The sequence below is a fragment of the Flavobacterium sp. genome, assembly GCF_024305175.1.
GTDB lineage: Bacteria > Bacteroidota > Bacteroidia > Flavobacteriales > Flavobacteriaceae > Flavobacterium.
In genome coordinates this window covers 1-57671 of record NZ_JAMWYY010000002.1, presented here as the reverse complement: position 1 = coordinate 57671, position 57671 = coordinate 1, and the positions used below count along the sequence as shown (strand labels likewise).

General features: G+C 41.7%; 46 protein-coding genes and 3 tRNA genes (1 of these 49 running past the window's edge). 33 read left to right on the top strand and 16 right to left on the bottom strand.

Features of this window, described 5'->3' with window-relative positions; genetic code table 11:
* The 3 genes in view from infB to rimP are tightly spaced (at most 53 nt apart) and all read right to left on the bottom strand, a layout consistent with a single transcriptional unit that may run on beyond the window.
* Positions 1-1317, bottom strand: the start of a protein-coding gene (gene infB / locus Q0K96_RS00845) for a translation initiation factor IF-2 (protein WP_297332137.1). It extends 1536 nt beyond the left edge of the window; 1317 of the gene's 2853 nt are visible here — the first part of the coding sequence; the start codon lies at positions 1315-1317; its stop codon lies beyond the left edge, outside the window.
* Positions 1318-1370: 53 nt separating this feature from the next.
* On the bottom strand, positions 1371-2612 hold the full coding sequence (gene nusA / locus Q0K96_RS00840; protein WP_297332136.1) for a transcription termination factor NusA: 1242 nt from the start codon (positions 2610-2612) through the stop codon (positions 1371-1373).
* Positions 2613-2630: 18 nt separating this feature from the next.
* The gene (rimP, locus tag Q0K96_RS00835; protein ID WP_297332135.1) at positions 2631-3095 is read right to left on the bottom strand and encodes a ribosome assembly cofactor RimP; all 465 of its coding nucleotides are present in this window, start codon (positions 3093-3095) and stop codon (positions 2631-2633) included.
* A gap of 183 nt (positions 3096-3278) precedes the next feature.
* On the opposite strand from rimP, the gene Q0K96_RS00830 reads away from it, so the two are divergent.
* Positions 3279-4124, top strand: a complete 846-nt coding sequence (locus tag Q0K96_RS00830; protein ID WP_297332134.1) for a universal stress protein — start codon at positions 3279-3281, stop codon at positions 4122-4124.
* Positions 4125-4174: 50 nt separating this feature from the next.
* On the opposite strand, the gene Q0K96_RS00825 is transcribed toward Q0K96_RS00830, so the two are convergent.
* Positions 4175-4245, bottom strand: a tRNA-Gln gene (locus Q0K96_RS00825).
* A gap of 146 nt (positions 4246-4391) precedes the next feature.
* Here Q0K96_RS00825 and Q0K96_RS00820 point away from each other — a divergent pair.
* The 3 genes from Q0K96_RS00820 (at position 4392) to Q0K96_RS00810 (ending at position 11748) form a co-directional block, all read left to right on the top strand.
* The gene (locus Q0K96_RS00820) at positions 4392-7664 is read left to right on the top strand and encodes a DUF2723 domain-containing protein (RefSeq protein WP_297332133.1); all 3273 of its coding nucleotides are present in this window, start codon (positions 4392-4394) and stop codon (positions 7662-7664) included.
* A 91-nt stretch (positions 7665-7755) separates the two neighbouring features.
* On the top strand, positions 7756-11037 hold the full coding sequence (locus tag Q0K96_RS00815; RefSeq protein ID WP_297332132.1) for a DUF2723 domain-containing protein: 3282 nt from the start codon (positions 7756-7758) through the stop codon (positions 11035-11037).
* Between the two features lie 69 nt (positions 11038-11106).
* On the top strand, positions 11107-11748 hold the full coding sequence (locus tag Q0K96_RS00810) for a polysaccharide deacetylase family protein (RefSeq protein ID WP_297332131.1): 642 nt from the start codon (positions 11107-11109) through the stop codon (positions 11746-11748).
* On the opposite strand, the gene Q0K96_RS00805 is transcribed toward Q0K96_RS00810, so the two are convergent.
* The gene (locus tag Q0K96_RS00805) at positions 11745-12041 is read right to left on the bottom strand and encodes a thioredoxin family protein (protein WP_297332130.1); all 297 of its coding nucleotides are present in this window, start codon (positions 12039-12041) and stop codon (positions 11745-11747) included. The two genes, Q0K96_RS00810 and Q0K96_RS00805, sit on opposite strands and share 4 nt — an antisense overlap.
* 74 nt (positions 12042-12115) lie before the next feature.
* The gene (locus Q0K96_RS00800; RefSeq protein ID WP_297332129.1) at positions 12116-13345 is read right to left on the bottom strand and encodes a metallophosphoesterase; all 1230 of its coding nucleotides are present in this window, start codon (positions 13343-13345) and stop codon (positions 12116-12118) included.
* Positions 13346-13534: 189 nt separating this feature from the next.
* On the opposite strand from Q0K96_RS00800, the gene Q0K96_RS00795 reads away from it, so the two are divergent.
* The 3 genes from Q0K96_RS00795 (at position 13535) to Q0K96_RS00785 (ending at position 18376) form a co-directional block, all read left to right on the top strand.
* On the top strand, positions 13535-14113 hold the full coding sequence (locus Q0K96_RS00795) for a flavodoxin family protein (protein WP_297332128.1): 579 nt from the start codon (positions 13535-13537) through the stop codon (positions 14111-14113).
* Between the two features lie 64 nt (positions 14114-14177).
* Positions 14178-17009, top strand: a complete 2832-nt coding sequence (gene polA / locus Q0K96_RS00790; protein ID WP_297332127.1) for a DNA polymerase I — start codon at positions 14178-14180, stop codon at positions 17007-17009.
* Positions 17010-17056: 47 nt separating this feature from the next.
* The gene (locus Q0K96_RS00785; protein WP_297332126.1) at positions 17057-18376 is read left to right on the top strand and encodes a serine hydrolase domain-containing protein; all 1320 of its coding nucleotides are present in this window, start codon (positions 17057-17059) and stop codon (positions 18374-18376) included.
* Positions 18377-18415: 39 nt separating this feature from the next.
* Here the strand turns inward: Q0K96_RS00785 and Q0K96_RS00780 are convergent, their stop codons facing one another.
* Positions 18416-19438 carry a LacI family DNA-binding transcriptional regulator gene (locus Q0K96_RS00780; RefSeq protein WP_297332125.1) on the bottom strand — a complete coding sequence of 341 codons (1023 nt, stop codon included), beginning with the start codon at positions 19436-19438 and terminating at the stop codon, positions 18416-18418.
* A 434-nt stretch (positions 19439-19872) separates the two neighbouring features.
* Between Q0K96_RS00780 and Q0K96_RS00775 the strand changes: the two genes are divergently transcribed.
* Both Q0K96_RS00775 and Q0K96_RS00770 read left to right on the top strand, forming a co-directional pair.
* Positions 19873-20631 (top strand): ferritin-like domain-containing protein, encoded by a 759-nt coding sequence (locus Q0K96_RS00775; protein WP_297332124.1) that lies wholly within the window; start codon positions 19873-19875, stop codon positions 20629-20631.
* Between the two features lie 28 nt (positions 20632-20659).
* Positions 20660-21484: a ferritin-like domain-containing protein gene (locus Q0K96_RS00770; RefSeq protein ID WP_297332123.1), complete on the top strand. Its 825-nt coding sequence runs from the start codon at positions 20660-20662 to the stop codon at positions 21482-21484.
* 182 nt (positions 21485-21666) lie between these two features.
* Here the strand turns inward: Q0K96_RS00770 and Q0K96_RS00765 are convergent, their stop codons facing one another.
* Positions 21667-23052, bottom strand: coding sequence for an RtcB family protein (locus tag Q0K96_RS00765; RefSeq protein WP_297332122.1), 1386 nt, complete (start codon positions 23050-23052; stop codon positions 21667-21669).
* Positions 23053-23231: 179 nt separating this feature from the next.
* On the opposite strand from Q0K96_RS00765, the gene Q0K96_RS00760 reads away from it, so the two are divergent.
* On the top strand, positions 23232-24242 hold the full coding sequence (locus Q0K96_RS00760) for a WYL domain-containing protein (protein ID WP_297332121.1): 1011 nt from the start codon (positions 23232-23234) through the stop codon (positions 24240-24242).
* Positions 24243-24276: 34 nt separating this feature from the next.
* Here Q0K96_RS00760 and Q0K96_RS00755 read toward each other — a convergent pair.
* Positions 24277-24358: transfer RNA gene (locus Q0K96_RS00755), tRNA-Leu, on the bottom strand.
* A gap of 146 nt (positions 24359-24504) precedes the next feature.
* On the opposite strand from Q0K96_RS00755, the gene Q0K96_RS00750 reads away from it, so the two are divergent.
* On the top strand, positions 24505-25893 hold the full coding sequence (locus Q0K96_RS00750) for a dipeptidase (RefSeq protein WP_297332120.1): 1389 nt from the start codon (positions 24505-24507) through the stop codon (positions 25891-25893).
* A gap of 96 nt (positions 25894-25989) precedes the next feature.
* On the opposite strand, the gene Q0K96_RS00745 is transcribed toward Q0K96_RS00750, so the two are convergent.
* Positions 25990-26062 (bottom strand) — tRNA-Gly (locus Q0K96_RS00745).
* A 129-nt stretch (positions 26063-26191) separates the two neighbouring features.
* On the opposite strand from Q0K96_RS00745, the gene Q0K96_RS00740 reads away from it, so the two are divergent.
* On the top strand, positions 26192-26629 hold the full coding sequence (locus Q0K96_RS00740) for a GNAT family N-acetyltransferase (protein WP_297332119.1): 438 nt from the start codon (positions 26192-26194) through the stop codon (positions 26627-26629).
* Between the two features lie 4 nt (positions 26630-26633).
* Here the strand turns inward: Q0K96_RS00740 and Q0K96_RS00735 are convergent, their stop codons facing one another.
* A complete protein-coding gene (locus Q0K96_RS00735) occupies positions 26634-27344 on the bottom strand; it encodes a murein L,D-transpeptidase catalytic domain family protein (protein ID WP_297332118.1) in 711 nt (236 codons plus the stop codon).
* A 238-nt stretch (positions 27345-27582) separates the two neighbouring features.
* Between Q0K96_RS00735 and Q0K96_RS00730 the strand changes: the two genes are divergently transcribed.
* Entirely contained in the window at positions 27583-29973 is a 2391-nt protein-coding gene (locus Q0K96_RS00730) for a DUF5916 domain-containing protein (protein WP_297332117.1), read from the top strand.
* Between the two features lie 5 nt (positions 29974-29978).
* The gene (gpmI, locus tag Q0K96_RS00725) at positions 29979-31496 is read left to right on the top strand and encodes a 2,3-bisphosphoglycerate-independent phosphoglycerate mutase (protein WP_297332116.1); all 1518 of its coding nucleotides are present in this window, start codon (positions 29979-29981) and stop codon (positions 31494-31496) included.
* 166 nt (positions 31497-31662) lie between these two features.
* On the opposite strand, the gene Q0K96_RS00720 is transcribed toward gpmI, so the two are convergent.
* A complete protein-coding gene (locus Q0K96_RS00720) occupies positions 31663-32937 on the bottom strand; it encodes an acetyl-CoA hydrolase/transferase C-terminal domain-containing protein (protein WP_297332115.1) in 1275 nt (424 codons plus the stop codon).
* A 150-nt stretch (positions 32938-33087) separates the two neighbouring features.
* Here Q0K96_RS00720 and Q0K96_RS00715 point away from each other — a divergent pair, with 150 nt between their 5' ends.
* The 7 genes from Q0K96_RS00715 (at position 33088) to Q0K96_RS00685 (ending at position 40307) form a co-directional block, all read left to right on the top strand.
* Positions 33088-33771: a TetR/AcrR family transcriptional regulator gene (locus Q0K96_RS00715; RefSeq protein WP_297332114.1), complete on the top strand. Its 684-nt coding sequence runs from the start codon at positions 33088-33090 to the stop codon at positions 33769-33771.
* Positions 33768-35429 carry an ATP-binding cassette domain-containing protein gene (locus Q0K96_RS00710; RefSeq protein ID WP_297332113.1) on the top strand — a complete coding sequence of 554 codons (1662 nt, stop codon included), beginning with the start codon at positions 33768-33770 and terminating at the stop codon, positions 35427-35429. Before Q0K96_RS00715 ends, Q0K96_RS00710 begins: the two co-directional genes overlap by 4 nt.
* 5 nt (positions 35430-35434) lie before the next feature.
* Positions 35435-36808 (top strand): biotin/lipoyl-binding protein, encoded by a 1374-nt coding sequence (locus Q0K96_RS00705; RefSeq protein WP_297332112.1) that lies wholly within the window; start codon positions 35435-35437, stop codon positions 36806-36808.
* Between the two features lies 1 nt (position 36809).
* Positions 36810-38207: a TolC family protein gene (locus Q0K96_RS00700; protein ID WP_297332111.1), complete on the top strand. Its 1398-nt coding sequence runs from the start codon at positions 36810-36812 to the stop codon at positions 38205-38207.
* Positions 38208-38249: 42 nt separating this feature from the next.
* Entirely contained in the window at positions 38250-39068 is an 819-nt protein-coding gene (gene map / locus Q0K96_RS00695; RefSeq protein ID WP_297332110.1) for a type I methionyl aminopeptidase, read from the top strand.
* Positions 39069-39136: 68 nt separating this feature from the next.
* Positions 39137-39511, top strand: a complete 375-nt coding sequence (locus Q0K96_RS00690) for a GxxExxY protein (protein WP_363317221.1) — start codon at positions 39137-39139, stop codon at positions 39509-39511.
* 28 nt (positions 39512-39539) lie between these two features.
* Positions 39540-40307, top strand: coding sequence for a class I SAM-dependent methyltransferase (locus Q0K96_RS00685; RefSeq protein WP_297332108.1), 768 nt, complete (start codon positions 39540-39542; stop codon positions 40305-40307).
* Between the two features lie 2 nt (positions 40308-40309).
* Here Q0K96_RS00685 and Q0K96_RS00680 read toward each other — a convergent pair whose 3' ends face one another.
* Entirely contained in the window at positions 40310-43114 is a 2805-nt protein-coding gene (locus Q0K96_RS00680; RefSeq protein ID WP_297332107.1) for an insulinase family protein, read from the bottom strand.
* A gap of 162 nt (positions 43115-43276) precedes the next feature.
* Here Q0K96_RS00680 and Q0K96_RS00675 point away from each other — a divergent pair, with 162 nt between their 5' ends.
* The 5 genes from Q0K96_RS00675 to Q0K96_RS00655 all read left to right on the top strand — a co-directional run bounded on the left by Q0K96_RS00675 (position 43277) and on the right by Q0K96_RS00655 (position 47941).
* Complete coding sequence (locus Q0K96_RS00675; RefSeq protein WP_297332106.1) at positions 43277-44548, top strand: DUF5103 domain-containing protein; 1272 nt, start codon at positions 43277-43279, stop codon at positions 44546-44548.
* Positions 44549-44650: 102 nt separating this feature from the next.
* Positions 44651-45037, top strand: a complete 387-nt coding sequence (apaG, locus tag Q0K96_RS00670) for a Co2+/Mg2+ efflux protein ApaG (RefSeq protein ID WP_223052826.1) — start codon at positions 44651-44653, stop codon at positions 45035-45037.
* A 112-nt stretch (positions 45038-45149) separates the two neighbouring features.
* Positions 45150-46775 (top strand): L-glutamate gamma-semialdehyde dehydrogenase, encoded by a 1626-nt coding sequence (pruA, locus tag Q0K96_RS00665; RefSeq protein ID WP_297332105.1) that lies wholly within the window; start codon positions 45150-45152, stop codon positions 46773-46775.
* Between the two features lie 67 nt (positions 46776-46842).
* Positions 46843-47226, top strand: a complete 384-nt coding sequence (locus tag Q0K96_RS00660; protein WP_297332104.1) for a DUF1801 domain-containing protein — start codon at positions 46843-46845, stop codon at positions 47224-47226.
* A 142-nt stretch (positions 47227-47368) separates the two neighbouring features.
* Positions 47369-47941 (top strand): hypothetical protein, encoded by a 573-nt coding sequence (locus Q0K96_RS00655; protein WP_297332103.1) that lies wholly within the window; start codon positions 47369-47371, stop codon positions 47939-47941.
* 519 nt (positions 47942-48460) lie between these two features.
* Here Q0K96_RS00655 and rsmG read toward each other — a convergent pair.
* Positions 48461-49090 (bottom strand): 16S rRNA (guanine(527)-N(7))-methyltransferase RsmG, encoded by a 630-nt coding sequence (gene rsmG / locus Q0K96_RS00650; protein WP_297332102.1) that lies wholly within the window; start codon positions 49088-49090, stop codon positions 48461-48463.
* Positions 49091-49201: 111 nt separating this feature from the next.
* Between rsmG and Q0K96_RS00645 the strand changes: the two genes are divergently transcribed.
* From Q0K96_RS00645 to Q0K96_RS00625, 5 genes are all read left to right on the top strand, one after another.
* A complete protein-coding gene (locus tag Q0K96_RS00645; RefSeq protein WP_297332101.1) occupies positions 49202-50296 on the top strand; it encodes an acyl-CoA desaturase in 1095 nt (364 codons plus the stop codon).
* A gap of 29 nt (positions 50297-50325) precedes the next feature.
* Positions 50326-51513 (top strand): pyridoxal phosphate-dependent aminotransferase, encoded by a 1188-nt coding sequence (locus tag Q0K96_RS00640; protein WP_297332181.1) that lies wholly within the window; start codon positions 50326-50328, stop codon positions 51511-51513.
* A gap of 60 nt (positions 51514-51573) precedes the next feature.
* Positions 51574-52743: a formate-dependent phosphoribosylglycinamide formyltransferase gene (gene purT / locus Q0K96_RS00635; protein ID WP_297332100.1), complete on the top strand. Its 1170-nt coding sequence runs from the start codon at positions 51574-51576 to the stop codon at positions 52741-52743.
* Positions 52744-52820: 77 nt separating this feature from the next.
* Positions 52821-53324 (top strand): DUF4878 domain-containing protein, encoded by a 504-nt coding sequence (locus tag Q0K96_RS00630; protein ID WP_297332099.1) that lies wholly within the window; start codon positions 52821-52823, stop codon positions 53322-53324.
* Positions 53325-53359: 35 nt separating this feature from the next.
* The gene (locus tag Q0K96_RS00625) at positions 53360-54019 is read left to right on the top strand and encodes a YiiX/YebB-like N1pC/P60 family cysteine hydrolase (protein ID WP_297332098.1); all 660 of its coding nucleotides are present in this window, start codon (positions 53360-53362) and stop codon (positions 54017-54019) included.
* Between the two features lie 31 nt (positions 54020-54050).
* Here the strand turns inward: Q0K96_RS00625 and Q0K96_RS00620 are convergent, their stop codons facing one another.
* Positions 54051-55685 (bottom strand): hypothetical protein, encoded by a 1635-nt coding sequence (locus tag Q0K96_RS00620; protein ID WP_297332097.1) that lies wholly within the window; start codon positions 55683-55685, stop codon positions 54051-54053.
* Positions 55686-55800: 115 nt separating this feature from the next.
* Between Q0K96_RS00620 and fabD the strand changes: the two genes are divergently transcribed.
* Positions 55801-56682 carry an ACP S-malonyltransferase gene (gene fabD / locus Q0K96_RS00615; protein ID WP_297332096.1) on the top strand — a complete coding sequence of 294 codons (882 nt, stop codon included), beginning with the start codon at positions 55801-55803 and terminating at the stop codon, positions 56680-56682.
* 42 nt (positions 56683-56724) lie between these two features.
* Complete coding sequence (locus tag Q0K96_RS00610; RefSeq protein ID WP_297332095.1) at positions 56725-57186, top strand: GNAT family N-acetyltransferase; 462 nt, start codon at positions 56725-56727, stop codon at positions 57184-57186.
* 12 nt (positions 57187-57198) lie between these two features.
* Here the strand turns inward: Q0K96_RS00610 and Q0K96_RS00605 are convergent.
* The coding region (locus tag Q0K96_RS00605; RefSeq protein WP_297332094.1) for a hypothetical protein at positions 57199-57671 on the bottom strand (473 nt) is incomplete at its 5' end.

Genomic DNA, 57671 nt, shown 5'->3' with positions numbered 1-57671 from the left:
AACCACTTCTTTAGCCTCTTCAATATCAGTGGTAATAAACTCTACATCAAAGCCAAACTCATCTGCCACAATAGTAAGCGTTTCAGCATCCAGCCTTTGGTTCATGGTAACCATGATACCTAAAGACATACATACCGATATTACTTTGGTAATTGGCACATCCATCATGGTAGCAATTTCTCCAACTGTAACAAATTCTGTTACTTTAAGAGTCTTGCTGCCCTCTGTAAGTATGCGCTGCTCATCGTCAGTACGCTGACGGTGGCTCTCACGCTTGTCACGGCGGTATTTGGCAGCTTTAGATTTTGTTGTTTTACCCTGTAGCTTTTCAAGCGTTTCGCGAATCTGGTTTTTAACCTCTTCTTCAGTAGGCTCTACTTTAGCCACAATAGCTTGGCGCTTTGTAAATTTATTAGCTCCCGGCCTGTTAGCCTGGCCCGGCCTGTTGTTACCCTGCTGGCCACCCTGGCCTTGCTGACCCTGACCTTGAGGTTTAGGGGTAATACGTTTTCTTTTATTCTTATTATTATTGTTGCCCTGCTGGTTACCAGCATTGCCTTTAGCACCATCCCGCTTAGGCTCTTCTTTCTTCTTTTTAGGCCTGTCAAACTGAGAAAGGTCTATTTTTTGTCCTGTAAAAGTTGTACCGGAAAGCTTCTGGTATTGCGTTTCTATCTTATCGTCCTGCGGCTGCTGGCCTTCCTGCTGTGGCTCCTGTTGCTTTTTAGCATCGGGTGACTGTGCTACAATTTTTGGCTGTGGTTTTATAGCAGGCTCTTCTTTTTTAGGCTCCTGCTTAGCAGGTTCTTCCTGTTTCGGATTTATTGCAGGTTTTGGCTCTGCAGCTTTTGGCTGTTCAGGTGCTTTTGGCTGCTGTTCTGCAGGTACAGGTGTTTCGGCTTTTGGCTGTTCTGTTGCTGCAGGTGCGTCTGAAGAAGGTTCCTGAGCTTTTTTAGGATTTAAGTCTATTTTGCCGACTGCCACAGGTCCCGATAGAGAAGCTTTTGCCTTAATAACTTCCTGCCTTTGCTTTTCTTCGTCCTGCTTTCTTTTTTCTTCCAGTTCACGCTCCCTTTCCATGCGAAGCGCCTCTTTCTCCTTCCTCTTTTCTTCACTCACCTCAAGAGAAGCCTCTTTTTTACCCTTATCAGCAGAAAACTGACGGTAAAGGGTATCGCGTTCTTCACCGGAAATCTTGGCATTAGGGCTCGCCTCTATAGAATACCCCTTATCCTTAAGGTATTCCACAGCCCTGTCCAGCGAAATATTTAATTCCCTTAAAACTTTATTAATTCTTATTGCTCTTTCTTCAGACATAAAATCCTTTTAATATTATCTTCTATCGTTGTGTGTGTTGTCTTTTATTAAACCTACTCTTCAAATTCTTCCCTCAAAATCCTGATAACATCCATAATGGTTTCTTCCTCAAGGTCTGTCCTCCTTACAAGGTCCTGAACGTCATGGTTCAGCACGCTGCGGGCAGTATCAAGGCCTATTTTGGCAAACTCATCAATTATCCATGCTTCAATTTCATCAGAGAATTCAGTCAGTTCAACATCTTCCTCCTCTGCAGGCGTACCTTCCCTTATTACATCAAGCTCATAACCTGTAAGCAGGCCTGCCAGCTTAATATTGTGTCCGCCGCGTCCAATAGCTTTAGAAACCTCTTCCAGCTTAAGGAAAACCTCCGCCCTTTTGCTCTCTTCATCAATTTTTATAGATGATATTTTAGCAGGGCTAAGCGCACGCGAAATATACAGCTGCGTGTTAGTAGTATAATTTATAACATCAATATTTTCGTTACCAAGCTCGCGCACTATACCGTGTATGCGCGATCCTTTCATACCCACACAGGCACCTACAGGGTCTATCCTGTCATCATAAGAATCTACGGCTACTTTAGCTTTTTCACCCGGTATCCTTACTACTTTTTTAACGGTTATAAGGCCGTCAAACACTTCCGGTATTTCCTGCTCAAACAATTTTTCAAGGAATTTTTCAGATGTCCTGCTCATTATAATCTGCGGCTTGTTGCCTTTAAGCTCTACATTTTCTATAATGCCGCGCACATTGTCGCCTTTCCTGAAAAAATCAGATGGTATCTGTTTTTCTTTAGGAAGCACTATTTCATTTCCGTCATCATCCACCAAAATTACAGCTTTTGGCCGAACATGGTGCACTTCAGCAGTATAAATATCGCCAATTATGTCTTTAAACTGCTTGTATAAGTTGGTATTATCGTGTTCGTGTATCTTAGAGATAAGATTTTGGCGCAGTGCAAGTATAGCCCTGCGGCCCAGCTGGATAAGCTTAACTTCTTCCGAAACCTCTTCACCCACTTCAAAATCGGGCTCTATCCTCCTGGCTTCAGAAAGCGAAATTTCCTGGTTAGGGTCTTCAACCTCACCATCGGCAACCACTATACGGTTCCTCCATATCTCCATATCACCTTTATCAGGGTTGATAATAATATCAAAATTATCGTCAGAGCCGTATTTCTTCTTTAAGGCGTTCCTGAAAACATCTTCCAGTATCGCCATAAGGGTAACGCGATCTATTAGCTTATCATCCTTAAATTCAGAAAACGATTCAATTAATGCGATATTCTCCATACCAACTATCTTGTTTTTTTAAAATTTTATTACAACTACTGCTTCCTTTATATCTCCGTAAGGCACTTCTGCTCTTTTTTGCACGGTTTCTTTGCCTTTTCCAACCTTTTTAGGTTCGCGGGCTTTCCACTCCAGTATTATATGCTCATCTGTCGCACCGGTAAGCTCGGCCTCAATTTTTTCATTTTGGGTGGTTACCTTAAGCGTGCGCCCCATATTTTTTTTGTACTGCCTTTTGTTTAGCAACGGGCTTGTTGCACCCGCCGATGCCACCTCAAGCGAAAAGTCCTGCTCCTCCCTGTCAAGGTTATGCTCTATGGCACGGCTAACATCTATGCAATCCTGCAGGTTAACACCATTATCACCATCCAGCGTTACCATTATTTTATTGGCTTCGGTTATCTTAAGCTCAATAAGAAAGAGCTCCGGGCGCTCTTTAAGCGCTTCATCCAACAGGCTGCCTACTTTCTCTTTAAATGTCATATTTTTTATGAAAAAGAGGGGACTTCCGCCCCCTCATTATTTACTGTTCTGTGAAATAATGGCGCAAATATAGCAATTTTTTTTATATCTTGAAAATCATTGTATAATGCAAAATTAATTCTTACTTTTATAATGTTAAAAGTACACGCATAATTTGTTAATATTAGACCTATACCAATCATTATGAAAAAAATTTTAGTCCCTACAGACTTCTCTGAACATGCCGAACATGCACTTAAAGTTGCCGCACAAATTGCACGCAAAAACAACAGCGAAATATACCTGTTGCACATGCTGGAACTGCCTTCGCACATTAGCGACGACGGTATTGGCGAGAGCAACGCCGTAGGCAGCAGCGCAGGTGTGCCCGAGGTTATGTTTTTTATGGAAAAAACACGTGAGCGTTTTGAGGAAGTGCTTAACGCACCTTACCTTGAAGGCATACCGGTTGTAGAAGCAATTCAGTTTGACAGGGCTTTTGACGGAATTATAAAGCAAAGCAAAAAGCATAGTATAGACCTGATAGTAATGGGGTCTCATGGCGCAAGCGGTTTCAGGGAAATGTTTATTGGCTCTAACACAGAAAAAGTAGTAAGAACATCTAACATACCTGTGTTGGTAATCAAGAAAGATGAAGGCAATTTTAACCCGCAAAAATTTGTCTTTGCTTCTGATTTTTCTGAAGAAATAAGGAAACCGTTTAGCCAGGTGGTTGATTTCGCCAACACTTTTGATATGGAACTTGACCTTGTTTACATAAACACGCCAAACGATTTTAAATCTACCCACGCCGCTATGAAAACCATGCAGGAATTTGCAGCAGGCTTTAGCATAAACAATGTAGACCTTCACATTTATAATGATGTAAATGTAGAGAAAGGCATACTGCATTTTGCCAACCACATTAATGCCGACATGATAGGTATGTGTACCCACGGAAGGCAGGGCCTTGCCCACTTCTTTAACGGCAGCATAAGCGAAGATTTAGTTAACCACTCTATGAAACCGGTGGTAACTTTCAAGATATAAATTACCTGTTAAAACCAAAAAAACCTCTCAGTTTCCTGAGAGGTTTTTTGTTGGTCCACTAGGACTCGAACCTAGAATGACTGAACCAAAATCAGTAGTGTTACCATTACACCATGGACCAATCTTGCTCATTGCGGGTGCAAATGTAGCACATAAATTTATTAAAGCAAATTTTTGGCAGAAAAAAATATTAAAAAATATTTTTTTGCGTTCTGTAAGAATAACCATGTTTTTTCACGACAAACTTAACCTGTTAATTTACAGCCTATGGAGCATTTCAACTTTAAAAAATGGAATACAATACTGGGATGGACATTATTTTTTACAGCACTTGCCGTTTACACCCTTACAGTAGAACCAACCGTTAGTTTTTGGGACAGCGGCGAGTATATTTCCACTTCTGCAAAGCTGCAGGTGGGGCATCCGCCGGGCGCTCCGTTATACCAGCTTATTGGCGCTTTCTTTGCTATGTTTGCATCAGGCCAGGAAAATATAGCCTTTATGGTAAATATGGTTTCGGTACTCTCATCCGCGTTTACCATATTGTTTATGTTCTGGTCTTCTACGCTCCTGCTCAAAAATATAAATGCATTAAAAAATACACACAAGCAAAACAGTATAGCCATATTGGGCAGTGCGGCAACAGGTTGCCTTACTTTTATCTTTACCGACAGCTTTTGGTTTAATGCCACCGAAGCCGAAGTATATGCTATGGCATCATTATTTATAGCCATGCTCTTTTGGGCAGGGCTGCGCTGGGGCGAAGCCATGCACACGCAAAACGGCAACCGCTGGCTGCTGCTGATAGCAATGCTTACCGGGCTTTCTTTCGGGGTGCACTTTTTGGCATTGCTAACCATACCTGCAATAGGGCTTATTTATTATTTTAAAAACTATGAAAAAATAACTTTTAAAAATTTTGCTGTTGCCAACATAGCCGTTACAGGCATACTGTTGTTTGTTTTTATGATGCTCCTGCCCTACACTATGGCTCTTTTTGCAAAAGCCGAAATATTTATGGTAAACAGCATGGGGCTTCCGTTCAATTCAGGTACGGTATTTATGTCCCTCGCAGTAGGCTTGCTGTTTTGGTACGCATTAAGATATACCCGCAAAAAGCAGCTTCCGTTGTATAACACCCTTGTACTGTGCCTGCTGTTTATGTTCATAGGCTTTTCATCGTGGATGATGCTGCCGGTAAGGGCAAACTCGGGCATTACCATTAACGAAAACCCGCCCACAGATGCAGCCGACCTGCTTGCTTACTATAACCGTGAGCAATACCCGGAGCAAAAAGTATTTTATGGGCCAATGTATACACAAGCCTACGCCGGGCTTGATGCCGATATGCCCTACACAGATGCCAAGCCCAACTATGAAAGGGACTATAAAACAGGAAAGTATGTTATAATAAACAACTATAAAAATGCAAAGCAGCAATTTGACAGAAGCCATGAGGGATTTTTACCGAGGCTCTCTAAAGAAAAGCATGCTGCCAATTATATGGCTTATGCCGGTGCGCCTGATTTCAGGGTTAACCCAAACTATGATTTTGAGAGTGAACTGCCCTATTATGGCATTAATGTAGCCGAACTCAGCCCTGAAGATACTGCTATAGCCGCAGCAGGTTTGAGGAATGAACTTGATAATATTATACAGGAGTTTAAAACCGCATACCGCAAAGGTGATGCAGGTAATGAGGAACTTGACTCGTTCCTTAAAAACTACAGCCGCTACCTGATTATTGACAAGCCTACGCTGATACAGAATATCAGCTATATGTTCAGCTACCAGTTTGGCTATATGTACTGGCGTTACTTTATGTGGAACTTCGCCGGAAGGCAAAACGATATTCAGGGCAAAGCCGATATACTTAACGGAAACTGGATTAGCGGTATAAAAGCCATAGACGGGCTAAGGCTTGGTAACCAGGAAAAGCTTGCCCCCGATATGCTTAATAATGAAGGAAGGAATACGTATTTTTTTATCCCGTTGCTGCTTGGGGCTGTTGGGTTGTTGTATCATGCCCGTAAAGACGCTAAGAGCTTTTACGTGCTCTTAGTGCTGTTCCTGTTTTGCAGCCTTGCTATAAAAGTATTCCTTAACGAAAGCCCTTTTGAGGTGCGCGAAAGGGATTACGTGTTAGTCGGCTCTTTCTACGTTTTCGCCATCTGGATAGGATTCGGTGTATTTGCATTATTACAGTTTGCAGGTAAATTTATAAAGCCTAAAGTTGCCATTCCTGCAGTATTTGCCATTACGCTGCTTAGCTGCCCCGTTTTAATGGCACGTGAAAACTGGGATGACCATGACCGTTCCGAACGTTATACCGCACTGGCAATGGCAAAAGCCTGCCTTGATTCCTGCGCACCAAATGCCATTTTATATACTGTTGGCGATAATGACACATTTCCCCTATGGTATGCTCAGGAAATAGAAAACTACCGTACCGATGTAAGGGTGGTATGCACCACGTACCTGCCTGCCGACTGGTATATAGACCAGATGAAACGCCAGGCTTATGATTCTACCCCTTTGCCCATAACGCTGCTGCACGACCAATACAGGGACGGCACACGCGACTTCATGCTCTACAACAAAAAAACAGATGAAAGGATGAGTATTGCCAGCTTTATGGAGTTTGTATCGCTTGATGATGAACGCGCTACCGTAGAGCTGCAAAACGGGCACAGGGTAAACTACTACCCTTCAAACAAAATACGCATTCCGGTAAACAAGCAAACCATCATAAAAAACAAGGTAGTACTAGAGGCTTATTATGATGATATTGTTCCTTATATAGACATAGACCTCCCGGATGTATTGTACAAGCACAACCTTATCATGCTGGATATTATCAACAACAATAACTGGGAGCGCCCTATCTACTTTACCGGGGGCAGCCCCGAAGACGATTATTTTGCATGGATGGACAACTACCTGCAACTGGAAGGCATGGCCTACAGGCTCGTTCCGGTAAAGACAGAGAATCCGGAAGATAACCCGTTCGAGCTTGGCAGGGTACATTCGGAGAAAATGTATGATACTGTAATGAAATGGGACTGGGGCAACAGCAACAGCCCTGATGTGTACCTCGACCCGCAAACATTGCGCACCGGCGTTAGCTATAAAGCAAATCTTGCACGCCTTTCAGATACGCTTATTGAAGAAGGCAACCCAGAAAAGGCTGAAAAAGTTATTGACCTTGCCCTGGAAAAAATGCCTGTAGCACGCTACCGCAGCTATTTTATGGATAAAGATTTTGCCGATGGCTATTACCGTACCGGTAATGTAACCAAAGCAAGGAACCTGTTGACAACACTCGTACAGAAATACCAAGAGAACCTTACTTACTATAAATCCTTAAAGGCACCTTTACAGGATGAACTGTTTTATACCATAATACGCGATATAGAAAGTTACAGGAGCTTACTCCTTATCATGAAAGAGAATAACGACCTTTCTTTTTATGAGGAACACAAGGAAGAATTTAACCGTTACAACAAAATGTTCGGCCGGTTTGGGCGTAAAAATGAATAGGCAGGCATAAAAAAAAGCGCTGAACCCAAACCTTACGCAAAAAAATAGTTTCTTTGCAGTACTAAAATACACATACTGTAAATCATTTTAAATGGTAACATTCAACTTTAAAAAATGGAATACCGTGCTTGGCTGGACTGTTTTTGCCATAGCACTGATAGTATATTCTGTAACCGTTGAACCTACTCTTAGCTTTTGGGATTGCGGCGAATATATAGCAACCGCCGCCAAACTGGAAGTGGGCCACCCACCGGGAGCGCCGCTTTTCCAGATGATGGGTGCTTTCTTTGCCATGTTTGCCACAGGCCCGGATACGGTTGCACTTATGGTTAATATGGTATCGGTGGTTTCCAGTGCATTTACCATATTGTTCCTGTTCTGGTCGCTAACTATATTGCTTCGCACCATTACAGAGCGTTTTTCAGAATTTAATAATAACAGTGCAGCAGCTATTTTGGGCGCTGCGGCTACAGGTGCGCTTGCCTTTACATTTTCTGACAGCTTCTGGTTTAATGCCACAGAGGCAGAGGTATATGCCATGGCATCATTATTCATCGCGTTGCTTTTCTGGCTTGGCCTGCGCTGGGAGCAGGATATGCACACGCCGCGCGGCAACAGGTGGCTGCTTATCATTTCGCTGGTAACGGGACTTTCGTTCGGTGTGCACTTTATGGCGTTGCTTGCTATACCTGCCATAGGCTTTATCTACTTCTTTAAGAATTACCGCGATGTTACTGTAAAGAATTTCCTTATTGCCAATGTGGTTATTGTAGCTATATTACTTTTTATATTTAAGCTTTTATTGCCTTATACAATGGCACTTTTCGGTAAAACCGAAATATTCATGGTAAACAATATGGGGCTGCCATTCAACTCGGGCACCATATTTATAGCCCTTGTTATCATAGCCTTCTTTTATTTCGGATTACGATATACACAAAAAAAGCAGTTACCTTTTTATAACACCCTATTGCTTTGCATACTGTTCATCCTTATAGGTTTTTCTACCTGGATGATGCTGCCGATAAGGGCTAACGCCAACGTGGTTATTAATGAGAACAAGCCTTCGGATGCTGCCGAGGTACTGGCCTACTACAACAGGGAGCAGTATGGTGAGCAAAAGCTTTTCTATGGCCCAATGTATTCTGATGCTTATGCAGGGTTAGACCCGGTAAATCCGTATGAAGATGAAAAGCCCAACTACCAGAGGGATTATAAAACGGGTAAGTATGTAATTGTAAATAATTACAAGAACGCCAAGCAAAATACGGATGACCGCCACAAAGGCTTTATGCCGCGTATGTGGAGTGCCGACCATGCCGCTAACTACATGCGTTTCTCTAACACGTTAGATTTCAGGATAGACCCGAATATTGATTATGACAGGGAACTGATGCAGTATGGCGTTGACCCGGAAGTATTAAGCCCGGAAGATTATGCACAGGCGGTAAACCAGATAAGGGGCGGACTTGAAGAGGAAGTAAGCAACTTTAAGGCTGCTTTCCGCTCAGGGCAGGCAGATATAGAAGATTATAATAAATTCCTTACTACCTACGGGCAGTACCTGCTTGTAGAGAAGCCATCGTTCATGGATAACATGAAGTATATGTTCGTGTACCAGTTCGATTATATGTACCTGAGATACTTTTTATGGAATTTCGCCGGAAGGCAGAATGACATACAGGGGCGTTATGACAACCTTGACGGTAACTGGATAAGCGGCATTAAAGCTTATGACAGCATAAGGCTGGGCAACCAGGATGAGCTTACAGATGACCAGAAAGAAAACAAAGGCCGTAATGTGTACTACATGCTGCCGCTTATACTGGGGCTTATAGGTTTAGGCTACCATGCATTTAAAGATTTAAAGAGCTTTTATGTATTGCTGGTACTGTTCCTGTTTACCGGGCTTGCGCTTAAAATATACCTTAACGAGCGTCCGTTTGAACCACGCGAAAGGGATTATGCGCTTGTAGGCTCTTTCTTTGTGTTCTGCATCTGGATTGGCTTCGGCGTTTATGCCATATTTGAGGGTATCTCAAAATATATTTCTGCAAAAGTTGCTGCGCCTTTAGTAACAGTAGTATGCCTTTTGGCTGCGCCTGTACTTATGGGTTCTCAAAACTGGGATGACCATGACCGCTCAGGGCGTTACACAGCACTTGCAATGGCAAAAGCCTACCTTTCATCATGCGAACCAAACGCCATACTCTTTACTATTGGCGATAACGACACCTTCCCGTTGTGGTATGCACAGGAGGTAGAGGGCTTCCGTACCGATATCCGCATTGTTAACACCAGCTTGTTCATGACCGATTGGTATATCGACCAGATGAAGCGCAAGGCGTATGAGAGCGAGCCTATGCCGATATCATTCACGCACGACCAATATGTGCAGGGTACACGCGATTACATGCTGTACATACCGGAAACAGACGCAAGGTGGGATATAAAGCAATTTCTTGACTTTATAAAATCGGACGACCCGCGCACCAAAAAAGAACTGAACAACGGCCACAGTGTAAACTACTACAGGACAAACAAAATAAGGCTTAATGTTAACCGTGAAAATGTTATAAAAAGCAAATCGGTTAACCCTGCCATGTATGACTCTATAGTGCCGTATATCGATATAAACATTAAAGGCGATGCACTTTACAAGAACCGCCTTATGATGCTGGATATACTGGCTAATAACGACTGGAAACGCCCTATCTATTTTACAGGAGGCAGCTTTGGTGATGACGATTACCTTTGGATGAAAGATTACCTGCAACTGGATGGCCTTGTGTTTAAGCTGGTACCTTTCCGCTCTCCGATACCGGAAGATGGAAGCCCGCTTGATATGGGTTACATTGACACCGAAAAGATGTATGACATTGTAATGTCATGGGACTGGGGTAACAGTGGCAGCCACGATATTTATCATGACCCTGAAACAAGGAAGAACAGTATAACCTACCGTACCAACCTTGCAAGGCTGATGGAAAAACTTATTGAAGAAGGCAAAGACGACAAGGCAAAAAAGATAATAGACCTTGCCATGGAAAAAATGCCTGTAGAATACTATGGTTATTATACCCTGCTGGAGCCATTTGCATCCGGCTACTACCAAACAGGTAATAAACAAGCCGCAAGAAAACTGCTTGAAACGCTTATTGGTAAATACCAGCAAAGCCTTACCTTCTTTAACAGCTTAAAGATATCAGAGCAAAACGATTACCATATTGATATCATTACCGATATTGAGCGCTACAGGAGCCTGCTGCTTATCATGAAAGAAGAGGGCGATATGGAAATGTATAATAAGGAAAAAGCAGATTTTAATAAGTATAACAAAATGTTTGAACGCTTTAAACGCGAAAGCGAATAACAATCAAACAGGAATTATTAAATTTGGATGCAGTACTTTTTAGTACTGCATTCTTTTTTAGCTTGGCTTATGAAAATGTACTGGGTAAAAACAAACCTGCTGATTAAAAAATGGTTCTCCGGCTTTGTATGGAGCATACCCAACCATGAAAAAAAGATATACCTTACTTTTGATGACGGCCCTACCCCGCAAGTTACAGAATGGGTACTTGAAGTACTTGCAGAGCATAACATAAAGGCTACTTTTTTTTGTATCGGGAATAATATAGAAAAGCATCCTGAACTATTTAAAAAAGTAATTGCAGCAGGCCACACCATAGGTAACCATACTTATAACCACCTTAACGGGTGGAATACCAAAAACGATACATATCTTGACAATACGATAGCTACAGAAAGTATTATAGATAAGCTGTATCCAAATGGCACTGAAAAGCTTTTCAGGCCGCCATACGGCAAAATGAAGGGAGCACAGGCTAAAGCTGTGCGCAGTATGGGCTACAGAATAATAATGTGGGATGTGCTAAGCGCCGACTTTGACAGGAACATAACGCCCGAAAAGTGCCTGCAAAATGTAATAAGGAACACGCGCGAAGGCAGTATCATTATATTTCATGATAGCGAAAAAGCATACCCTAACCTTAGGCATGCCCTGCCGGAAAGTATAAAATACCTGAAAGAAAAAGGATTTGTTTTTGACAGGATAAACTAAAGCTGTTCCTGTACCAGTGCAATAATAGTATTGGCATCAAGCTCGCCCGATTGCCTCCATACCATTTGCCCGTCTTTGTATATCATTAATGTAGGAAGCCCTTTTATCCTTAGGGCATCGGCCAGTTCCTGGTTTTTGTCCACATCAATTTTTATCACTTTCGCCCTGTCGCCAAGCGCTGCGGCAACGTCGCGCATTACAGGATGCATCGAAACCGAAGGCTCGTTCCACTCTGTGTAAAAATCAATAAGGACCGGTACCTTTGAGTTGATTAATTCGCCGAATTTTGACATAAATTTAAATTTAAACCGACCAAAAAGCTTTTGTATTCCGATTAAAACTACACAAATATAACAATTTTATCAACCTACGCTATTTTTTCGCCTTTTTTTAGTTCCAGCACAGTAATCTCGGGCCATATACCCACCCTACCCGGGTAGGCATGAAAGCCAAAACCGCGATTAACATATATATACCGACCCACATGCTCATAAAGCCCTGCCCATTGCTTGTATATATACTGCACAGGGCTCCATTTTATAAGCCCCGGTATCTCTATACCAAACTGTAAGCCGTGTGTGTGCCCGCTCAGGGTAAGGTGATAATTATTATGGCTTTGCTTTACCTCCATTTCCCAATGCGAAGGGTCGTGGCTCATTAATATCTTAAAATCATTTGGCGTTAAGCCTTCAGATGCTTTACCCAGGTCGCCTGCCTTTTTAAAGTTATGCCCCCAGTTCTCTACACCCACAAGGGCTATTTGCTGGCCGTCCCTTTCAAGCTTAACATGCTCATTAAGAAGAAGCTTAAAGTCTATCTGGCGGTGCAGGTCTTTAATAGCGTTAAAGTTATCTTCTTTATCTTTATTGGTAGGCCAGGTTACATACTCGCCATAATCATGGTTGCCCAGTACAGAGTATTTCCCAAGCGGCGGATTCTCAATACGCTTAAAAGTTTCTATCCAGGGGTGCATTTCTTCGGCGTGGGTATTTACTATATCGCCTGTAAAAAGAATGATGTCCGATTTTTGCTGATTGATAAGGTCTATGGCATGGCTTATTTCATCGGGGTTATCAAAGCTGCCGCTGTGGACATCCGATATCTGCGTGATGGTCATACCGTCAAAACTCTCGGGCAGGTCGGCAAAATAAAGTGTCTTTTTTCTTACTTGGAAGTTATACTTACCTTTTGTCATTCCGTACAGCAATGATACAAACGGAATTGCTGCCAGGCCAAGCGCCGCCTGGCTCACAAACTTACGCCTCTCGATAAGGAACGACTCATTGCTGTTACCCAGAAATTCGCGCATAAGTCCGAAGAAAAAGCGCACTATATCTTCACCAAACATTACAACGGCAATAACCATTTTGGGCACATAGGTAAGCAGCAACAACCCGAATGTAAAGAGTGTCTGCTTGTTTTGCCCCACACTCCTGTCAAACTGCGTAAAGGAGTAGGCAATATACATAATGATGATAAAAGAAATGATCTGGTAGGCATAAAGCACCCATCTCAGCCTTGTTACGGTGCGTATAGCCTGAAATGCATATACCTCAACCAAGACAACGAAAACAAAAAATAATATCCAGCGAAACATATGTTCTTTCCTAAAAGTGATACTGATATTTAGCACAAAACGTGCCGTTAATTGCTGTCAGCAAAGATATAAACGAATATGTCCTGATTTTGTTACCGCGAATAATATTAGGATATAAATACCTTTATATTAAGATTTTCTTTACAAACAGTTGGCTATCTTTGAAAGATAACGAAATAACCATTTGATATGAAAGCAGTTATACTACTGGCAACCCTTAAAAAAGAAGGCAACAGCAATACCGAAACCCTTAGTGAATTTTTTGCGGAGCATCTTAAAAAACAAAATATTGAGAGCGAGATCATCAAGCTTGTCAATCATACTATTCTTCCCGGTACTTATTCTGACATGGGTGATGGGGACGAATGGCCTGCCATACTTGAAAAAGTACTGTCAGCCGATATAATTGTATTTGCAACCCCGGTTTGGTGGGGCAACCATTCTTCTCAGATGCAAATGGTAATTGAAAGGATGGATGAGCTTCATGATGAAATTATGGAAGGCAATACATCTAAACTACAAGGCAAAGCAGGAGGTATTATAGTAACGGGCGACAGCGATGGAGCAGAGCATATTATTGCCAATACTGCCAATTTTTATAATGCTTTGGGTATAGGGCTGCCACCGTTTGCATCATTAACCGTATTATGGGAAGGCCACGCCAAAGGCAAAGACACCCCAAAAGAAGAGCTGCTGGAAAAATACCGCAAGGAGTATGACAAAACAGCAGAGCAAATGGTTAAGCAACTGGCAGGGTATGTAAAGTAATACCTGTTGCAACGCATGGCTATTAAAGCGGGTTTGCTTATTTTTACAGGCAAATAAATTTTTCATGTCACAGCAAAAACGACTTTTCCTGCTCGATGCCTATGCGCTAATATTCCGCGGCTATTATGCATTTATTAAAAACCCGAGGATAAACTCCAAAGGCATGGATACCTCTGCCATTATGGGTTTCATGAACTCTTTGCTGGATGTTATAAAACGGGAGCGGCCCGACCACCTTGCCGTTGCTTTTGATAAAGAAGGCAGCGCAGTGCGTACCGAAATGTTTGCCGACTACAAAGGGCACCGGGACGAAACACCCGAAGCCATAAAAATTGCCATTCCGTATATACAGGACATACTTAAAGCCATGCACATACCCGTTATAGAAATGGCGGGCTGCGAGGCAGACGACCTTATAGGCACTGTTGCAAAACAGGCAGAGAAGCAGGGCTACCAGGTATATATGGTAACACCTGATAAAGATTTTGCACAGCTTGTAAGCGAAAATATATTTATGTACCGCCCCGCACGTATGGGTAACGGTATAGAGATTTGGGGCGTGCCGGAAGTACTTGAGCGTTTTGAAATTGAGCGTCCCGAACAGGTAATCGATTTTCTGGGCATGATGGGCGATGCTGTAGATAATATTCCGGGATTGCCGGGTGTAGGCGAAAAAACCGCCAAAAAACTACTGAAAGAATACGGCTCTATGGAGAACCTGCTGGCCAACACGCATCAGCTTAAAGGTAAAATGAAGGAGAACATAGAGGCAAATGCCGAAAAGGGCATTTTATCTAAAAAGTTAGCCACTATTATTACCGATTGTAATGTAACCTTTGATGAGCATGATTATGAACTGAGCAAGCCTGACACCGAAAAAGTGGAAGCCCTTTTCCAGGAGCTGGAGTTCAGGAGGATGGCAGAGCAGTTCCATAAGCTGTTCTCACATGGCGAGGAGTTCGACGAAATCAACACACAAGGTTATACGCCCACGAAAACAATTACAAAACAGGACCAGCAGTTTTCTCTTTTTAATGAAGGTGCAGCAGATGAGCATGCCCAGTTTGACCCCGGATTTTACAAAAAGATTGATACGTACGACCATAATTACCAGGTAGTGCAGGGCAATATGGGTATAAGCCTTTTAATGCGCGACATGATGCAGCAAAAGAGCGTGAGCTTTGACACCGAAACTACCGGGATATGTGCCCTTACTGCAGAGCTTGTCGGGATGTCATTTTCATGGGAGAAAGGAAAAGGGTTTTATATTCCCGTACCTGCCAACCGCGACGAGGCAAAAGAACTGCTGCAAAAGCTGGTACCGTTTTACGAGAGTGAGGAAATAGAGAAAGTGGGCCAAAACCTTAAATATGATATTGAAGTGCTTTCTAACTACGGTATAACTGTAAAAGGAAAGTTTTTTGACACCATGATTGCGCATTACCTCATCAATCCTGATATGCGCCACGGTATGGATATACTTGCCGAAACCTACCTGAAATATTCGCCTATGCCTATTGAGTCGCTTATCGGTAAAAAAGGCAAGAACCAGAAAAGCATGCGCGATGTTGAGCTGGAACTGATTAAAGAATATGCCGTTGAGGATGCCGACATAACCCTGCAGCTTAAAGAGGTGTTTGAACCCATGCTGGAACAAACCCTTACCCGCAAACTTTTTGATGATATAGAGATACCGCTTATGCCGGTACTTGCAGCCATGGAGCATGAGGGCATAAACCTTGATACGGCTTACCTGAAACAGCTTTCTGAAGTACTGACGAATGACATTAAGGGGCTTGAGCTTAAAATTTATGAAGCCGCCGGAGAATCGTTTAACCTTGCCTCACCTAAACAGCTTGGAGATATATTATTCGATAAGCTGAAAATAGGGGGCACCAAACAAAAGAAAACAAAAACGGGGCAGTATGCCACTGGCGAAGAGGTGCTATCATATCTTGCCAAAGACAACCCCATAGTGCAGGACATACTGGACTGGAGGCAGCTTATAAAACTGCAAAACACCTATGTAGATGCGCTGCCCACACAAGTAGAACCCGCAACAGGCAGGGTGCATACCGATTATATGCAAACGGTAGCCGCTACCGGAAGGCTCAGCAGCAACAACCCCAACCTGCAAAACATACCTATACGCACAGAGCGTGGCAGGCAGATAAGAAAAGCATTTATAGCACGCGACGAGAACTATACATTGCTTTCTGCTGACTACTCGCAGATAGAGCTTCGTATCATAGCCGCATTAAGCGGTGACCCGGAAATGGTAAAATCGTTCCAGAATAATGAAGATATCCATGCCAGTACGGCGGCTAAGGTGTTTAACGTTTCTCTTGAAGAAGTTACAAGAGAGCAGCGAAGCAATGCCAAAACGGTAAACTTTGGTATCGTATATGGTGTTTCGGCATTCGGGTTAAGCAACCAGACATCTTTAAGCCGCTCAGAGTCGAAAGACCTTATAGATGCTTATTATAAGACTTACCCAACACTCCGCAGTTATATAAACAGCCAGGTAGAGTTTGCCCGAGAAAACGGCTATGTGCAAACCATCTCGGGCAGGAGGCGTTACCTTAAAGATATTAACTCGCAAAATGCAGTGGTGCGCGGCGCGGCAGAACGTAATGCCGTTAATGCCCCTATACAGGGCAGCGCCGCCGATATTATTAAGATTGCAATGATTAATATACACAAGCGCCTTATCAATGAAGGCTGGAAGAGCAAAATGCTGCTGCAGGTGCATGACGAACTTGTTTTTGATGTGCACAACAGCGAAACAGAGCGCATAAAGCCGATGATTAAGCATGAAATGGAAAATGCATTTCCGCTTGATGTGCCGTTAGTTGTAGAAATGGGTACCGGGCAAAACTGGCTTGAGGCGCATTAATGTAATGTTACAGTCAGACTGCCGTCTAATTATAAAAACTTAAAACGATGAAAAAGAGCTTACTGCTGATCATAGCTTATATCCTGGCTGCCCCCGCTTTTGCACAGCCTATGGAGCCACGCTTTGTTAAGATAGACAGCCTGTTGTCTTACTTCGCTGCCAATAATAAATTTATGGGTTCTGTCAGCATCCGCGAAAAAGACAAGGTAGTTTTTGAAAGAGCCTACGGATATGCCGATGCAGAAAATAAAATTAAGGCAAATGCCGATACAAAATATAAAATAGGCTCTATAACCAAGATGTTTACATCGGTTATTGTCTTTCAGCTTATAGAAGAAAAGAAGCTTACGGCTGACACAAAGCTATCGCAGTTTTTCCCTAACATAAAAAACGCCGACAGTATAACCATTACCAATTTGCTAAACCACACCAGTGGGCTTTATAACTTTACAAACGACAGTATCTTTGGCAGCTATGTAACCGCATTCCAGCCTCATAAGTCCATGCTTAAAAAAATAGAGGCTTATGAGCCTGTGTTCAGCCCGGGTTCTAAGGCAGAATACAGTAATAGCAACTACCTGCTTTTAGGATATATAATAGAAGATATTCTTAAAAAACCATATAAAGATGTAGTAGAAGAAAGGATAGTAAAAAAGCTTGGACTTAAAAACACCTATTACTATGGCAAGATAAACCCGCGCCGCAACGAAGCCTACTCCTACCATTATAACGGCACCGACTGGGAAAGGCATGAAGAGTGGAATGAATCGGTAGCGGGGGCGGCTGGCGCCATGCAAAGCACACCTACTGACCTTACTACCTTTATAAGGGCGCTGTTTGAAGGCAAGCTGGTAAAAAAGACATCATTAGATGAGATGCTTAAGTTTGACTACGGATATGGCAAAGGCATCTTCAGCTTTCCGTTTGGCGAGCGCCACTTTTACGGGCATAACGGGGGTATAGAGAACTTTACCTCTTCTTTGGGCTATTACCCTAAAGAAGGGCTTGCAGTAGCCCTTACCGTTAACGGAAATAATTATGACGGGAACGAAATAATGATAGGCATACTCAGCATTTACTATAAGCTGCCTTACCGTTTCCCTAATCTTAAAACCGTAAAGGTTGCACCGGAGATTTTAAAAGGATACGAAGGCACTTATGCCTCGCCTGGCGTACCGCTTAAAATAAATATTAAATATTCTAACGGTGTACTTATGGCTCAGGCTACAGGGCAGGGTGCCTTTCCGTTAAACCCGCTAAGCGATAACGAATTTAACTTTGACCCGGCAGGTATAAGCGTAACATTTAAGGATAATAGCTTTACCATCTATCAGGGTGGTACTGCAACAGAATTTAAAAAGGAGTAATCAGATGATTACTCCTTTTGGTTTTTTCTCTGTTTATATTTAAAGCTTTCGCGTAGATTCACGCTGCCTTAATTCGGTTTTTATAACTTTTGTCTGGTATTCCGGCTCCTCCCCTTCTTTCGCCTCAAGGCGGTCTATAAGCATGTTGGCTGCCGCCTCACCAATTTCGGGCCCGTGCTGGCTAACGGTACTAAGGCTTGGGGTTAACCTGCGCGACCACACGCCATCGGCAAAGCCTATTACATTTAGCTCATCCGGTATTTTAATCCCTTTTTTAATGGCTGCCTTCATTGCCATTACAGAGGCATGCTCATCAAGGGCAAAAATACCGTCTATTTTTTTGTCAAACAGCTTTTGCAGCTTCTCATCAAAGTCATCTGTGTTATCGGTAAGTATGGTTATGGTGTCGTTAATGCTAATATTGTTATCGGTAAGTGCTTTGTGGTAGCCTTCGGCCCGCAACTTACCCACGCTCAGGTTATCAATAGTAGAAAGCAACGCTATGTTTTTACAGTTAAGTTTTATCATGTGGTTTACAGCATGTACCGCCGAATCAAAATCATCTACAATAACCTTATCGCAATTTACCTCATCTGATATCCTGTCAAACATTACTATAGGTATATCATCCGATATGGCTTCCTTAAAATGTTTAAAGTCGCCTACGGCCTGGGTTTCTTCCGCAATAGAAAGTATAAAGCCATCAATAGTACCATTGCTGAGCATATCCATAGCATGCACTTCTTTCTCCAGCGACTCATTGCTTATGCAGGTTATTACATTATAGCCGCGGTCGTTTGCCGCTTTTTCTATTCCACTAAAAACTTTAGCAAAAAAAGGGTTAAGTATATTAGGTATTATCACGCCTATGGTACGACTCTTTTTGCTTTTTAAATTAACCGCCACATTATTGGGCTTGTAGTTTTTAAGCTTGGCGAATTCCTGCACGCGCTTTTTGGTGGGTTCGCTTATTTCCGGGCTGTTGCTTAACGCTTTAGATACTGTTGAGACAGATACATTAAGCTCTTTCGCTATCTGCTTTAGTGTGGCCTTTTGTTTCATACTTCCAAAAAATTATTGCATTGTAAAAGTAACGAAAATAATTACGAAATAATATTTATAATTATCCACAAAAAAGGCTAAAGACTGAATAACTGATCATTGTAAAACTATGAGTATTACATCACAATTACCTGAAATAGCTTGTTAATAATGCAGTCTTAAAGTTAATGTTATAATAAAGTCCGCCAATAGTTAATGTTAAATAATTGTTAGCAGTATAAGTTTAGCATCTGGCTTTTGCACCCAGTTCATAAAGAACTATACCGGTAAATAGCTCACTAAGCAATTATTAAATTTTTCTTAAAATAAAATATTTTCTGCGCTTTCTTAAAAACCATTAACAATTTGCCTGCGTAAGTAAAGGTAACTTTGAAAACATTGAAGCCGAACAATACCACACCTGATAATTATTAACCCATTAACGAATTAGTATTATGAAAAAGAAAGTTGAAGTAAAGGAAGTGAGGACAGACCTGCACAACAGGAGAAGCTTCCTTAAACTTAGCGGGCTTGCGGTAGCAGGTACAGGCTTATTATTAGTAGGATGTAATAATGATGACGACGGTGGCGGAGGAAACACTCCAGACGCTAACCAACTACCGGGCATCAGGAATGGTGTGTTTGACCTTGGCGGTGGCGATTTAGGTATTTTAACCTATGCCTATGCCCTTGAACAGCTTGAGGCTGATTTTTACACAAGAGTTGTAAACAGCAACAGCTTCGGCTCTACATTTAACGCTGAAGAGCAGCAAATACTTACCGACCTTTATAACCATGAAGTTATACACAGGGAATTTTTCAGGACTGCTATTTCAGGTGTGCTTCAGGATGAACCGGACCGTGTTCTACCCGACTTACAGTTTAATTACGGAAGTCTGAATTTTAATGACAGGCTTGCAGTACTGAACACTGCAAGAGCGCTTGAAGATACAGGAGTATCGGCTTACAACGGCGCAGGCAGGTATTTAACAACACCTGATTACCTTGTTATTGCGGGTAAAATTGTTTCGGTAGAGGCAAGGCACGCAGCAGCAATACGCGATTTATTAAATCCGGGTTCTGCCTCTTTTGCAGGCGATGATATTGTTGATGCCAACGGACTTGATCCGGCACAAATGCCATCACAAATTATCAGTGCCGTGTCAGATCTTGAGTTTATAACAACTCCTTTCACAGCAATGTACCTGGAATAGTAAGTAACCTTCAAAAAAAGCAAAAATCATGAACATTATAAAATTTATAGAGTCTTTTACCAACGATAGTTTTTTAAACACAAAAGGCTCACGCAGGGAAAGTTTCAGCCAGTTTGGCAAGATAGGTTCTAACGCAGCTAAAGCGGCAGTACCTTTCGGGCTTGCATCTATGCTGTTTACACAAAAAGCCAATGCCGCATCTTCGGCATTTTTATCAGCAACTGCAGATACACCTACATCTGCACTTCAACTGGCGCTTATACTGGAATATCTTGAAGATGAATTCTATGCTACAGCGTTAGACACCAATGGCCTTATACCAAGTGCCGACAGGGCGGTTTTTGAACAGATATCGCAGCATGAGGCTGCACACGTAGAATTTTTAATGGGAGCGCTTGATACTGATGCCCCCGCAAAACCTACATTCGACTTTACTGCTAACGGAACATTTGATCCATTTAATAATTACGACCAGTTCCTTGCCCTGTCTCAGGCTTTTGAAGATACAGGCGTAAGAGCTTATAAAGGCCAGGCAGGCAATCTAATAACCGAACCGGCATTGTTAACTGCCGCTTTACAGATACACTCTGTAGAGGCGCGCCACGCAAGCCAGGTAAGAAGATTAAGAGGCCTTAAAGGCTGGATACCGGGTAATGATGAAGGCGGACACCCTGCAGCGGCAGATGCTGTATATGCAGGAGAGGCCAACACAAACCAGTTAGGCTTTAATACTGCCAACGTGCAGGAAACCAATGGCCCGGCAATACCTGCTATAGCCGGTTCAGAATCTTATGATGAGCCACTTACAGGGCAACAGGCCACCAACATAGCAAACCTTTTTATAGTACAGTAACATTTTATAAGACTATAGTGTTAAGTTAAGTTAGGTTAATCTTACTGCCCGCTGGTATTACCAGCGGGCAGTTTGTTATAGATTAACGGATAAATTCACAGAAGCAGCACATAATACTAAAGTTTTGATTTACAAGCATTCATAAACAATAAAAGCCCCCTGAACAAAGGGGGGGCTTCTTATTATCTTCTTCTCTTTTTTCTCCTCCAGGGCGCATTTCTTTCACAATCACCTGCCATAATGCATCCGTAGGGCAACACCTCATCAATTACCCTTCCTAAACCAAATTCTTCCATTTGGTTTCTCACCGTTTCTGCATTCTTATATGCACTTGGTAATTCTGTAATATCAATCTCATTAGAAAAGAACCGCACATCAAGCCCTTGTGTTTCTGTTTCAAAAACTTCCTGAAATGTTCCTGTTTTACTCTTTCTGTGTTGGGTACGGCTTATGTTCCTGCCTGCACCATGAGGAGCAAAACCAAGATTACCTTCCGTTGTTTCACCCTCTACAATCAAAACGGGTTCAGACATGTTTAAAGGAATCAATCGCGGCCCTGTAATATCCGGCATAAACTTTTTATCAAGCGGTGTTGCACCTTTAGCATGGTAAAACAAGTCGCCATCTTTAAACACAAAATTATGTTCGTTCCAATATCTGTCCTGTTTAGCTATACCTAATCGTTCTAAGGTTGCATCGTGCAGGCACTCGTGGTTTAATTTTGTCCATTTACGAACAATTTGTAAAGCTTCCCAGTATTTTTGTCCCTCTTCGGTGTCATAAGGTATCCAGGCATTCTGTTTTAATGTTTCAGGAGATAATTCCTGCCTGAAACGCTCGGCAACTTTCATACCTTTCTCATATAAGTTTGCACCAAAACCCCTGCTGCCATGGTGGGTAACCATCATGGTATTCCCTGTCTTTTTAGAAATTCCTATAAATAAAAAGTGGTTTCCGTCACCCTGCGTTCCTAAATGCGACCTTGCTGCCGCAATACATTTTTCGTTATTAAGGTAAAAATTGGCTTCAATTTCAGCAAGTAAATCCATCGGAAATCTGAACTGGTTTTCTCTTGAACGCCCTCCCGGCCCGAAATGTGTAATACTATGTGCCGCATCTAAAACCAATTTGGGGTCTGTCTTACCAAAATCCGTAAGCATTACAGAGCAGCAAATATCGGCGCTATGCATACCCGGATGTATGGCATTTTTAGCCACAGCAACCCCACCTACAGGAATTGTACCCACAGGTCCTGTAGGGCAGGCGTCGGGCATTATGGCGCCCTTTACCAAAGTAGGCGTCCTCATCAAGGTGTTCATTGATTCTACAACATTGTTCACGTTTACTTCTTCCAATTCGTCGCCGGCCTTAATATTAACCGAGAACGGTATTGCTTCAGCATGCAAATCTATCGCGGGAGGCAATTTAAACTGCTCTAAATAATCTGCTAATGCACCTCCTTCAAGTTGATTAGTGTTAATATACTCAAGAGCTTCCTTCATCCATCTCCCCGATCTGAAACCCATTTCGATTAATTCGTTTCCTGTAATGTTTACTTTACTTTCCATTCTTTATTTCTTTTCTAAATTTTCCTTTCGTGAAGCTCCGCCGACTCCCTGTCCGGCGGAGCGCTACTCCCATTGTTAATCATTAAGAAACTGTTTGTTTCCGTGAACAAATATTTTAAACGATGTGCGCAGTCTTTTTGCGCAGTAAAAAAATATGCTTATTTTTTCCGAAAAAAATAATGGCTACCAATAAAAATGCACTGATAAGATATAGGACAATAGATAAATGCCTGCAGAATAATAACCGTGAGTGGACGTTAGATGACCTTATTGATGCGTGCTCTGATGCGCTGTATGAGTATGAAGGAAGGGATGTGAATGTTAGCAAACGCACAGTGCAGATGGATATACAAATAATGCGTAGTGATAAGTTGGGCTACAACGCACCCATTGTAGTTCACGATAAAAGATTTTATAAATATGAAGATCCCGAATTTTCTATAACTGATATACCTCTCAATGAAAATGATATGAATGTGCTTACTGAAACGGTAGAAATGCTGAAACAGTTTAAAGATTTTTCACTGTTTTCAGAATTAGGCGGTATAATACAAAGGCTGGAAGACAAGGTATATACCGAAAAAACAAAGCAGTCAGCAATAATACATCTTGATAAAAATGAAAATTTAAAAGGTTTAGAGCATCTCGATATCCTTTACCAGGCCATCCTTAAAAAAATAGTATTGCGCATTACTTACAAATCGTTCAAAGCAAGGAAAGCATCAGAGGTTGTTTTTCATCCTTTTATTTTAAAAGAGTTTAATAACAGATGGTTTTTAGTAGGTAAAACGTCTGCAACAAAGTCGATAGTTACATTTGCGCTTGACAGGATTGAAAAAGTAGATTATGATTTAAACATTCCTTACCTGGATATTAATTTTAACGGAGAGGACTATTATAAAAATACTATCGGCGTTACCGTATTGCCCGAAGAAAGTGTGCAGGAAATTTATTTAAAAGTTGACAGGAGTAATGCACCTTATGTGCTAACCAAGCCCTTGCACCACACACAGGAAACTGTAGAGAAGTTAAATGACGGAAGCATTATTATAAAACTGGATGTGCATATAAATTATGAACTGGAACGTTTAATTTTAGGCTTTGGTGAATGTATAGAAGTTATAAAGCCCCGATTGCTGCGCAAAAGAATTAAAACTAATCTTCAAAATGCTGTTAAGCTATACCAATAAAAAAAAGCCTCTGATTTTCAGAGGCTTTTAGCTGTGCGGGTGATAGGACTCGAACCTACACACCGTGAGGCACCAGATCCTAAGTCTGGCGTGTCTACCAATTTCACCACACCCGCGGGTAATAACGAACTCGATATTGTGCTTCATTATTGTGGGTGCAAATATACGTATAGTTTAATATAATGCAAGCTTTTTGATGAAAAAAAAATTTAAAAACTTTTTATGTATTTTTGACCAACAACCCTATATCACTAATTTTAAAATGGATAACATTAAAAGCTACGTAAAAGAGCATAAAGAAAATTTTTTAAGCGAGCTTATTGAATTGCTGAAAATACCATCTGTAAGCGCTGACAGCGCCTATTCGCAGGATGTTATTAATACTGCGCAGGCAGTAAAAGAAAGCCTTGAAAAAGCAGGCTGCGATAAAGTAGAACTTTGCGAAACCCCCGGCTACCCTATAGTATATGCCGAAAAGATAATAGATGCAAGCCTGCCAACAGTACTTGTTTACGGACATTATGATGTACAGCCACCGGATCCGGTAAACCTTTGGGACTCCCCCCCTTTTGAACCGGTAATCAAAAAAACAGAAATACACCCTGAAGGTGCCATATTTGCCCGTGGTGCGTGTGACGACAAAGGGCAGATGTTTATGCATGTAAAAGCCCTGGAATATATGGTTGCTACCAAAACCCTTCCGTGTAATGTAAAATTCATGATAGAAGGCGAAGAAGAAGTAGGATCTCCAAGCCTTGGGTGGTTTGTAGAGCGCAACCAGGAAAAACTTAAAAATGATGTCATCCTGATTTCTGATACAGGCATGATATCCAACAACCAGCCATCTATAACAACCGGGCTGCGCGGGCTTAGTTATGTAGAGGTAGAAGTTACCGGGCCAAACCGCGATTTACACTCCGGGCTTTATGGCGGTGCGGTAGCCAACCCAATAAACATACTGGCTAAAATGATAGCACAGCTTCATGATGAGAATAACCATATTACCATTCCCGGCTTTTATGACAAAGTAGAAGAGTTAAGTCGCGAAGAGCGCGACGAAATGGCAAAAGCGCCTTTTTCGTTAGATGCCTACAAAAAAGCCTTAAACATTGAAGATGTTTACGGAGAAGCGGGCTATACAACAAACGAGCGCAACTCTATACGCCCTACACTTGATGTTAACGGTATATGGGGTGGTTATACCGGTGAAGGTGCCAAAACGGTTATTGCCAGCAAGGCATACGCAAAAATATCAATGCGCCTGGTTCCTGACCAGGACTGGAAAGAAGTAACAGAACTGTTCACCAAATATTTTGAAAGCCTTGCGCCTAAAGGTGTAAGGGTTAAAGTAACCCCGCATCACGGCGGGCAGGCTTATGTAACGCCAATAGACAGCATAGGCTATCAGGCGGCGGCCGCGGCTTATGAAGAGAGTTTCGGCATAAAGCCGATACCGGTACGTTCAGGCGGTAGTATACCTATTGTTGCTTTATTTGAAAAAGAGCTTAAGAGTAAGACAATAATGATGGGCTTTGGGCTTGACAGCGATGCTATACACTCGCCTAATGAACACTATGGTATCTTTAATTACCTGAAGGGGATTGAGACTATTCCGCTATTCTATAAGCATTTTACAGCGATGAGTAAGTAATTTCAGTATACTAAAAAAATCCGCCCATTGTGGCGGATTTTTCTTTAGTGGCTACAAATAAAAAACCCGGTCTGTAAAGCCCGGGTTTATTTTAAGAGCGGAAGACGAGGCTCGAACTCGCGACAACCAGCTTGGAAGGCTGGAGCTCTACCAACTGAGCTACTTCCGCATTATTGTGGTGCAAATATAAACAATAACTTTTTGTAGTTGCAAGCATTTTTGCAAAAATATTTATGGGCAATTATACTCCTCAACTTAAAATATTCTTTATTAATTTGTTATCAAAAGTAAAACACTGATGCATCAGATAAAAAAGATAACATCGCGCGAAACATTCCCTGTAAGGCATCCTGTTTTAAGGCCGGGCCTGCCTGAAGATTCTTGTATTTTTACAGGAGACGACCTTGAAACTACAGCACATTTCGGTCTGTATGACAATGAGGATATTGCCGGCGTTATATCAGTATTCAGGGCAATAAACCCTGCCTTTACAGATGAGTTTCAGTTTCAGATAAGAGGAATGGCTGTTTTACCAAAGCACCAAAAAAAAGGCTTTGGGGAACAGTTGGTGCAACATGCAGAAGAATACGTAAAACAAGCCGGGGGCAATTTAATATGGTTCAATGCCCGCGAAGCCGCAACAGGATTCTACAAAAAAACGGGCTACCATATTACAGGCAGCCCGTTTAATATTCCCGGTGTTGGTACACATTATGTAATGTACAAACACCTGTAATTATCTATGATAATAATTTGCTTGTTTTAAGGTATGATTTGGTTGGGTGGTAAATAAATAGGCACGATTTACCTGTAATAAGCTTAATAATTTCTTTATTAAGGTTGTTTGGCAACGCAGGGCACCCAAGGCTCCTGCCCAGGCGGGTGTGCTGCTTAATAAAGTTTTCACTCACATAATCGGCCGCATGCATTACTACGGCGCGGGCGCGGGCGTTGCTGTTTATGCCTTTCTCTAAACCGTCAAGGCGCAAAGACTGTCCGTGCTTACCTACATAAAGTTCACCTGTAGCATAAAAACCAAGGCTGCTTTTGTTAGAGCTTTGCTCGTTGCTGAAAGTTGTGGCAAACTCATTACCACTGTTCCTGCCGTGGGCTACCAGTGTATTGTAAAGTACCTTGTTGGCATCCATATCTATAATCCACAGCCTTTTGCTGTTGGATGATTTACTAAAGTCAATAACGGTAAGCAGGTGCTTTTTTATAGCACCCTCCTCGGTTAGCCTGCTATATCCCGCAAATGCTTTAGAAAAACATTCAAACTCAGGCATAGAAAGTCCGTTGGCATCAATACCACTATAAACATCCTCAGCTGTAACAGCAGTTTCGGCGGCAACAGCCATTTTAGCGGCAGCAACCGGAACATCAGTATTAGTACCGGGATTGGTAAGCGAAAACAATAAAAAGAAAATCGACGTAAAAAAATTATTAATCATAGTTGTGCAGTAGGTTTATCCGATTTTACAGGCTGCTAAAATAAGTAAAGGAAACTTAAAGAAAAAATTACAACACTGTTAAAATCAATAGTTTAACATTTTCATTCGTAACGGCGTAATATAACCGTTACTTCCTCTCATTCAGTAACGTGCAAAGCTCAGGCCTATTGTATTCCTAATAATAAAAAGTTAATTTTACACGCTCACCTAATAAGATGCAAACACCATACCATACCCTATGAATAGCTTAAAAATCAGCGTATTATCCATATTTTTAACATCTACAGCCACATTTTACGGCCAAAAACGTTCATTAGAGGCTGTAAGGATTACTAATAATATCGCTATTGATGGTGTTTTAAACGAACCTGCATGGGCAAATGCACAGGAAGCTTCTCACTTTGTAATGTATGAGCCTGATAACGGCAAGCCTGAAGATGCCGACAAGCGCTCAACAGTTAAGGTGCTGTATGATGATGAAGCAGTTTATTTTGGAGCGATACTGCAGGATAATCCTGAAAACATCATGAGGGAAATAGCCCTGAGGGACGACTTTAAAACAGCCGACCATTTCGGGGTTTTTATAAACGGCTATAATGACGGTCAGCAGGATTTCAGGTTTTTTGTCAGTGCCGCAGGAACACAGCTTGACTGCCTTGCCACCCAAAATGGGGAGGATTATTCATGGGACGCCATCTGGTTCAGCAGTGTAAGTTTAACCGATAGCGGTTGGGTAGTGGAAATGAAAATACCCTATGCAGCCATACGCTTTTCTGATGAGCAGGAACAGTTTTGGGGGCTAAACTTTTACAGGGAAGTACGCCAGAACAGGCAAAAGTTTTTCTGGAACCCGATAGACCGCAATATTGGTTCGGCAATAGTGCAGACAGGACTCCTTACAGGCATAAACAATATAGAACCCCCTACCCGCCTGTTCTTTATTCCCTATTCGTCAGTATATGTAAATGATAATGAAGCAGGGACAGAAACCACTTTTAAGGCAGGTATGGACATAAAGTATGGTATTAACGACTCGTTTACGCTTGATGCTATTTTAATACCCGATTTCGGGCAGGCCGCTTTTGACGAGGTGGTGCTTAACCTCGGGCCTTTTGAACAGCAGTTTAACGAAAACCGCCCGTTCTTTACAGAGGGTACAGACATCTTTAATAAAGGCGGGCTTTTATATACGCGCCGCATCGGCGGGCCGCCAACGGGAACAGTTACTCCCGCCGAAGGGGAAGAGGTTACAGAAGTGCCTGCTAAAGTAAATCTTATAAATGCCCTGAAAATATCGGGGCGTACCAACAATGGGCTGGGTATAGGCATAATGAACGCAGTTACCGAAAGGACATATGCCACGCTGCGTAATACCGCAACCAATACCAGCAGGAAACAGCTTGTAGAGCCGGTAGCCAATTATAACATTTTTGTTTTAGACCAGCGCTTCAGGAAAAACTCATCGGTATCTTTTACCAATACTAACGTTATGCGCGAAGGCAGCTTTAGGGATGCCAACGTGAGCGCACTGGTTTATAACCTTAACACCCGCGCAAACACTTACAACCTTTCAGGCAATTTTAAGTACAGTACGGTAAATGACATCGAAAGTAAAAATGGTTACAGCTCTTATATCAGCGCTTCCAAAACCAGTGGCAAATACCGATATGGTTTATCAAGTTTTTATGTATCTGAAGATTATGATAATAACGATTTAGGGATAATATTTACCACTAATTACTATAACATTAATGCTAATGCCAGCTACCGTATATTAAACCCGACAAAACTGTTTAATACTTTTTCGGTAAACACCAATGTATATACAGAGTTTCATAATGATACCAACAGGCTGCAAAACGGTTATGCGGAGGTAAACGTAAACTCTACCACCAAAAAAAATGACTACATCGGGTATGGTGTGCAGGTAGTGCCTTTTGACCTGTATGATTTTTATGAACCTCGAATAACGGGCAGGTTTGTTAAAGTACCCAAGAGCGTGTTTGCTTATATATACTTTTCTTCTAACTACAACCGCAAATTTGCACTTGACATAGAACCGCAAATATGGCTTAGCGATGAAAGAGACCGTAACTATTACGGCCTGACTTTTAGTCCGCGCTACCGCTTTAGCAACCGCATGCAGATGATATACAGCTTTAATTACGGGCTGGATACTAACAACAAAGGCTGGATAGCTTTTGAAGGCGACGATATCGTCTTTACCCGCCGCGACAGGACAACTATTACCAACAGCATCTCAGGTAAATATTCGGTTAACAGTAATATGACAATCAACCTTACCGCCCGCCACTACTGGACGTATGGCGAAAACCTGGAGTATTTAACATTGCAGGACGACGGCATGCTGACGGAAAATACTACCTTTAACGAAAACAGGGATTTTACATATAACAACTGGAATTTCGACCTGTCTTACACCTGGTGGTTTGCACCGGGCAGCCAGCTTTCGTTTCTGTACCGCAATAATGCGGTGGGGCAGTTTGAATATGTAAACCGTAATTACAGCAAAAACCTTGATTATTTATTTAGCAATAACCTCAACAGCATTTTTTCTTTAAGCCTGCGCTATTATATAGATTATAATGCTGCCAAAAACTGGATTTAATTATTATGAACAAGAAAGTTATTTTAATGATACTGGATGGCTGGGGTATGTCGCCCGACCCTAAAGTTTCGGCTATAGACCAGGCCAATACACCTTTTATAGACAGCCTGTACCACAACTACCCCCACGCCACCCTGCGCACTGACGGCCTTAATGTGGGACTTCCCGAAGGGCAGATGGGTAACAGCGAAGTGGGGCATATGAACCTGGGCGCAGGGCGCATTGTGTACCAGGATCTTGTAAAGATTAACCTTGCCGTACAGGAAAACACGCTTGCTAAAGAAAAAGCGCTTGCAGATGCACTTGCCTATGCAAAACAGCATAATAAAAAAGTACACCTGTTGGGGCTGCTTTCGAACGGTGGGGTGCATTCGCATATAGATCATTTAAAAGGGCTTATCAATGCCACGCAGGAGTACGGGCTTGATAAAGTATATGTACACGCTTTTACCGACGGGCGCGATGTTGACCCAAAATCAGGGCTTGGCTTTGTTGCCGACCTTGAAAATTATATAAAAATCATGCCGGTTAAGCTGGCATCTGTTATAGGACGTTACTATGCAATGGACCGTGATAAGCGCTGGGAGCGCGTTAAGCTGGCCTATGACCTGCTGGTTAACGGGCTGGGTATACCAAGTACAAATGCCATAGACAGCATACAGGAAAGCTATAATGAGGGTGTGACGGATGAATTCGTTAAGCCGATTGTAATGACAGAGGATGGTACTAACCCAATTGCAACTATAGCGCCGGATGATGTGGTTATCTTCTTTAACTTCCGTACCGACAGGGGCAGGCAGCTAACAGAGGCATTAACCCAGTTTGACATCCATGAGTTTAACATGCACAAAATGAACCTTTATTTTGTGACCATGACCAACTATGACGATACCTTTAAAAACATCCATGTTATTTATGACAAAGACAACCTTACCGAAACACTGGGCGAGGTAATATCAAAATATGGCAGAAAACAGATACGCATAGCCGAAACAGAGAAATATCCGCACGTAACATTTTTCTTTTCGGGAGGGCGCGAAGCACCTTTTGACGGAGAAAAGCGCCTGCTTTGTGCATCGCCAAAAGTAGCGACTTATGACCTGCAACCGGAGATGAGTGCCTACGATATTAAAGATTCTTTAGTGCCCGAACTACACCAAGGCGAAATAGATTTTGTATGCCTTAACTTTGCCAATGGCGACATGGTAGGCCACACGGGGGTAATGGAAGCCGCCGTTAAAGCCTGCGAAGCCGTTGATGATTGTGCCCGCCAGGTTATAGAAGCAGCGCTTGCCAATGGCTATACCACTATTGTTATTGCCGACCACGGCAACTGCGATACTATGGTAAACCCTGATGGCAGCCCTAACACGGCACACACTACTAACCCTGTGCCTATTATTGTAGTAGATAATGAAATTAAGCACGTTAATGACGGTGTTCTGGGCGACATTGCTCCAACCATATTAAAAATGATGGGCATACCGCAACCCGAAGCCATGACAAGGCATCCGCTTGTGTAGCCTTAAATGTATTTATATTTTCATTTTGGTACAAAGAGCAGCATTGTGAAAATTCAGTTTTAAAATTTCTCTTTCGTCGAAATGGAATCCATAAAAAATAAATCCTGCAGGTTTATGGCATACCTGCAGGATTTTTTACAACTACTATTTTAAAAAATCTACTAAACTAACAACTTTTGGTAACGCCAAAATAAGCACGTTCTATTGCCTCCCTGTGGTCGGGGTGGGCAATATTGACCATTGCCGCTACACGCTGTTTCAGGGTTTTGCCATACAGGTCGGCAATACCATATTCGGTAACAATATACTGCACGTGAGAGCGTGTAGTAACCACACCTGCCCCCTGCTTCAGGAAAGGTACAATGCGGTTCTCCCCTCTTGTGGTTACCGATGGAAGTGCAATTATAGCCTTTCCGCCTTCGCTAAGGGCTGCGCCCCTTATAAAATCCATTTGCCCGCCCACACCACTATACATACGGCAGCCAATAGAGTCGGCGCAAACCTGCCCGGTAAGGTCAACCTCAATGGCAGAATTTATAGCCACCATCTTCTTGTTTTTACGTATTACGGACGAATCATTTACAAAAGATGATTCGCGCATCTCAATAAAAGGGTTATCATTCACAAAATCATACAGCCTTTTAGACCCTATTAAAAAAGTAGCCAGTGCCCTGCCTCTCACAGTGCCTTTATAGTTACAATTGATAACATCACTTTCTATAAGGTCAATAACCCCGTCACTAAACATTTCAGTGTGCAGGCCCAGGTTTTTGTGGTTTTTTAAATTGGCAAGCGCGGCATTGGGTATAGAGCCTATGCCCATTTGCAGTGTACTTTCATCCTCAATTAAAGAGGCAACATACTCGCCTATTTTTGCTTCCTGCGCTGTTATGGCATCAGGCTCATGCCCGTATATCGGCACATTGGCCTCAACAAGAAAATCAATTTCAGACTCATGTATAACTGAGTCACCAAAAGTGCGCGGCATTTGCGGATTAACCTGGGCGACAACAAACTTTGCATTTTCTATAGCAGCAACAGATGCCTCTACCGATACGCCAAGCGAGCAATAGCCGTGGCTGTCGGGTGGCGAAACATGTATAAAAGCCACATCAAGGGGCAGCACGTTTTTACGGAAAAGGCGTGGCAGTTCGCTTAAAAATACCGGTGTATAAGAACCGTTACGGGCGGCAAGCGTGTGCCGCACATTTTTACCGATAAAAAATGAATTTACATGAAAGCTGTCTTTCAGTGCGGGGTCTGCGTAAGGCGCCTCGCCTTCTGTGTGGAGGTGGCACACCTCTACATCCCTAAGTTCTGCCGCACGTTCTGCAAGGGCTTTTGTAAGTACCGTGGGGGTTGCGGCGGCTGCCTGAACATAAACACGGTTGCCCGGATTAACTACTGATACGGCCTCGGCCGCACTAACATATTTACCCATACCTAAAAATATTTATGCAAAGTTACCGTTGCAAAAAGGGGTAAAACATGATTTTTCTCATATTACAATAAGTTTAACAATTTATAAATAAAAGTTAAACTTGTATATTTAATAGCAATACTATTATATTTGCATGGAAATTGATTGAAGATGCAAAGTATTCTACCGAACCTGAAAATACAGGTAAATGAAAAGATTTATGTAAAGGACCCTGAAACGTCGGTACTGGGCAGGAACATTATTAAAGAAAGTATCCTGCTTATTGATGAAATCGGGTTTGACGATTTTACATTTAAAAAGCTGGGTGAGCGCATAGGCAGTAATGAGAGCTCCCTGTACCGCTATTTTGAAAACAAGCACAAGCTGCTGATATACCTTTCGTCATGGTACTGGAGCTGGATGGAGTACAGGCTGATACTTGGCACCGCCAATATGGAAGACCCGTGCCAGAAACTAAAAAGAGCCATTACTATTGTTACAGAGAAAGTAGAGGATGACCAGACGACAGAACACGTAAATGAATCGGTGCTAAACCGCATAATTATTGCTGAATTCAGCAAAACGTTTTTAACCAAAGAGGTGGATGAAGAGAACCGTGAAGGTTTCTTTATTATCTACAAAAGGGTTATAAGGCGTATTGCGGAATATATAAAGGAAGTGAAGCCGCAGTATCCGTTTGCAGAGAGCCTTGCCAGTACGGTAACACAGGGCGCGCTGCACCAGCACTTTCTTAAAGATCATTTTACCACTATAACCAATTGCAATGTAACCACAACGCCGGCAGATTTTTACCTGCACCTGGTTACGGGCATATTAAACGAAGAAAAACAATGACACCCCTGAAAAGATTTTTCAACCTGCTGAAGCTGGACAAAAAAGATGTGTACCAGATACTCTTTTATGCCGCCTTTGCAGGACTAATAAGCCTTTCGCTGCCACTGGGCATACAGGCTATCATCAACTTTATACAAAGCGGGCAGATAAGTGTATCCTGGATAGTGCTTATATTTGTGGTAACGCTGGGTGTGGCTTTTGGCGGCATCCTATCTTTAATGCAGCTGCGAATAACAGAGAACCTGCAGCAAAAAATATTTGTGCGCTCGTCATTTGAATTTGCCTACAGGCTTCCTAAAATCAAATTTAATGAGCTGTACAACCGCTACCCACCGGAGATAGCCAACCGTTTTTTTGACACGCTTTCCATTCAAAAAGGAACATCTAAATTGTTGCTTGATTTCAGCACGGCAATTTTGCAGATAAGCTTTGGTATCATACTACTGTCATTATACCATCCCTTCTTTATCCTGTTTGGAGTGTTATTGGTAATACTGCTTTACCTTATCTTCAAATTTTCGTTTGCGCAGGGGCTTCAAACCAGCCTTAAAGAATCTACCTTTAAATATAAGGTGGCATACTGGCTTCAGGAAATAGCACGTAATAATAACAGCTTTCGCAAGTCGTTAAACTTTGATTATGCCCTTACACGAAATGACGGGCTTGTAAATGATTATATCTGCTACAGGGAAAAGCACTTCGGGGTTATAAAGAGGCAGTTTTTGCAATTAATACTCTTTAAGGTAATTATAACTGCAGGGCTTTTATCTATAGGAGGTTACCTTGTGCTTGGCCAGCAAATGAACATCGGGCAGTTTGTTGCAGCGGAGATTATAATACTTTTAGTGATAAACTCTGTAGAAAAAATAATACTGGGGCTGGAAACATTTTATGATGTGCTTGCATCTGTAGAAAAAATAGGCATAGTAACTGATATGGAACTGGAGCAATCTGCAGGCACTGCTAACGGCATTAATTCAGAATCAGATATTGTACTGGAAACCGATAATCTGTGCTACCGCTACCCGGATTCAGATAAAGATGCGCTGCATGACATTAACCTGCGTATTGAGCAGGGAGAGAAACTGTATGTAAGCGGTGCAAACGGCTCAGGCAAAACAACGCTGGTAAGGGTGCTTTCAGGCTTCCTTCAGCCGGACAATGGTTCCTTTTATATAAATGACGGCAGCTACAACAAAGTAAATAAAGACTACTACAGCTCTATTATTGGTTTTGTAATGCAGGGCGAAAGCCCGTTTGAAGGCACAATACGCGAAAACATAACGTTTAATGACCCATCGGTTTCTGAAGAGAAACTTAAATGGGCGCTTGACAGTGTGAACCTTACCCCTTATATAAAAACACTTCCCGAAGGGCTTGATACAGTATTGTACCCCGACGGCAGGCAGCTATCGGCATCTAATTCTCAAAAAGTACTGCTGGCACGCTGCATAGTAAACGAACCCAAAATACTTTTCCTTGAAGACCCAACCGATAAAATGGATGAGCCTTCGGCAAAAGCTATTATAGATTTTCTTTTCTCTGAAGAGCACAACTGGACGGTAATTGTATCTTCTGTAAATCATTACTGGAAATCGAAATGCAGCCGCCAGGTTATAATGGATAACGGCAAAATAGCTGAAGACCTAAAACTGTAAACGCCATGCTAAATATATCAGATAATAACCAGGTACATATAAGTTCTAACAAGTATAAAACAGTTAACAACCTTGTTAACAGGCCTCATTATAAAATACTCAATAAAATAATTGTGGGTATCTGTATCATATCGCTGATTGGCCTGTTCCTGCCCTGGACACAGAACATTCGCGGCGGAGGCTATGTAACCACCCTTAAACCCGACCACAGGCCGCAAACAGTACACAGCGCCATTGCGGGGCGGGTTGAAAAATGGTATGTACAGGAAGGTGACTTTGTAAAGAAAGGAGATACTATATTATTTATCTCAGAGATTAAAGAGGAGTATTTTGACCCTAACCTTGTAGAAAATACCAAACAGCAGGTAGAAGCCAAACAAATGGCTGTTGAAAGTTATGACGGAAAGGTAGATGCACTTGATACCCAGATACAGTCTTTAGGTACAGAACGAGGGCTTAAAATGGAGCAGGCACGCAATAAGATAAGGCAGGCCCAACTAAAGGTAAAAAGCGACAGTATGGACCTGGAAGCTGTTAAAACGCAGCTCCGTATTGCAGAAACACAATTTAACCGTTCGCTTCAGTTAAACAAAGAGGGGCTTAGGCCGCTTACGGATGTAGAAGAAAAAAGGCTGAAACTACAGGAAGCGGAAGCCAAGATTATTACCCAGGAAAATAAATTTATTGCCGCCAAAAACGAGCTTATAAATGCCAAGGTAGAAGTAAATAGGCTTATAGCCGAATATGCCGAAAAAATATCTAAGGCGAGCAGCGATAAATTTACTGCCATGAGCAGCCAGTATGATACTGAGGCACAGGTAACAAAATTGCAAAACCAGTATATAAATTACAGTATTCGTAACGGGTTGTATTGTGTTAGGGCGCCTCAGGATGGATACATTAACCGTGCACTTACAGCCGGTATTGGCGAAACAATTAAAGAAGGCACGCCGATTGTGAGTATTATGCCCTCTGATTATGATATAGCCGTAGAAACCTATGTAGACCCGATAGACCTTCCGCTTATACACAAAGGGGCAAAAGTAAGGGTTTGGTTTGACGGGTGGCCTACCATAGTATTTTCAGGATGGCCGGGGCTTTCTTACGGAACTTTTGGCGGCCGTGTGGTTGCCATAGAAAACTTTATAAGCGCTAATGGCAAATACAGGATTCTTATTGCACCCGACAAGCAGGAAGAAAAATGGCCAAAACAGTTAAGCATAGGCGCAGGGGCACAAACCATAGCCCTGTTAGAGAATGTACCTATATGGTATGAAATATGGCGTAACCTAAATGGTTTCCCCCCTAACTATTACCAGCCGGGCAGCACAGGCGATGCACCGGGCGGTAAAGAAGAAGGCACTAAAGAAAAGAAGTAAAATGAAGTTACATTTAAAACTATATACACTCTTTTTACTGGTTGCAGGCATATCGGCCCCGGCACAGGAATTTAATGAAGAGGTGCTTACCTTTAATGAGTTCCTGGGGTATGTAAAAAAATACCACCCGATAGTTAAGCAGGCTAACCTTGAGGTTAATAAAGCGCAGGCCGCACTTATGGCAGCCCGGGGCGGCTTTGACCCAAAAATAGAAGTGGACTATGACACAAAAGAGTTTAAAGATTCTGAATACTACTCTATACTAAACAGCAGCTTTAAAATTCCTACCTGGTATGGTATAGAAATAAAAGCAGCATTTGATAACAGCGAAGGGGTTTACCTGAATCCGCAAAACACTACCCCAAATGCAGGCTTAACCTCGCTGGGGGTAACAGTACCTCTTGGGCAGGGTTTATTTATCAACCAGAGAATGGCCGATGTAAGGGCGGCAAAATTCCAGCTACAGATAAGTGAAGCTGAGCGAAAGCTAATGGCGGTTGAGGTGCTTTATGAAGCATCTGAAGCTTATTTTAACTGGAAGAGAACCTACAGTGAAACGCTGTTATATCAAAATTACCTTGATTATGCCGCTGAACGATATGAAGGCGTTATATCGCTTATAGAACAAGGGGCTTCTCCTGCCATAGACAGCGTAGAAGCGGGCATAACCATAAGAAACCGGAAGCTTGGCCTGGAGGATGCCAGACTGAAACTGGCAAAGGCAAGGCTGGAGCTGGCAAATTACCTATGGATTGAAGATGTTCCGGTAGAACTTAATGATAATGTGGCCCCTGAAGAAAACCTGATAGCCACATTGCCCGAAACTTTAAAAATCAACAACCTGACACCAGACCCTTCGCTGGTAGAGAATCACCCGAAAATAAATGCGCTTCAGAACAAAGCAAATATATTAGAGGTTGAACGCCGCCTTAAAGCTAACCAGTTGCTGCCAAAAATAGATGTTGGGTATCATTACCTTTCAGAGCCTTCTTATTTTGATGAGTACCGTTTTGAAAACTATAAATTCGGGGTAAACTTTTCATTTCCGATATTCCTGAGGAAAGAAAGGGGGAATTTAAAGCTTGCTAAGCTAAAGCTGCAAGACATGCAATATGAGATAAGCAGTGAGCGGGTAAGGCTTAAAAATAAAATTGAAGCCCAGCAAACAGAGATTGCTTCGCTGCAAAGGCAAAAGCAGGAAATAGACGGGCTCGTGGCAAGCTACAACACCATGCTCACATCTGAAGAACGGCTTTTCTCTTTCGGGGAGAGTTCTATATTTCTCATCAACAGCCGCGAAAACAATCTTGTGAGTGCGCGGTTAAGCCAGATAAATATAGAAAACCGCTACTTTATGTCTTACGCAGAATTGTTTAAAGTACTGGCTAACCCGGATTAAGTAATTTAATTTGGTTACTTTTGCAAACTGAAAAAGTTTGAAATGATTCTACAAAAAACCAGAGAAGAAATTGAGCTGATGCGCGAAAGCGCCCTGATTGTATCTAAAACACTGGGCATGATAGCATCTGAAATTAAACCTGGCATTACAACGCTTCAGTTGGATAAAATGGCAGAAACATTTATTCGCGATCATGGCGCAGTACCCGGTTTTTTGGGCCTGTACGGATGCCCTTCCACCCTGCTTACCAGCGTTAATGACCAGGTAGTACACGGGCTGCCCACCAACAAACCTATTGAGGAAGGCGATATTGTATCTGTTGACTGCGGAGCGCTTAAAAATGAATTTTACGGCGACCATGCTTATACTTTCGAAATTGGTGAAGTGGCAGAAGAAACCCGAAAGCTCCTTCAGGTTACAAAAGAATCGCTTTATGTTGGTATACGTGAGTTCAGGTTAGGCAACCGTGTTGAAGATGTGGGGTATGCCATACAAAAATATACAGAAGGACACGGCTATGGCGTAGTGCGCGAACTGGTAGGTCACGGGCTTGGCCGCAAAATGCACGAAGACCCTGAGATGCCAAACTACGGTAAACGCGGCAGGGGCAAATTGTTTATAGAAGGTATGGTAGTTGCCATTGAGCCTATGATAAACATGGGCACTAAAAACATAAAGCAGCTTAAAGACGGTTGGACTATTGTAACGCGTGACGGTAAGCCAAGCGCCCATTTTGAGCATGATGTTGCCATTATAGATGGCAAACCCGAACTGCTTTCTACTTATGCCTATATCTATAAAGCACTGGGCATAGAGAGTGATGAAGAAAATGAATTCAGGCGTGAGCCAATTACGGTATAATTATTTCGCAGAGATTCACAAAGATTTCACAGAAAACCACTGAGAAAAGGATAATGGAAATAAACCGGATGACTCATACTGTAATAGGCCTTGCCATGGAGGTGCATAGTCATTTGGGTCCAGGCCTTCTTGAGTCTGCTTACTGTGAATGCCTGCATTATGAGATAAAAAACTCCGGATTGAAGGTTGAAGCTCAAAAAGCTGTACCTGTAATTTATAAAGAAATAAAACTGGATCATGGCTACCGTATGGACTTACTGGTAGAAAACAAGCTTGTGCTGGAATTAAAAACTGTAGAATATTTTACCGATGTGCATTTTGCACAAACACTTACGTACCTCAAACTTGGAAACTACCCAATAGGATTACTTCTTAACTTCCACACCAAAATACTAAAAGATGGAGGTATAAAACGGTTCATTAATACCTCTGAGAATCTTTGAGGAACTTTGTGCACCTCTGCGATACACGATGAAAAAACTTTTTAAATTATTACTCAATACAATACCAAGGCCTTTGCTGATAAGGCTTAGCTATGTTGCACGCCCTGTCTTAGCGCTTGCACTTAAAGGCAATCGCTATACCGACCCTATTGACGGCAGGAGCTTCCGCAGCTTTTTACCTTATGGCTACGGACACCAACGTAATAATGTGTTATCGCCAAGCACACTATCTTTAGAAAGGCACAGGCTGTTGTGGCTGTACCTTAAAAAAGAAACTGATTTTTTTACTACACCTAAAAAAGTACTGCATTTTGCGCCGGAGCAGGCATTTTACAAACGCTTTCGTAACCAAAAGAACCTTGACTATACTACAACTGATTTATATTCTCCGCTGGCAGATGTAAAAGCCGACATTTGTAACCTGCCTTTTGAAGATAACAGCTACGACCTTATTTTGTGCAACCATGTGCTGGAACACATTCCTGACGATACAAAAGCTATGCAGGAACTGTACAGGGTAATGAAACCCGGCGGAATGGGCATATTCCAGATACCGCAAGACCTGAGCCGTGACGTTACCTTTGAAGATAACAGCATAACCGACTCTAAAGAGCGCGCCAGGATATTCGGGCAATATGACCACGTGCGTGTTTATGGCCGCGATTATTTTGACAAGTTACGCAGCATTGGGTTCAGGGTGGTTGAAGAAGATTATACAAAAAAAATCGCCCCGGCAGATGCGGAGCGATTTTGTCTTGCTAAAGGTGAAATAATACCTGTTTGCTATAAGGATTAATTTTACTGTTCCGGCATTAATATACCAATAACCCTGTCTTTAGTAAGATACTTTTTAGCAACATCCTGAAGGTCTTTAACTGTAAGAGCAGCAACTTTTTGCTCTTTTGTAAGCATCTCTTCGGCATTAATACCTCTTATGTATGCACTTTGGAAATTATCTATCCAGTATTTATTTTCTTTTAAATCCTTCTTATATTCCAGCATTTCTGCTTCTTTATATTTAGCAAGGTCTTTATCTTCAGGCCCGTTGTCTATTATTTTTTGTAATTCTCTCAAGGCAGATTCTGTCAGCTTCTCCGCATTTTCGGGCCCGCACGGAAAAGAGATAGAAAAATTGTAGTAGCCATAAGGTACATTATTCATGCTTCCCCTTGCTCCTATACCATAAACCCCGCTTTCATTCTCCCTTAGCTCTTCAGTAAGTTTAATAGTAAGCACCTCTCCTAATGCTTCCATAGCAAGCGCTTCTTTAGCTGAGTATTTAGTATCTCCGTTAAACCTTATCACCACGTTACTCTTAGGGTCAGTCCCTTTATTAATAACTTTCTTGTGCGACCCTTTCAGGGTACGGTAACCAAGATCTACCGCTTTTTCTTTTGTGCCCGCAGCCGGCAGTGAGGCAAGGTATTTGGCAGCATAATCTTCAATGGCTTTATCATCTATATTACCTACAAAGAAGAATTCAAAATCGCCTGCATTTGCAAAACGCTCTTTGTATTTATCATAACAAAGCTTATAGTCGGTTTCTGCCCATGATTTTTCTGTAGGTATTATGCCATTGTACCTTGGGTTGTCTTTGTTAAGGAATCCGTATAATTCCTGAGAAAAATAGAAACTCGGGCTTGACGCCATATTTGCATAGAAAGACGACTGCTTGCTTTTGTACCCTTCATAAGCTTCTGTATCATAATTAAGGTCGGTAAAGTAAGCATGTACCATCTGGAACATATATTCCATATCCTTTGGTGTGCTGCTTCCCTGCATGCCTTCGGTTACGCTGCTTATATAAGGATACACATTAGCAATTTTACCGGTCATGAACTTATTGATGTCATTAAGCTTTAAACCACTGAATCCGGCATCTGAAAGGGCACCTTCTGCCCATTGTGTCTTTTTAGAAACATCATCGCTAAACAGGTTGCTTCCGCCGAAGCTTACAGCACGCATAAGTACCTCATCATTTTTAAAGTCGGTTTTTTTATACGTAACCTTTGCCCCGTTAGACAGGTAAAGCGTGGTTGTGCCAAGCTTAGTATTTTGTTCTTTTTTGGTAATACTGCCCGGCTTTACTTCTTTACGCAAAAGGCTTGTGGCAACAGGTTCGTCCTGATAAGGTGTAAGATTAGTATAATCTGCATTAAGTACAGCAAGCACTTCATTTTCAGATGGCTTTGTTAGCCCTTCCTTTTCGGGGCCGGTAAATATTACTACCCTGTTGTCGTCTTTAATGTACTTATCTGTTAAACCGTTTAAGTCTTTAACCGTTATCTGGGAAAGTATTTCTTTAAAAGCTTTAAACTCCCACTCTATACCCGGTGCAGGTACACTTTCAAGAAAATGTGCCTGATATTCGCTTACAAACCTTTCACTTTCTGTTTTATCCCTGTCATTATAGCTTTTTTCCAGGTAAGAAAGCCATTCATTTTTAGCACGCTCAAGTTCATTTTCGCTAAAGCCGTACTTTTTAGCGCGTTCGTTTTCTTCTACCAGTACTTTAAGCGCATCAAGCTGCTTGCCCTCCTGCGTCATGGCAAAAGACTGATACGCTTCTTTTGTGCGCGCCCATGTTCCGCCGTGGTAGCTGTAGCCGTATGTAAACGGCGGATTAGGCATATTTGTCAGTTCCTGCAGCCTGTTGTTAAGCATGCTCGTAAAAAGGCTTTCTTTAATATTTTGCCTGTAATCATCAATTGTTTTTACTACTTTAGGTGTATCATGGTCTTTATATATTAGCCTTACCTGCGCAAAAGAAGCTTCTTTATCACTTTCTACAGATACAAAAGTCTGCTCATGGTTTGGCACATCATAAATAGCACGCGGCCTTTCATCTTTAGGGTTTTTATAAGATGAGAAATGGTCTTTAATTTTCTTTTCCATTTCTGCCACATCAATATCACCCACTACAATTACAGCCATAAGGTTTGGCCTGTACCAGTCTTTGTAAAAACTTTTTATCTTATCATAAGTAAAATTCTCAAGTATCTCTTTCTGGCCTATTGGTAAACGGTTAGCATAATGCGACTTGTACATCATTTTAGGCATAAACTGCTTCATCATGCGTTTTTCGGCACCCAGGCCAAGGCGGTATTCTTCCAGCACAACGCCGCGCTCTTTATCTACTTCCTCGGGTGTAAGTACTGCATTAAATGCCCAGTCCTCAAGCACCTGGAAGCCTTTTTCAAGTTTTTCAGGATCGTCAGATGGTATTGGTAAAAAATAAACCGTCTCATCAAAACTGGTATAGGCATTAAGGTGCTGCCCGAATTTTACGCCAATACTTTGCAGGTAATCAATCAGCTTGTTTTTCGGGAAACGTTTTGTGCCGTTAAAGCACATATGCTCCATAAAGTGGGCAAGGCCCTGCTGGTCGTCGTTCTCTAAAATTGAACCGGCATTAATAACAAGGCGGAGGTCTACTTTGTCTTCAGGCTTATTATTTTTTCTGATGTAATAAGTTAACCCGTTTTTTAATTTACCGGTTTTTACATTGGGGTCAAATGGGATAGGGTCGTTGCCTTTAAGCTGCTGTGCATTTGCCATAACTGGCGCCAGCAACACAAAAAGCCATAATTTAAGGTTTTTCATATTGAATGGAATTAATTGGTTGTTTTATAAAACTATAAAAAAAACGCAATATTGTGTTATGCCCCTTAAAGATTTCGCAATAACCTAATGTAAAAGCCGTTCAAATAGCATAATATAATTTATTTACTATATTTACGTTCATCAAATAAATTTTATTTCGCAATGACAAAAGCCGTTGCCCGTAACTTTGGTTATATCGCATTATTACTGTTTATCCCTTTTATATTACATGCCCAGGTACAGCAGGAAATTGCACCGCCTTATAATATAAAAACCGTATCTTTCAGGAAAGGCGACCAAAACGTGTACCCCTTCTTCAGGTTGGGCGAGTCGTTCCAACTTACTTTTGATGATCTTTTTGGTAACGAAGCTAACTACTACTATAGCATTACACACTGCAACTATAACTGGACACCATCTACACAGTTAACGGTTAATGATTATATATCAGGGTTTGATAACCAGCGGATACAGGTATATGACAACTCATTTAATACCTTGCAAATATTCAGCAGGTACACACTTAGCCTGCCTAATAAGTTTACGCAGATACTCCTCAGCGGCAACTACATACTTAAAATAATGAATGATAACCGCGAAGTGGTTTTCTCTCGCAGGTTTATTATTTATGAAGACCAGGTATCTGTACCGCTACAGATAAAAAGATCGCGTGACATGGACGATATTAATGAAAAGCATAACCTTGATTTTGCAGTTAAAACAAATGCTTTTGTATTTCAGAGTCCGTTGCAAAATGTCCAGGTGGCATTGTTCCAGAACGGGCGTTTTGACAATGCCTTATTCAATATAAAGCCACAGTATACCATTGGTAACGACCTCATCTATAAATACGACAAAGAAACACAATTTTGGGCGGGTAATGAATATCACTACTTTGACAATAAGGATATACGCAATGCGGTAAACAATGTGTTGCGGATTACCGGGGGAGAAATATACAATACCATTCTTTATACCAATCAGGCAAGGGCAAATGTTCCTTACACCTATTACCCCGATATTAACGGTAATTTTGTAACCAATAACATCATGCTTAATGTTACCAATATATGGCTGGAGTCTGATTACTCATGGGTATTTTTCAGCCTGAGCGCGCCAACGTTTTTTGAGAATAAGGATATTTACATCGGCGGCATGTTTAATAACTATGCCAAGACCGATGAATATAAAATGGAGTATAATAAAGAGACAGCTTTATACGAAAAAGCGGTTATGGTTAAACAGGGTTTTAATAACTTTATGTATATTGTAGCCGACAAGCGCGGCAACGTAGATGGCAAGAACGCTGTTGACGGTAATTTTTTCCAGACAGAGAATGACTACCACGTGCTGGTATATTACAGGCAAAACAACGACCGTTACGACAGGGTTATTGGTATAGGCACAGCCAACTCAGAAAACATTATTAATTAATGCTCAAATAGTTAATACAGCGTTACAATTAATTTAATGTTTGGAACTTAAACCCGCACTGTATAAATTTGTAACTTTGAAAAAAGAAAAATCCGAAAGGGCATGGTATCACAAATAACAAGAGGCATAAAAATATCTGTTTCCACGAGTTTTGAAGGCACATACTTTAAGAACTACAGGATACAGTTTGCCTTTAGCTATGAGATTACCATAGAAAACCAAAGTAAAGATTCTGTACAGCTTAACACCCGCCACTGGGAAATATTCGATTCACTGAACGATATGGAAATTGTGGACGGTGAAGGTGTTATCGGTAAAAAGCCGGTATTAAAACCGGGTGAAAAGCATACCTACAGTTCCGGTTGCCTCTTATCTTCTCCTTTCGGGGCCATGAGGGGTTATTTCAGCATGATCAACTTTACCTCTACCCGCTCTTTCAGGGTAATAGTACCTACCTTCAGGCTAAGCGCTCCTTTTGCGCTTAATTAATCATTTTCATTTTTAAAGGCATTTCCCTGCACTATCGGCAATTAGCATATAGTAATTTGCCTTATATTTGCATTACTCAGAAAAAATTTTAATTCTTTAAAACTTTTACAGTATGCCAAAAGGAATTTATAATGTACCGGAAGCTTATAACGAACCCGTACTATCATACGCCCCGGGAACCAAAGAAAGAGAGCAGGTAGCTGCCGCTTTTAAGGAAATGTATAACAGCACTGTTGATGTACCTATGTACATTGGCAGCGAAGAAATACGTACCGGAAAGACAAGGGACATCAACCCTCCTTTTGACCATAAAAAATCAGTAGGGAAATACCATGAAGGCGATGTAAGCCATGTGGAGAAAGCTATAAAATCAGCACTTGAAGCCCGCACAAAATGGGCAGCCCTTTCGTGGGAACACCGCGCTTCTATATTCATTAAAGCTGCCGAGCTTATTGCCGGGCCTTACAGGGCAAAAATAAATGCCGCGACGATGATTGGCCAGGCAAAAACGGTACACCAGGCAGAAATTGATGCCGCTTGCGAGTTTATTGACTTTCTTCGTTTTAACGTAGAGTTCATGACCCAGATTTATGCCGAGCAGCCTGTATCGTCTGACGGCATCTGGAACCGTATGGAATACCGTCCGCTGGAAGGCTTTATATATGCCATAACACCATTTAACTTTACTGCCATTGCAGGCAACCTGCCTGCAAGCCCTGCCATGATGGGTAATGTTGTGGTATGGAAGCCTAGTGCCAGCCAGATGCTTAGCGCTAATGTAATAATGGAAGTATTTAAACTTGCCGGACTGCCTGATGGTGTTATAAACATGGTGCAGGGCAACGCAGCCGAAATAAGTGATACTATATTTGACCATACCGATTTTGCAGGTGTACATTATACCGGCTCTACTGCCGTGTTTAACGGCATTTGGGGTAAGATTGGGCAAAACATTAATAAATATAAAACCTATCCGCGCATAGTGGGCGAAACGGGGGGTAAAGACTTTGTGCTTGCGCACCCATCATCAATACCGGCACAGGTAGCCACTGCCCTTTCGCGTGGTGCTTTTGAATACCAGGGGCAAAAATGTTCGGCTGCTTCAAGGGCATACATTCCAAAATCAATTTGGCCTGAAGTAAAAGAACTTTTAGTAAAAGACGTTAAGTCGATGAAAATGGGCTCTACAGAAGATATGAGCAACTTTGTTTCGGCAGTTATACACGAAGGCTCTTTTGATAAGCTGGCTTCTTATATTGATGCCGCCAAAAACGCAAGCGATGCCGAAATTGTTGTGGGTGGTGGTTATGACAAATCAAAAGGATGGTTTATAGAGCCAACTGTCATCGAGACATCTAACCCTAAATATGACACTATGTGCACAGAGCTGTTTGGCCCTGTACTTACAGTACATGTGTATGATGACACTAAATGGGAAGAAACCCTTAAGCTGGTAGATGAAACATCGCCATACGCTTTAACTGGCGCTATTTTCAGCCAGGACCGCTATGCCATAGAACAGGCTACCAAAGCGCTTGAAAACTGCGCAGGCAACTTCTACATAAATGATAAGCCTACGGGTGCCGTTGTAGGCCAGCAGCCGTTTGGTGGCGCAAGGGCATCGGGCACTAACGATAAGGCCGGTAGCGTGCTTAACCTGCTGCGCTGGGTATCGCCAAGAACAATTAAGGAAACATTTGTTCCCCCAACAGATTACAGGTACCCTTTCTTAGGATAACCCACATACAGATAAGCTCCTGCAATGCAGGAGCTTTTTTTATATCTTCGCTGTAAATTAGACGATTATGACAATTACAGACTATAACAACCAACAAACCGACAGCTACAAAGCTATATGCGACCTTTTGCACAAAGAAATAGATAAGGCACTTCCCGAAGCAGAGAGCAAAATATGGCATGCCCACCCGGTTTGGTTTTTAGATGGCAACCCTGTTGCAGGCTACAGCAAATTAAAAGGCTGTGTCAGGCTATTGTTTTGGAGCGGACAGTCGTTCAACGAGCCGGAACTGCAAAACGAAGGCAAGTTTAAAGCTGCCGAAAAGCGCTATACCGATGTGAACCAAGTCAACACTACCGACCTGCACCGCTGGCTTGAAAAAGCGCGCGACATACAATGGGACTACAAAAACATTGTAAAACGCAAAGGTGTACTGGAACGGTTGAAGTAACACTACAAATTCACAAATGTCTTGATGAAGTTCACGAAATTAATGTAAACTATGACTATCAGTATAAAATTTTGATTTACAATAATTTGTGTTTAAATTTATTCTGTATAAAAGATCTGTTTAACATAAAAAAATCTGAATCATGAAATACAAAACTTTATACTTAATATTTGCTGCAACACTAATTAGCTGTAGTGATGATAAAGTAAATAATTCTACTGATATTGATGCAAATCAGATAACATTCCGACCTGAAAATACAGAAAAAGGCTCTGTTCCTGAAGGAGTGTTTGTACAAAAGGTTCTATCGGGGCAGCAAAAAGCCGAAACGCTTACTGATTTGATAAAGCTATACAAACAAGATGCAGGCTTATCAAAAGATAGTGACTATGATACTAACCTGAAAAATATGTGGATGATTTTAATCAATGAACCACTAATTAAAGAAGGTACAGAAGAACAAAAGAAATTCTTTATTTATGAGCAGTTGGCTATGGAACATAACTTACCACATTTAGATAAATTCGTTAATTTGTTATCTTCCGCAAAAAGTATTGAGAGAAATGAAAAAGACCGAATATTTGAAGGATTTGTCACAACAAATAAAACGGCCATAAATTCTATTGGCTGGAAATCGCCGGAAGAGAAAGCAGAAAAAAATCAGGAATTATTATTGCTAAGACGCAATTATGGTTTATTAAATAATAGTTTTTAAAAATTAATTACCCATTTATGCATAAATGGATAAAACTTTCCATAACGGTAACACTAAGTCTATTGTTACTATATGCTACAAGTTATCTTGAAAACACAATTTTTAAAAGGCAACTTATCCAAACTTATAGTATATATTGCTTATATTTAGCTTTGAGTACAAAATTTCTGTACAAAATTGGTTTTTGGCAAATTCTTAAATCCTTCGCCTTCATTTTTATTACCGGGATAATGTTTGCATTTGTAATTATAAGTGTAGGCCTTAATACCGACAACTTTTTTTATATAATATTAGCTATATTATATGGTGTTCTGCTTTTAATTCTGCTATACGGTCTCTACAAAATCAATATTACCAAAAAACCGCTGTTGTCTATACTATTTGCCTGCGCAATAACTGCACTTCTTCTCTACATGATTGACAGTTATCAAACGTATTATTATGGCATTAGCCTAATTTGTGGCTTAACATGTTTTAATGTAATTACTTTAGCATTAATCAGCAGTAAAAAAGCCAATACTAAACCTTATACTTCATAGCCAGGTGCACCACTTTTTTTGTCTCAAAAAATTCATCGGTAAAATAATCTGATAAATTATAAAGCGTCACCCTCTGGAATACCTGCAGTTCTTCAGTGAGGTCACCGCCTTTCAGGTAAAGTATTCCGTTGGGCAGGCCGTGGTTTTGGTCTTTTGTTACTTTACCTCTTACCCACTTTACAAAATCAGGCATATTGGTAACGGCACGGCTCACAATAAAATCGAACTCGCCTTTAACCGTTTCGGCACGTTTCTGTTCGGCTTTTACATTGGTTAAACCCAGGGCTTTTGCTACTTCCTGCACTACTTTTATCTTCTTGGCAATAACATCTATCAGGTAAAACTCGGTTTCAGGGAATAGTATGGCAAGCGGTATACCCGGAAAGCCACCCCCTGTACCAACATCCATTACCTTTGCGCCGGGCTTAAACGGCATCACTTTTGCAATACCAAGCGAGTGCAGCACATGGCGGGTGTATAGTTCCTCTATATCCTTGCGCGAAATAACATTTATCCTGGCGTTCCACTCGCTGTAAAGCGGGCCAAGCATTTCAAACTGTTGCTTTTGCTTTTCAGTAATATCAGGGAACTGCTTCAGTAATTCTTCCATGTGTGCTAATTTTGCACAAAAGTAAGCATTTCAAAAAAGAAATTGCCCTAATTGTGATGGTTGCAAACCCGATAATAATTAACTTTGGACTCTTAAGATTTTGAATACTATATGAATATAAATCCCCCCGTTTTTTCGAAAACCGACTCCCTGAAATTTTTCAGGACATTAAATAAACGTGTAAACGACTATTTTAAAGAAAATAATATAAAAAAGACCGGTAACTGGAAACTGCACCTGAAAGCATTTGTAATGTTCTCAGCCCTGCTGGCCCCTTATTTTATATTGCTTACACTTAACATACCCGTATGGGCGCAATTGCTGCTTACCATAGTAATGGGTGTGGGTATGGCAGGCATAGGTATGAATGTAATGCACGATGCCAACCACGGTTCTTATTCCAGCAAAACATGGCTCAACAAAATAATGGGCAGCAGTATGTACCTGCTTGCCGGTAATGTTTATAACTGGCAGGTTCAGCACAACGTACTGCACCACACCTACACCAACATACACGGTCACGATGAAGACCTTGATGCAGGGCGCATAATCCGCTTTACGCATTCAGCACAATGGAGGGGGTTCCACAAGTTCCAGCATTACTATTCTGTTTTCCTGTATGGGCTGTTAACCTTTAACTGGGCTATAACTACAGATATTAAGCAAATGCGCCGTTATATTAAAAGAGGGCTTTCTTATGGCGAGTTCCGCAGTCCTGTAAAGCAATGGACGGTATTGGTAGTAACCAAACTGCTGTATGCACTGGTATGGCTGGTTGTACCTGTACTGCTGGGTATTACCTGGTGGAAAGTGCTTATCGGCTTTTTTGTAATGCATTACACGGCAGGGTTAATATTAAGCATTGTTTTCCAGCTGGCACACGTGGTTGAAGAAACCGCAAACCCGCTACCGGACGAAAACGGCGAAATGGCAAATACATGGGCTATACACCAGCTTTACACAACAGCTAACTTTGCTCCTAAAAACAGGATAATAAACTGGTTTACCGGCGGCCTTAACCACCAGATAGAGCACCATATATTTCCGCATATAAGCCACGTGCACTACAGCAAAATTTCTGAAATAGTAAAGCAGACTGCCCGCGAGCACAACCTGCCCTATCATGAATTCAAAACCATGAGAGAAGCTGTTGCCGCACACTTCAGGCACCTTAAAGAACTGGGAATGAAACCTGCAATTAACTAATAATACAACCAATATAATTCAACACACCAATTATGAATGTGCTATCAGACAGGATCAATAATTTAGCTACATCACAAACACTTGCCATGGCTGCAAAAGCCAGGGAACTTAAAGCACAGGGTAAAGACATTATAAGCCTTAGCCTTGGCGAGCCTGATTTTAACACTCCTGATTTTATAAAAGAAGCCGCAAAACAGGCTATAGACGATAATTACAGCACCTACCCTCCCGTTGATGGTTATATGGATTTAAAAGAAGCCATCTGCCGCAAGTTTAAAAGGGATAATGGCCTTGATTACAAACCATCTCAAATTGTGGTTTCTACAGGGGCCAAGCAGTCCCTCTACAATATTGCACAGGTAATGCTTAATGATGGTGACGAGGTTATACTGCCTGCACCTTATTGGGTAAGCTATTATGAAATGATAAAGCTTTCAGGCGGTGTGCCGGTTGTAGTGCCTACATCGGTAGAAACCGACTTTAAAATGACTGCCGAACAGCTTGAAAAAGCCATTACGCCAAAAACAAAAATGATGTGGTTCAGCTCGCCGTGCAACCCAAGCGGTTCGGTTTATAGCGAAGCAGAGCTAACATCGCTTTGCGAGGTTTTAAAGAAGCACGAAATCTATGTAGTTTCAGATGAAATTTATGAGCACATCAATTTTTCAGGCAGCTCTTTCAGTATAGGTGCCATACCCGGAATGTTTGATAAGACCATAACCGTAAACGGCGTTGCCAAAGCATTTGCCATGACCGGATGGCGCATTGGCTATATTGGCGCTCCTGAATTTATTGCCAAGGCCTGCACTAAAATGCAGGGGCAGGTAACCAGCGGTGCAAACAGTATCGCCCAGCGTGCCACCATAGCCGCCGTAGATGCCGACCCTAAAGTACTGGGGCACATGGTGGAGGCTTTCCACAGCCGCAGGGACTTGGTGATTAACCTGATGAACGATATTCCCGGCTTTAAAAATAATATCCCCGAAGGGGCATTTTATGTTTTCCCTGATATCTCTTACTACTTTGGCAAAACGCTTAAAGGCATGACTATAAATAATGCCGATGACTTTTCAATGTTCTTGTTAGAGCATGCCAATGTGGCTACAGTTACAGGCGATGCCTTTGGTAACCCCGACTGCATCCGGATATCATACGCCACCAGCGAAGAGCAACTTAAAGAGGCTCTCCGCAGGATAAAAGCCGCGGTTACAGAGTAGAACTTAATAACGTTCCCCTCCCTTGGAGGGGAATTTTAATTTAATCTCAACAACACAACAATGCAAAAAAAGATATTACTATTAGGCTCAGGAGAGCTTGGAAAAGAATTTGTTATTGCCGCACAGCGTTTGGGCCAAAAAGTTATTGCTGTAGATAGTTATGCAAACGCGCCGGCTATGCAGGTAGCTCATGGATTTGAAATTATAAATATGCTTGATGGCGCCGCGCTTGATGCTGTTGTAGAAAAGCATAAACCCGATTTTATAGTGCCCGAAATAGAAGCTATAAGAACCGAGCGTTTTTATGATTATGAAAAACAGGGTATAACCGTTGTACCATCGGCTAAGGCGGCTAACTTTACCATGAACCGCAAAGCCATACGCGACCTTGCTGCAAAAGAACTTGGCCTGCGCACGGCTGATTACCGCTATGCCACCTCTGCGGCTGAGTTAAAAGACGCCGTTGCGGCAGTAGGCATACCATGTGTGGTTAAACCCTTAATGTCATCTTCGGGTAAAGGGCAAAGCACCATAAAAAGCGAAGCCGATATAGAGAAAGCCTGGCAGTATGCCGTAGAAGGCTCACGTGGAGACGTTACAGAAGTTATAGTAGAAGCATTTGTTAACTTCAATTCAGAGATTACACTGCTTACAGTTACTCAAAACAATAACCCTACCCTGTTTTGCCCGCCCATAGGCCACAGGCAGGAGCGTGGCGACTACCAGGAAAGCTGGCAGCCAGCAAAGGTATCGGATGCAGCTATTACTGAAGCACAATACATGGCACGCAAAGTTACAGAAGCACTTGGCGGTGCGGGTATTTTTGGGGTTGAGTTTTTCCTGACGGATGAGGGAGTATATTTCAGTGAGCTTTCGCCGCGCCCGCACGATACAGGCATGGTAACACTGGCAGGCACACAAAACTTTAACGAGTTTGAACTACACCTGCGCGCCATACTAAGCCTGCCCATTGCAGAAATAACATTAGAGCGCACAGGCGCAAGCGCTGTTATACTCGCATCTGAAAACGGAGAAAATCCGTCTTATACAGGCCTTGAAGCGATTGCTGCATTACCCAAAACAGATTTCAGGATATTTGGTAAACCCACTACAAGGCCATACCGCCGCATGGGTGTTGCGCTAACCTATGACACACTGCAAACAGAGACAGAAGCAGTTACAGAAAGGGCAAAAGCAGCGGCGGCATTGGTAAGTGTTTCATCAAAATAGTTGATAAATAATTTCGCCATTGGGTTATCCGCAATAAAATAATCCTATTTTTACCGAAACTTTAACATCAAACAATTATGAGAAAATCTTTTAAAAGAAATCCACTAATGCTTTTCTTGGCAGTAATGTCTATGTCATTATTCGTATCATGCTCAGAAGGTGGCGGGCCGGAAGGCGTAGCCAAAAACTTTTTACAGCACGTTAGCAAAGGTGAATTTGAAGAGGCAAAAAAATATGCCGATGAGCCAACAGGATCGCTTTTAACAATGGCAGAAAACCTTGGCGGAGAGCAAAAAGAACAGCTTAAAGACAAGAAAGTAAATATTGATATTATTTCTTCTGAAGTAAACGAAGCAGGCGACAAAGCTACTGTTAAGTATAAAGAAACAGAAGAAGGACAGGATGCCGCTACTGCTGAAGAAAAAGAAATTACACTTGCCAAGATTGACGATGAGTGGAAAGTTTCTATTGATAAAGAAAGCATGAACAAAGAAGGTAACGCTCCTGCAGGCGCTGAAGGCGAAGGCGATATGGAGATGGAAGGCGAGATGGAAATGATGGAAGGCGACAGCATTCAATAAGCTTTTACCTCTTGTATAACTTAAAAACATTACCGATGAAAAAGTTTCTTTTTTGGCTGGTAATGTTTTTTTGTTTTTCAGCCGCTGCCTACAAATGTTTTTTCTGGCTCGACCATAAGTCTGAAATACGGGAACAAACTAAAAACAGTAGCATTACGCGCCTTAGTAATGAAGAGATTAGCCTGATACAGGAAGGTGATTTTATACTGCGAAGGGGCTTTGGCTTTTTCAGCGATTATGTATCAGAGCATTTAAATGACGGTGACATTGACGTTACCCATGCCGGAATAATCATAAAAGAGAATGGTGACCTTTTTGTTATCCATTCCCTTTCTTCTGATGTGAGTGATTTTGATGGCATACAAAAACAACCCCTACAGGATTTCCTGCTATACTGCGCGCCTGAAAAAATTATTGTGACACGCACCAAACATGCCGACACTGCTTGCGGCGGAAAGATTGCCGAACGTGCCAAATATTATCTCTCTCAAAAAATCCCTTTTGACCATAACGGTAAATTTGATGATGATAATGAGCTGTATTGCACGGAGCTTATATGGAAAATTCTTGAGAAAGACCTTAAAGTAGCCTCACCGCCAACACTGGCAGAAGAGCGCGAAAAGTTCTTTTACTCCATGATGCCTATGTACAGCACTGATTATTTTGACATTATCATCAACCAGTACAGCAACTGAGGATATAATTGAAAATAACTCAGTATCTCACCTATTTCTTTTTACTTCCCATATTCAGGTTATCGAAACTTGAAACGTTTATTACTTCCTCTGCATCCGTATCAAAAGATATACTGATGCTGTCGCCTACCCTTGTTACAGGCAGCTCGTTAGAAAGCACTGATGAGCCTACAAATATTTTTGCCGAGCCATTTACCGTAAAGTAATAAAAGCTGTTACCGTTCTTTATATCGCTTTGTATGCGCTCTACAACAGTATTAAGTTGGTTCCTGTCACTTGCTGACTGTGGGTTAATGCGGGTGTCAGACATGTTGAATACATTTTTATATGCCATCATGGTTTCTCCCATAGTATTACCAACACCCACAATGGTATAATCATTAATAGCTACCATAGCATACATTTTTACAAGCCCGCCACCATCTTTAAGTGTCATAACATAAGTAGGTATACCGTTAATGGTATAAGGCACCGGTAAAGATGCTGTATAGCCTTTCTCCTGAACCTTACCCTCTGCCGAGCGTTGTGCTGCATATTCGGTTGCGCCGCTTTGGTGGTAGTATGTGGTTTCTTTTGTGCGGGTATCTACAAGCACAAACCCCACCGCCGATTCATCTTTTCCTACAGAGGTAAGCCCGGTGTACCAGTATGGCGTGCCGTTCTCACCATATACCAGTGTTAACCCTTCGGTTATCTGTAACTTGTTTTCATTAGCAAAATTCCAATAGCCGTGCACATACTCGCCCCAATCATTTAATTGCTCTTCTATAAACTCCTGTGGCTGTATGCGGTCTACCCAGGCAGGTGTCTTATCTACAGGATATTCGGCTATTTCTCCCGTTTGGGCATCAAGCGTTACAACACCAACGGCATCATTTCCGCCAAAGCCTACCCGTTTTTCATATTTAGTAACTACCCAGTACGGCTTGCCTTCGTCGTCAATCTCGAATGTATAATCGTCAAGGCCGGCAGTAGCATATCCGTTAAAGTACAGGTAGCGTTCCATCTGGCTCATAAAAAAAGCCTCGCTCTGGTATTTAATTTTCAGTGGCTTACCGTTAAGCGACTGCACCAGCTTTACATTACGCTCATTTGTGGCAGAAACAAGCACATACCCATCAGTACCCTCACTATTATTAATCCACTTAAAGAAACCGCTGTGCAGCAATGGTGCCACCCAGTATAACTCGTCTCCCACTTTCTGTATAGTAAAGTGCCCAAGTTCTGTCTTGCTGCCCAAAGCAGGATCTGAACCCAGTATTTTTTCTCCTAAAAGATAGGCAAGCCTTTCATCTACCACGCGCACTTTATTAATGGCAAGTGGCGCAATGTGGTCTGATATCTCTTTCCCGTCTTTTACCTCTCCTATTAATTCCCTGTAATCTTTTGCATACAACATTGGTGAAGATGTTATAAATGGCACAATAGTTACATAGGTGATAAGTACCAGTATAAGTAAGCCCAAAATGCGGTGGGCAGGGAAAAATTTAAATGTAGTTTTTTTGTTGCGTGTTTCTGTCTGCAGCGTAAGCAAAGCTACCAACAACACTAACCCCAACAATGCAAACGGCAGGCCGACAAAGCCGTACTGAAGCACCGGCATACCTAAATAAATTACACAAAAAATATAAAATAAAACTGTAATAACTATTATAGAACGTTTCATGGTTTGCTATTTATATTATTGGTATCTAAAAGTAAGATATTGTTACATCTTTAGCAAAAATTGGTACTACATTAAAAAAAGCTATTTTTGCCAATACAAACTAACATTGAAAGATATGAAAAAAGCTTATGTATTTCCGGGGCAGGGTGCCCAGTTTAGCGGAATGGGTAAAGATTTATATGAAAACTCAGCCGAAGCAAAAGCGCTTTTTGAAAAGGCTAATGAAATATTAGGATTCCGTATAACCGATATAATGTTTGAAGGTACGGCTGATGAGCTAAAGCAGACAAAAGTAACACAGCCTGCGGTATTTTTACACTCAGTTATTCTTGCAAAAACACTTGGTGACAGCTTTAAACCCGATATGGTGGCGGGCCATTCGCTTGGTGAATTCTCGGCGCTTGTTGCTGCCGGAGCCATGACTTTTGAAGATGGCCTTAAGCTGGTTTCGCAACGTGCGATGGCTATGCAAAAGGCATGCGAGATTACTCCCTCTACGATGGCTGCAGTACTTAACCTTGATGATAAGACCGTTGAAGATATTTGTGAAGCTACCGAAGGCGTAGTTGTTGCGGCAAACTATAACTGCCCGGGGCAACTGGTAATTTCAGGCGAAACACTTGCGGTAGAGCGTGCCTGTGAGGCACTAAAGGCTGCCGGGGCTAAGCGTGCACTGATACTGCCTGTTGGAGGTGCCTTCCACTCCCCTATGATGGAGCCTGCCCGTGAGGAGCTTGCTGCCGCTATAGAAGCTACTACTTTTAAGCAGCCTGTCTGCCCGGTGTACCAGAATGTAACCGCAACAGCGGTAACAGCTCCCGATGAAATAAAGCAAAACCTTATAAAGCAGCTTACTGCCCCCGTGAAATGGACGCAAAGCGTGCAAAACATGGTAGCCGATGGTGCAACTGAATTTATTGAAGTAGGCCCCGGCAATGTGTTGCAAGGGCTTGTTAAAAAAATTGACAGCAGTGTAAATACAAGCGCTGCATCATAAATAACAACTAACTTATCCCGCTTCTGCGGGATATTTTTATTAATGATACATATACATCAAACCCACGACTATGAGTTACTGGCATCTCTAAACAGGGAAGTACAGGAACACCATCATTTTCTTTATCCTGATGTATTTAAGCCGTATGACAAAGATACAGTACTGCCGTTTTATAAAGAGGCGCTTAAGAATAAAGGTTATGCATTTGTTGCTGATTTTGACAATAAACCGGCAGGTTATGTATTACTCTTTATTAAAGAGCTGCCGGAAAACCTATTTCAGTATGCGCAGCATTTTTTACTTATAGACCAGATTGGAACTCTTAAAGACTTCCGTGGCAAAGGAATTGCCAGTGCGTTACTACAAAAAGCCGCAGAATTTGCAAAGGAGAATGGCACTAATCAAATGAGGCTTAACCATTGGACAATGAATGAAAATGCCGGAGCTTTGTTTCTCAAAAATGGTTTTACCTATTTTAATGAGAATATGTGGAAGTATTTATAAAGTGCATAATAGCTAAAGCTCTTGTAACTGCTTATTTTCACCTATTCTAAAAAGTTTGAAATATATGCATTCAAATTCAGAAGTAACTGGTTTTAAACATACCTGACTGATTGTTTCGTCATTTATTTCTATCAACTGATTTAATCTTTTTCTCAAATTATCTCCGCAGTAGATATAAACGTTATTTTGTTTATATTTCTTTACTGAAATTAAATCCTTTACATTAGTGGGCGGGCAATTTCTAATAGCAATTACAGTATCATAATTATAGTAGGGATCTATATAAAATTCAAGAATTGTGTTCTTATCCCCTTCGATGAATGTTGATTCCAAATCTTTTAAAGATTTCCTAAAAGCCTGTTCAAACGATTTGTCTTTAAAAATTATCTCTCTAAAATTTGTATGCTGTTTAGTGTCATGTACACAACTTAGCAAAATAAGACTCATCGCAGATAGAAAAAGATATTTCATAAAGTTAGCTTTAG

Coding starts and splice junctions, on each gene's coding strand:
- nusA (WP_297332136.1), bottom strand. CDS start 2,612: ATGGAGAATATCGCATTAATTGAATCGTTTTCTGAATTTAAGGATGAT.
- rimP (WP_297332135.1), bottom strand. CDS start 3,095: ATGACATTTAAAGAGAAAGTAGGCAGCCTGTTGGATGAAGCGCTTAAA.
- Q0K96_RS00830 (WP_297332134.1), top strand. CDS start 3,279: ATGAAAAAAATTTTAGTCCCTACAGACTTCTCTGAACATGCCGAACAT.
- Q0K96_RS00820 (WP_297332133.1), top strand. CDS start 4,392: ATGGAGCATTTCAACTTTAAAAAATGGAATACAATACTGGGATGGACA.
- Q0K96_RS00815 (WP_297332132.1), top strand. CDS start 7,756: ATGGTAACATTCAACTTTAAAAAATGGAATACCGTGCTTGGCTGGACT.
- Q0K96_RS00810 (WP_297332131.1), top strand. CDS start 11,107: ATGAAAATGTACTGGGTAAAAACAAACCTGCTGATTAAAAAATGGTTC.
- Q0K96_RS00805 (WP_297332130.1), bottom strand. CDS start 12,041: ATGTCAAAATTCGGCGAATTAATCAACTCAAAGGTACCGGTCCTTATT.
- Q0K96_RS00800 (WP_297332129.1), bottom strand. CDS start 13,345: ATGTTTCGCTGGATATTATTTTTTGTTTTCGTTGTCTTGGTTGAGGTA.
- Q0K96_RS00795 (WP_297332128.1), top strand. CDS start 13,535: ATGAAAGCAGTTATACTACTGGCAACCCTTAAAAAAGAAGGCAACAGC.
- polA (WP_297332127.1), top strand. CDS start 14,178: ATGTCACAGCAAAAACGACTTTTCCTGCTCGATGCCTATGCGCTAATA.
- Q0K96_RS00785 (WP_297332126.1), top strand. CDS start 17,057: ATGAAAAAGAGCTTACTGCTGATCATAGCTTATATCCTGGCTGCCCCC.
- Q0K96_RS00780 (WP_297332125.1), bottom strand. CDS start 19,438: ATGAAACAAAAGGCCACACTAAAGCAGATAGCGAAAGAGCTTAATGTA.
- Q0K96_RS00775 (WP_297332124.1), top strand. CDS start 19,873: ATGAAAAAGAAAGTTGAAGTAAAGGAAGTGAGGACAGACCTGCACAAC.
- Q0K96_RS00770 (WP_297332123.1), top strand. CDS start 20,660: ATGAACATTATAAAATTTATAGAGTCTTTTACCAACGATAGTTTTTTA.
- Q0K96_RS00765 (WP_297332122.1), bottom strand. CDS start 23,052: ATGGAAAGTAAAGTAAACATTACAGGAAACGAATTAATCGAAATGGGT.
- Q0K96_RS00760 (WP_297332121.1), top strand. CDS start 23,232: ATGGCTACCAATAAAAATGCACTGATAAGATATAGGACAATAGATAAA.
- Q0K96_RS00750 (WP_297332120.1), top strand. CDS start 24,505: ATGGATAACATTAAAAGCTACGTAAAAGAGCATAAAGAAAATTTTTTA.
- Q0K96_RS00740 (WP_297332119.1), top strand. CDS start 26,192: ATGCATCAGATAAAAAAGATAACATCGCGCGAAACATTCCCTGTAAGG.
- Q0K96_RS00735 (WP_297332118.1), bottom strand. CDS start 27,344: ATGATTAATAATTTTTTTACGTCGATTTTCTTTTTATTGTTTTCGCTT.
- Q0K96_RS00730 (WP_297332117.1), top strand. CDS start 27,583: ATGAATAGCTTAAAAATCAGCGTATTATCCATATTTTTAACATCTACA.
- gpmI (WP_297332116.1), top strand. CDS start 29,979: ATGAACAAGAAAGTTATTTTAATGATACTGGATGGCTGGGGTATGTCG.
- Q0K96_RS00720 (WP_297332115.1), bottom strand. CDS start 32,937: ATGGGTAAATATGTTAGTGCGGCCGAGGCCGTATCAGTAGTTAATCCG.
- Q0K96_RS00715 (WP_297332114.1), top strand. CDS start 33,088: ATGCAAAGTATTCTACCGAACCTGAAAATACAGGTAAATGAAAAGATT.
- Q0K96_RS00710 (WP_297332113.1), top strand. CDS start 33,768: ATGACACCCCTGAAAAGATTTTTCAACCTGCTGAAGCTGGACAAAAAA.
- Q0K96_RS00705 (WP_297332112.1), top strand. CDS start 35,435: ATGCTAAATATATCAGATAATAACCAGGTACATATAAGTTCTAACAAG.
- Q0K96_RS00700 (WP_297332111.1), top strand. CDS start 36,810: ATGAAGTTACATTTAAAACTATATACACTCTTTTTACTGGTTGCAGGC.
- map (WP_297332110.1), top strand. CDS start 38,250: ATGATTCTACAAAAAACCAGAGAAGAAATTGAGCTGATGCGCGAAAGC.
- Q0K96_RS00690 (WP_363317221.1), top strand. CDS start 39,137: ATGACTCATACTGTAATAGGCCTTGCCATGGAGGTGCATAGTCATTTG.
- Q0K96_RS00685 (WP_297332108.1), top strand. CDS start 39,540: ATGAAAAAACTTTTTAAATTATTACTCAATACAATACCAAGGCCTTTG.
- Q0K96_RS00680 (WP_297332107.1), bottom strand. CDS start 43,114: ATGAAAAACCTTAAATTATGGCTTTTTGTGTTGCTGGCGCCAGTTATG.
- Q0K96_RS00675 (WP_297332106.1), top strand. CDS start 43,277: ATGACAAAAGCCGTTGCCCGTAACTTTGGTTATATCGCATTATTACTG.
- apaG (WP_223052826.1), top strand. CDS start 44,651: ATGGTATCACAAATAACAAGAGGCATAAAAATATCTGTTTCCACGAGT.
- pruA (WP_297332105.1), top strand. CDS start 45,150: ATGCCAAAAGGAATTTATAATGTACCGGAAGCTTATAACGAACCCGTA.
- Q0K96_RS00660 (WP_297332104.1), top strand. CDS start 46,843: ATGACAATTACAGACTATAACAACCAACAAACCGACAGCTACAAAGCT.
- Q0K96_RS00655 (WP_297332103.1), top strand. CDS start 47,369: ATGAAATACAAAACTTTATACTTAATATTTGCTGCAACACTAATTAGC.
- rsmG (WP_297332102.1), bottom strand. CDS start 49,090: ATGGAAGAATTACTGAAGCAGTTCCCTGATATTACTGAAAAGCAAAAG.
- Q0K96_RS00645 (WP_297332101.1), top strand. CDS start 49,202: ATGAATATAAATCCCCCCGTTTTTTCGAAAACCGACTCCCTGAAATTT.
- purT (WP_297332100.1), top strand. CDS start 51,574: ATGCAAAAAAAGATATTACTATTAGGCTCAGGAGAGCTTGGAAAAGAA.
- Q0K96_RS00630 (WP_297332099.1), top strand. CDS start 52,821: ATGAGAAAATCTTTTAAAAGAAATCCACTAATGCTTTTCTTGGCAGTA.
- Q0K96_RS00625 (WP_297332098.1), top strand. CDS start 53,360: ATGAAAAAGTTTCTTTTTTGGCTGGTAATGTTTTTTTGTTTTTCAGCC.
- Q0K96_RS00620 (WP_297332097.1), bottom strand. CDS start 55,685: ATGAAACGTTCTATAATAGTTATTACAGTTTTATTTTATATTTTTTGT.
- fabD (WP_297332096.1), top strand. CDS start 55,801: ATGAAAAAAGCTTATGTATTTCCGGGGCAGGGTGCCCAGTTTAGCGGA.
- Q0K96_RS00610 (WP_297332095.1), top strand. CDS start 56,725: ATGATACATATACATCAAACCCACGACTATGAGTTACTGGCATCTCTA.